Origin of the sequence: Limimaricola cinnabarinus LL-001, assembly GCF_000466965.1 — a bacterium.
GTDB classification, from domain to species: domain Bacteria; phylum Pseudomonadota; class Alphaproteobacteria; order Rhodobacterales; family Rhodobacteraceae; genus Limimaricola; species Limimaricola cinnabarinus.
Window position 1 is genome coordinate 1 of sequence record NZ_BATB01000024.1, and the last position, 46,200, is coordinate 46,200.

Genomic DNA, 46,200 nt, shown 5'->3' on the forward strand with positions numbered 1-46,200 from the left:
GGGGACGAGAATCTTCATAGTTTGCTCCTGTCTCAGAAGAACGCCTGAAGGCCGGTCTGGGCACGGCCCAGGATCAGCGCATGAACGTCATGCGTGCCTTCATAGGTGTTCACGGTTTCCAGGTTGATCATGTGGCGCATCACCGGGAATTCGTCGGAAATGCCGTTGCCGCCATGCATGTCGCGGGCGTGGCGCGCGATTTCGAGCGCCTTGCCGCAATTGTTGCGCTTCATCAGCGAGACCAGCTCGGGCGAGGCGCGGCCCTCATCCATGAGGCGGCCCAGACGCAGGCTGCCCTGCAGGCCGAGCGCGATCTCGGTCTGCATGTCGGCGAGCTTCTTCTGGAACAACTGGGTCTGCGCCAGCGGCTTGTTGAACTGCTTGCGGTCGAGGCCGTATTGCCGCGCGGCGTGCCAGCAGGCCTCGGCCGCGCCCATCGCGCCCCACGAGATGCCGTAGCGCGCGCGGTTGAGACAGCCGAAGGGACCCTTGAGACCCTGCACGTTCGGCAGGAGCGCGTCCTCGCCGACCTCGACGCCGTCCATGACGATCTCACCGGTGGTCGAGGCGCGCAAGGACAGCTTGCCGCCGATCTTCGGGGCCGAAAGGCCCGTCATGCCCTTTTCGAGCACGAAGCCGCGGATCTTGCCCTCATGCGCCTCGGACTTGGCCCAGACCACGAAGACATCCGCAAACGGCGCGTTCGAGATCCACATCTTCGAGCCCGAGAGCCGGTAGCCGGTCTCGGTCTTCTTGGCGACGGTCTTCATGCCGGCGGGGTCGGAGCCCGCATCCGGCTCGGTCAGGCCGAAACAGCCGATCAGCTCGCCCGAGCACAGGCCGGGAAGATATTTCTTCTTCTGCTCTTCGGAGCCATAGGCGTGGATCGGGTAGATCACGAGGCTCGACTGCACCGACATCATCGAGCGGTAGCCGGAGTCCACACGCTCCACCTCGCGCGCGATCAGGCCATAGGTGACGTAGGACGCGCCGAGCCCGCCATACTCCTCCTCGACCGTCACGCCCAGGAGGCCCGCCTCGCCCATCTCGCGGAAGATCGACGGATCAGCGGTCTCCTCGCGGTAGGCCTGCGCCACGCGCGGCGCGAGCTTGTCCTCGGCGAAGGCGCGCGCCGCGTCGCGCAGCATCCGCTCGTCCTCGTCAAGCTGGGTTTCGATCAGGAACGGATCGGACCAGTCGAACTGGCCCAGCTCGGGGCCGTGTCCTTGGGTGTCCTTGGGCATGTCAGTTCTCCTCCGCGTCGAGTGCGGCCAGGCGGTCGGCGAATGTGCCCAGCAGCTTGTGTTTCAGGATCTTGCCGGTCGCCGCAGCGGGCAGCCGGTCCACGATCAAAATCTTCGATGGTCGCTTGTAGCTCGAAAGCCGCTCCGAGACATGGGCTTTCAATGTCGCGGGATCGGGGGCGGGATCGATGCACTGCACGAAAGCGAGCACCTCTTCGTTGCCGCCCCGCGCCCGGCCGATGACGGCGGCCTGCACCACGCATGGGTGGTCGTTCAGCGCCGCCTCGACCTCGGGCGGATAGACGTTGAAGCCCGAGCGGATGATCAACTCCTTGCAACGGCCCACCACGTGCAGGCGGCCTTCGGCGTCGATCTTCCCGAGGTCGCCGGTCCTGAGCCAGCCATCGGCGTCGATCACTTGCGCCGTGGCCTGCGCGTTGCGGTAGTAGCCCTTCATCACATGGGGCCCCCGCGTGTGGATCTCGCCCACGCCCTCGGCATCGCTCGCGGTGGGATCGATGCGGATCTCAAGGCCGGGCAGCGCCGGGCCGACCGAGATGTCGGGATCGCCGATGGCGTTGCGGGTGCCGCTGACGCCCGCGGTACTCTCGGTCATGCCATAGCCATTCTGCAGCGGCAGGCCATAGAACGCCTCGGCCTTGCGCTTCCAGGCCGGGTCGAGTGGTGCTGCCCCCGATGAGACATAGCGCAGCTTCGCGCCCTCCAGCCGCTCGAGGCCGAGGGACGCCGTGTGCTTCATCAGGAGCGCGTGCATCTGCGGCACCGCCGGCAGCACCGTCGCGCCGTCCTTCAAGGCGGCCAGAAGCCTGTCGGGGGCGAAACGGGTCTCGAGCTGCACGGCCGCGCCGCAGGAGGCCCCCGCCATCAGCATCGAGGCCAGCCCGAACACATGGGTGAGCGGCAGCGCGCCGTAGATCCGGTCTTCGGGCACCATAGCGCGCATCCGCGCGCTCGACGCCCCGGCGAAGAGCAGGTTGGCATGGGTCAGCATCACGCCCTTGGGGTCGCCCGTGGTGCCGGTGGTGTAGAGGATCACCGCGACCTGCCCCGGCCCGGCCTCGACCGGGTCCGACGCGCCGGCGGGGCCGGAGGCCACGGCGATATCGGCGGTCGCGGTGGCAACCTGCGCCGCGCCCGCCCCTTCGGCATGGGCGCGGGCTTCGGGGGAGACGTGGCAGGTGAAGAGGATCGCGCGCGGCTCGCAATGCGCGACGATGCGCGACAGCTCCGGCCCGGTCATCCGTGCGTTGACCGGCACCGCGATGGCGTCGAGCGCCGAGGCCGCGAAGATCGCAAGCGCCGTCGCGGCGCAATTCTCGGCCACGATCAGCACCCGGTCCCCGCCCACGACACCGCGATCGCGCAGCAGGCCGGCCATCTCCTCGATGGCGGCGAGATATTCCGCAAAGCTCAGCACCCGCCCGTCGCCATCGATCAGGCCGGGCGCCTGGCCGCGCTGCGCCGCCTGCCGCGCGATCAGCTCGTGAATGCGCCGCGTCGTCTCACCGCCGCCTTGCGTGTCGATTCCCTGCACGCTCGTCATACCGCCATCCCCTCCTTGATCCGCGCAGGCGCCGGGCGCAGTCGCGCCAGCGCCGCGAGCGCCTCCTCTTCCAGCCCGCCGACGATCCCGGCCAGCGGCGCGATATCGCCCGTGAGCCCGAGCGCCTGCCCCGCCGAGAGCATGCCGCGCGACACGTCGCCGGTCTCGTAGCGCGGCGTCCGATCTTGCCCGAGACATGCGGCAGCAGCGCCTCGATCCCGGTCTCGGGGTTCTCGGCCTCCATCCGCGCCACGGTCTGCGACGTCTCGTTCCTGAGCGTGCGGATCGTGTTGCGCAGGCTCGACATGCTGAGCATCGTGTCGGTTTCCTTAGCCCCCGCAAGCGCGCACTTGTAGTCGGGATGCGCCGTCACCTCCTCGGCCACGAGGAACCGCGTGCCGACCACGACGCCCGACGCGCCGCCCGCCAGCGCCGCGACGATCTGCCCGCCATGGCCGACGCCGCCGCCGATCAGGAACGGGATCTTCAACCGGCGTTCGGCCAGCGCGAGATTGACGAAGGAGCCGATCAGGTCGAGGCCCGGATGGCCGCCGCATTCCGCGCCGACGATCGACACCATGTCGACGCCGACCGACTGCGCCTTTTCGGCGAAGCGCACGCTTGGCACCTTGTGCAGCACGGTAATGCCCGCGTCCTTGAGCAGCGGCAGCCACGGCTCGGGGTTGCGCCCCGAGGTCTCGACGAAGCGCACGCCTTCCTCGGCGATGAGCCGGAAGATCTCCTCGGTGCGCTCGCCCGGCACCAGCTTGGGCAGCATCGACACGTTGACGCCGAACGCGCCGCCCTCGGACGACTCACGCGTTTTGCGGATCTCGGCGCGCAGGGCGTCGGGTTCGGGAAAGCTCGCCGCCGTGAGAAAACCGATGATCCCGGCGCGGGCGCAGGCCGAGACATAGGCCGCGTCCGAAAGCCACATCAACCCGCCCGCGACGATGGGCAGACGTGTGCCATAGGCGCGGGTAACGGCGGTATCGAAGGCCGGATCGGTCATGAAACGCTTCTCAGCTTCGCGAAATCAGGCGCGCGCTTTTCGAGAAAGGCATTGATCCCTTCGGCCGCCTCGGGAGAGCCCTGCGCACGCGCCATCGCGTCGCGCTCGGCGTCGAGTTGGGCCATGAGATCGCCCGTCGCGGCGCTGGCGATCAGCGCCTTGATGTCCCCTTGGGTCGCCGACGGTCCCTGAGCCAGCCGGTCGGCCAGCGCCATCGCGGCGTCGAAAGCGCCCCCCTCGGTGGCCAATTCCGACAGAGCGCCCAACGCGTGCAGCCGGTCCGCCGGGACCGGCTCGCCCAAGAGCAGCATCCGCGACGCCATGGCGCGCGGCAGCAGGACGGACAGGAAATGCGTGAGGCCCGCATCGGGCACCAGCCCCGCCTTGACGTAGGCGGCGGTGAAGCGGGCGGTGTCGGAGGCGACCGCGAAGTCGCAGGCCAGCGCCAGCGACAGGCCCGCCCCGGCGGCCCCGCCCTCGACGGCGGCGATCATCGGCTTGGGACAGCCGGTGATGGCGCGCACGAGGTCGTGCAGCCTGTCGACGTTGCCGCGCCGCTCGGCCTCGGTCTGGGCCGCGCGGGTGGCCAGAACCGACAGGTCGCCGCCGGCGCAGAAGAACCCGCCCTCGGAGGCGAGGATCACCGCGACGATGCGCGGGGTGGCGGCGGCCGTCGCGATCACCTCGTGCAGCGCCGCGTAGTAATCGGGGGTCAGCGCGCCGCGCCGGGCGGCGTTGAGGTTCCACACCACCAGCCGGTCGCCGAGATCGTCGATCCGCGCCATGCTCATGCCGTCTCCTCCCGTGGGGCCTGCGGCACCGGTTTGAACACGCCGGTCGCCGTGGCGATGAGCCGATCCTCGGGACCGCGCAGCTCGCCTTCGATGAAGACGAGCTTGCGCCCGCCGCCGGTGATCCGCCCCACCGCCACCAGCGTCTCACCCTCGCATGCGGGGGCGAGGTATTGGGTGTTGAGCGAGATCGTCAGGAACGGGTAGCGCCCCTGCGGGTCGCGGGTCAGGCTGCCGGTGGCCCCCATCGCGTTGTCGAGGATCGTCGCGACGATACCGCCATGCAACATGCCGTGCCGGTTGGTGTGCTCAGGCCCCACCGTCAGGTGGCAGCGCGCGCGCCCGTCGCTCCGCCCCACGTCGAGCATGTAGCCCAAGAGCCGCTGCGCCCCGGTCTCGCCCCTGATGATCCCCTCCCCGGTCATCTCAGGCGGCCCGGAGCCGGACGAAGCGCCCCAGATGGAAGGTGCTGTCGCCAAAGCGGTGGTCGAGCATCGACAGTCGCCGCGCGAAGCGGCCCAGCTCGTATTCCTCGGTCATGCCGATGCCGCCATGCATCTGGATCGCTTCCTCGGCCACGAGGCGGGCGACCTTGCCGACGAGGTGCTTGGTCGCCGAGACGTGGATCTCGCGCGTTTCGCGGTCTGCCTCCAGATGGCCGCAGAGGTTGATCACCGCCGAGCGCGCCTGCTCGATCTCGATCAGCATCTCGGCGGCGCGGTGCTGCAGCGCCTGAAACTTGCCGATCGGCTGGCCGAACTGCTTGCGTGTCTTGAGATAGTCGCCGGTCAGGCGGCGCGCGGTCTCCATCGCGCCCAGACCGTCGGCGCAAAGCGCCGCCGTGGCGCGAGCATGCGCGGTCTCCAGCGCCCCGATGGCCTGCCCCTCGGCGCCCAAGAGCGCGGTCTCGGGCAGCGTGACGCCTTCGAGCACCAGCTCGGCGGCGTGGCCGCCCTGGGCCAGCGGGTAGTCGCGGATCTCAACGCCGGCCGTGCCCTTGGGCAGCACGAAGAGGCTGATCCCATCGCGGTCGCGCGCGCCGCCCGAGCTGCGGGCCGAGATCACGACATGATCCGCCTGCGCGCCGTTCACCACGACCGCCTTGCGCCCCGTGAGGTCCAGCCGTCGCCGCCGCGTTCGGCGCGGGTCTCGACCCGCTCGATGTCATAGCGGCTGCCGGGCTCGCCATGCGCGAGGGCAAGCTGGACCGAGCCTTCGACCGCCTGCTCGACGAGGGCGGCCTGTGTCTCGTCGCCCAGTGCGGCGATCAGCCCGCCCGCCAGAAGCACCTCGAGCATCGGCTCGGACGTGCCGGCGCGGCCCAGCTCCTCGAACACGGTCATCAGGTCGAAGCCCGCGCCGCCGAAGCCGCCCTGCTCTTCGGTGAACAAAGCGCCCGCGACGCCCATCTCGGACAGCCCGGACCAGATCTCGGGCGAGAAGCCCTCGCCCTCCTCGGCGGCCTTGAGAGCGGCCGGTGTGACGGCATCGCCGAGATAACGGCGCAGCCCGTCCTGCAGCATCTGCCGCTCTTCGGTCAGTTGGAAGTTCATGGCCCGCTCCTCAGAGTTCCAGGATCGCCTTGGCGATGATCGTCTTCTGCACCTCGTTCGATCCGCCATAGATCGAGAGCTTGCGGTTGTTCAGGTATTGCGGCGTAGCGGCCATCGCATAGGCCGGACCCACCGGCCCCGCATTGGTGCCCGCCTCGAGCGCCTCTGAGACGAAGGGCATGGCATAGGGACCGACGGCGGCCTTGGTCAGCGCGTTGATCTCTTGCCGGATCACCGTGCCCTTGACCTTGAGCATCGAGCTTTCGGCACCGGGTGCCTGCCCCGCAACGGCGGCCGAGACCACCCGCAGGTTGGTCGTGGCCATCGCCATCAGCGCGATCTCGACCTCGGCGATCCTGGCGGCAAAGAGCGGGTCCTCGATCAACGGGCGGCCCTCGCTCTGTTCCAACTTCACGATCCGCTTGAGATTGGCGAGACCGGCATTGGCAAAGCCGACGCCGGCGATGTTGGTGCGCTCATGTGTCAGCAGGTACTTGGCATAGGTCCAGCCCTTGTTCTCCTCGCCCACGAGGTTCGTGACAGGCACACGAACGTTGTCGAAAAAGACCTCGTTCACCTCGGGCTCGCCGTCGATCAGGACGATCGGGCGCACGGTGATGCCCGGATCGTCCATGTCGATCAGCAGGAAGGAAATCCCTTCCTGCGGCTTGCCCTCCTTGGAGGTGCGCACGAGACAGAAGATCATGTTGGCGTACTGGCCCAGCGTGGTCCAGGTCTTCTGCCCGTTCACCACGTAATGGTCGCCGTCGCGCTCGGCCGTGGTCTTGACCGAAGCGAGGTCCGATCCGGCCCCCGGCTCGGAATAGCCCTGACACCACCAGTCGTCGCCGTTGAGGATGCGCGGCAGCCAGTAGTCCTGCTGCTCCTTGGAGCCGAACTTCTGCAGCACCGGCCCGAGCATGGCGAGGCCGAAGGGCACGATGCGCGGGGCGGCGGCGGAGGTGGTCTCCTCCTCGAAGATGTGCCGCTCGACCGCGTTCCAGCCCGCGCCGCCATGCTCTTCGGGCCAGTTGCCGGCGAGCCAGCCCTTTTCGTTAAGGATGGCGTGCCATTCTTCGTAATCGGCCTTTTCGAGCCGCTGGCCGAGACGCACTTTGTCAGACAAGCGCTGTGGCAGCTTCTCTGCGAGAAAGCCGCGCACTTCGGCGCGAAAGGCCTTCTGCTCGTCGGTGAAGTTCAGGTCCATCTCCGGGCCTCCTCAGTAGATTTCGAACAGGCCGGCAGCACCCTGCCCGCCGCCGATGCACATGGTCACGACGCCAAGCTTGGCACCCCGCCTACGGCCCTCGATCAACAGGTGCCCGGTCATCCGCGCGCCGGTCATGCCGAAGGGGTGACCGATCGAGATCGACCCGCCCGAGACGTTGAGCTTGTCGTTGTCGATGCCGAGCTTGTCGCGGCAGTAGAGCGCCTGGGAGGCGAAGGCTTCGTTCAGCTCCCACAGGTCGATGTCGTCGACGGAGAGACCCTGACGCTCCAGCAGGGGCGGCACGGCAAAGACCGGGCCGATGCCCATCTCGTCGGGCTCGCAGCCCGCGACGGCAAAGCCGCGGAAGGCGCCGAGGATGTCGAGGCCGAGGCGCTCGGCCTCCTTGCGGTCCATCATCACGAGGGCGGCGGCGCCGTCGGAGAGCTGGCTCGCGTTGCCGGCGGTGATGAAGTTGCCCTCGCCGCGCACCGGGCTGAGCTTGCGCAGCCCCTCGATCTCGGTCGAGGGGCGGTTGCACTCGTCCATCGAGATCGTCTCGGTGACGTGGGAGACCTCGCCGGTCTCCTTGTCCTTGACGGCCTTGGTCACTTCCATCGGCGCGATCTCGGCGTCATACGCCCGGCCTGCTGCGCCTCGGCGGTGCGCTGCTGGCTCGACAGCGCCAGCTCGTCCTGCGCCTCGCGGGAGATGCCGTAGCGCTTGGCCACCGTGTCGGCGGTCTCGATCATTGCCTGATAGAGCTCGGGCTTGTGCGCCTCGATCCATTCGTTGCGCGAGTGGCGCGCAGGCGGCTGGACCATCGAGATGCTTTCGACGCCGCCGACGAGAATGGCCTTGGCGCCCTCCTGGGCAATCATGTGGCCGCCCATGGCGATCGCCTGCAGCCCCGACGCGCAGAAGCGGTTCACCGTGGTCGCGGCGATCGAAACCGGCAGCCCGGCGCGGATCACCGCCTGCCGGGCAATGTTGCCGCCTGTCACGTATTCCGGATAGCCGCAGCCGAAGATCGCGTCCTCGATCAGCGCAGGGTCGATGCCCGCGCGCTCGACCGCGTGGCGGGCGGCGTGGCCGGCCATGTCGGCCCCGTGGGTGATGTTGAACGCGCCCCGTGCGGCCTTGCCGATGGGGGTGCGGGCGGTGGATACGATGACGGCGTCGGTCATGTCGTCTCTCCCTCTCAGCCGTTCAGGCTGGCGAATGTGGAATTGTCGGGGGCAAGGCGGTCGAGCAGCGGCGCGACCTTCCAGAAGTGATCGTCCTCGGCGGCGTATTGCTTGATCCGGTTGCGGATCGTGGCGAGGCCTTCCGTATCGGCGTAGTGCATCGGGCCGCCGCGATGGCGCGGGAAGCCGTAGCCGTAGAGCAACGTCACATCGACATCGAGCGGGCGTTGCGCGATGCCCTCCTCGACCACGCGGGCGCTCTCGTTGACCATGGCGGCCATGTAGCGCGCGACGATCTCCTCGTCAGTGAAGTCGCGCGGGCCGACGCCCTGCTTCTCGCGCTCGGCGGCGATGATCTCCTCGACCTCCGGGTCGGGGCGGCCGCGCGGGCTTTCCTCGTCATAGATATAATAGCCGCGTCCGGTCTTCTGGCCCAGACGCCCCATTTCATAAAGCGTGTCGGCCCAGCCGGGATAACGGTCCTTCTCATGCCGCTGCGGGGCTTTGCGCTGCCGCGTCATGTAGCCGATGTCGAGGCCGGCGAGATCGCCCACCTGATAGGGTCCCATCGGAAAGCCGAAGTCGCGCAGCGCCTTGTCGATCTGGTAGGGGCTGGCGCCGTCGAGGATCATGTGATCGGCGGCGGCCCGGTAGTGCGACAGGATGCGGTTGCCGATGAAGCCGTCGCATACGCCGGCGCGAACCGAGACCTTGCCCAGCTTCTTGCCGAGCGCGAAGGCGGTGGCGGTGACTTCGGGCGCGGTCTTGTCGGCGACGACGACCTCCAGCAGCTTCATCACATGGGCGGGCGAGAAGAAGTGCAGCCCGATCACGTCCTCGGGGCGGCTCGTCGCCTGCGCGATCTCGTCGATGTCGAGATAGGAGGTGTTGGTGGCGAGAACCGCGCCCGGCTTGGCGATCCGGTCAAGCTCGCGGAACACGTCCTTCTTGACGTCCATGCTCTCGAACACGGCCTCGATGATCACGTCGGCCTGCCCCAACGCGTCGTAGCCGGTGACGCAAGCGAGCGCATCCGACAGGATCGCGTCGCGCTTGGCCTCTTTCAGCTTTCCGCGCTTTACGGCCGCCGCGAGGTTCTTCTCGATGGTGGCGCGGGCGCGGGCGGCGGCCTCGTCGTCGCGCTCGACCAGCGTCACGCTCAGGCCGCGTAGCAAGGCCGCAGTGGCGATGCCCGCTCCCATGGTGCCGCCGCCGATCACGCCGATGGCCGAGACGTCTCGGGGGGCGACGCCCTCGATCTCGGGCAGCTTGGCCACCTTGCGTTCGATGAAGAAGGCGTGGATCAGCCCCGCACGCTGCGGCGTCTCCATCATCTTCATGAACTGGCGGCGCTCCTCGGCGAGGCCCTCGTCGAAGCCCATCGTCGTGGCGGCCTCGATCGCGTCGAGCGCGGCCAGCGGTGCCACCTCGCCGCGCAGCTTCTTTCTGAGCGCGGCGCGGCACGCGTCGAACATCTCCGCGTCATGTGCCGGGGCCGCGATCTCGCGCACAGGCGCGGGCCCGCGCCCTGTTGCAGCAGCTCCTCCGCATAGGCCAGACCGGAATCGAGCGCCTCGCCCTCGCCCAAGCGGTCCACGAGGCCCATCTCGACGGCCTTGGTCGCCGGAACCGGCGTGCCGGTGGTCGCCATCTCAATCGCGGCTTCGGCCCCAACGAGGCGCGGCGTACGCTGCGTGCCGCCGGCACCGGGGATCACGCCGAGCTTGGTCTCGGGCAAGCCCAGCTGCGCGCCCGGAACGGCGATGCAGTAATGCGCGCCAAGCGCGACCTCCAGACCGCCGCCCAAGGCCGCGCCGTGGATTGCGGCGACGACCGGCTTGGTGCAGGCCTCGATGCGGTTCACCACGTCGGGCAACGAGGGCTCCATCGGCGGCTTGCCGAACTCGGAGATGTCGGCGCCACCAATGAACAGCCGCCCCGCGCCGTGGATCACCGCGATCTCAGCGGCATCGGCCTCGAACCGCTCGATCGCTTCCACCAGCCCGGCCCGCACGTCGCGGCCCAGCGCGTTCACCGGCGCATGATCCACCGTGATGACCGCGATCCGGCCCCGGCTTTCGAAATGCACTGTTCCTGCCATGTGGTCCTCCCTCTCCGGCACCAATCTAACAATCGGCCCAATCTATTTCAACATGCAAATCCTAATTCCACTATGCGGAAATATGATTGCGGTTAGATATCGTGTCGCGACAGGAACGGTCCCTGCCCCATGATCCGCTCAAGCTCGCGCACCCCTTGCTGCAACCGTGGCCCGACCTCGGTCTGCATTCGCTCCATGCTCAGATCCTTGGGCATCGCGCCGCAGGTGAAGATGACCGGCTCGCTCAGGTCGCGCGACTGGAACGGCACCGAAACGGCGTGGATGTTGGCGGCGAAGTACGACGCCGGATCGGCGATCACGAAGCTTCGGTGACGAGCTGCGTATAAGCGATGCGCCGCGCCTCCCGCGCCGTCTCCTCGTCGAGGCCGCGATGCCCCTCGCATCGGCCACCGCTTCGGCAAAACCCTCCTCCGACAGCGCCGCCAGCATCGCGTGACCCGAACTCGACCCCTTGAAAGGGAGCCGATGCCCGACCTCGAGCCAGATCGAGGAGACCTCCTGCGGCCGCCATGTCTTGGTGATCAGCACCCGTCCCCGGTCGCGCACCGACAACAGCGCCAGCGTGCCGGTCTCGTCCGCCACACGCTGCATGATCGGCCCCGAAAGCTCCACAAAGGAGATCGACGCGCTCGCGACATTGCCGAGGGCCAGCAGTGCGGGCCCCGGGCGGTAGCGGTCGTGGCGGCGCGCATGGCTGAGATAGCCCAGGGATTGCAGCGTGAAGGTCAGCCGCGACACCGTGCTCTTCGGCAGGCCGGTCCGCTCCGAGATCTCGGCATTGCCCAGCCCGTCATCGGAGGGACGGAAGGCGCGCAGCACCGATAGCCCACGCGCCAGCGTGGTGGCGAAACGGCGGTCCTGGCTTTCGTCGGTGATCTTCATGTCAGCCTCACATCGAATAGGGGATCAGCAGCGACAGCGCCGGAACCGCCATGATGAGGATCAGCACCAGAACGTCCAGAGCGAGGAAACGCGCGATGCCCGCAAAGATGCGGTCGATCGGCACCTCGCGCCCCACCACACCCGCGATGACGAAGACGTTGAGGCCGACGGGGGGCGTGATGAGACCGATCTCCAGAAGCTTGATGACCACGACACCGAACCAGATCAGGTCGAAGCCATAGGTCTCGATCAGCGGGATCATCAGCGGCAGGGTCAGCACCATGATGCCGATCGGATCGAGAAACATGCCCAAGAGCAGATAGATCGCCGCGATCGCCAGCATCAGCACCACAGGCGACAGCTCGGCCGCGGTGACCGCCTCGACGATGTCGGGGGCGACGCCGGTGAGGGCGATGAAGGCCACGAAGATCTTGGCCCCGGCCGCAATCAGGAAGATGGACGTGGTCTGGATCGCGGTTTCACGCAGGCTCTCCCATATCGCGCGCAGCGTCAGCTTGCGCTGCACGAGGCCGATCAGAATGGCGGCCGAGACACAGACCGCCGCGGCTTCGGTCGCGGTGAAGATGCCGCCATAGATGCCGCCGACGATGATCACGAAAAGCAGCACCGCGGGCCAGCTTTCGAGCGCCGCGCGGCCCCGGTCGGCCATGGTGATGGTGCCGGTGAAGGCGGGCGCGGCCGAGGGGTCGCGCTTGACCCAGATGAAGATCACCAGAAGGAAGCCCAGGAGCGAGACGAGGCCCGGCAGGATGCCGCGAGGAACAGCTGGCTGATCGAGGTCTCGGTGAAGATGCCGTAGATGATGAAGAGCACCGAAGGCGGAATGAGCGAGCCCAATGTGCCGCCCGCCGCGACGCTCGCCGTGGCGAGACGCTTGTCATAGCCGACCGAGAGCATCTCGGGCGTGCAGATCCGGCCCATGGTCGACGCGCAGGCGATGGACGACCCGGTGATCGCCGAAAAGCCGCCGCAGCCCACGACCGAGGCCATTGCCACGCCGCCGGGCACCTTGGCGAGCCAGACCCGCGCCGCGTGGTAGATCTTGGTGGTGATGTCGGCGCGATAGGCGATGTGTCCCAGCGCCACGAAGAGCGGGATCATCGACAGATCATAGCTGTGGATGAGATCGAAGCTGTTGGAGAACACCAGCGACGAGGTTGGGCGGATCGCGCGTTCGGGCGCGAAGCTCCCGGTGCGGAAGGCGAAGATGACGAAGGTGCCTATGGTGGCGATGGCCGCCAGCGCGAAGGCGATCGGCACGCGCAGTGCCAGAAGGAAAAGAACGGAGCCGAAGGCCACGAGACCGATGAGAGTGCCGTCCATGGTCTCAGACCTCTTCGTGGGGGCTATGCGTGGGAAGACCGGTCAGCACCCGGCCGCCCGAACGGATGGTGCGGATATCGCCCACGACCTGAATCGCGAGGCGCAGCCAGCAAAAGGCCACGCCGAACAGGAAGATCACGCGGCCCGGCCACTTCGGCAAGGACAGCTGTCCGAAGAAGTAGCTGCCGGATTCCAGCGTGTGCACCGCCTCGTTCCAGCCCGCCCAGATCAGCGGCGCCAGAGCGAAGAGCCCGACCACCGAGCCCAGAACCACCAGCCAGTCCTGGGTCAGCGGCGACAGCCGTTCCGAGAGCACCTCGACCACGATGTTGGCGCGCGCGGCGGCTGTCGCGGCCAGTGGCAGCACGATGGCCGCGACCATGAGTTCGCGCACCATGTTGATCGTGTCGGGATCCCCGAGTTCAGCGTCGCGCGCAGCAGCACGCTGGTGGTGATCAGCAGCCCAAGACCAATCACCGCGATGGCGGCGAGGTTGAGCAGGAAACTCTCGATACGGCTCAGCATCGGCAATCCCTTCCGGCCGGGAGCCCGTGGCCCCCGCCGCTCTGGCGAATGTCAGTGTGAATGGGGCGGCGCGGGTGAGACGCGCCGCCCGGCGGTCTACCCGGTGCGGGTCAGCCGCGCTCCCAAGGATAGCCCTCGGCCTCGACCTCGGCCTGGTACTTGTCGATCAGGCCGCGATACTCCTCGAGCAGCGCCTGCCCGTCGAGACCGGCGGCATCGGCCTGCGCCGACCACTCCTCGAGATAGGTGTTGCCCTTCTCGACCAGCTTGGCGCGCTCCTCCTCGGGCAGCTCGATGATCTCGACGCCCGCTTCGCGCATCTTCTCGACGGCGGCGTCGTTGTCGGCGTTCACGAGGCGGCCGAACTCGTCGGACAGGCCCTCACCCGCTTCCATCAGCGCCTGCTGCTGGTCCTCGGGGAGCGAGTCGTAGGCATCCTTGTTCATGAAGATGCCCAGAGCGCCGACCTGACCCCAGTTGAGCATGGTGTAGCTGTCCATGACTTCTTGCTGGTTCAGCGCGCCAACCGCGTAGGAATAGCCCTGAGAGCAGTCGAGCAGGCCCGAATCGAGGCCCTGATAGGCGTCGTAGATCGACATGTTGACGAGGTTCGCGCCGAAATCGGCGAAGGTCTTGCCATAGGCGCCGACACCGCGAACCTTGAGCCCGTCGATATCCTCGACCGTGCGGATCGCCTTGCCCTTGCAGCCGATATGCACGGCCGAGGTGGTGTAGGTGCCCAGATAGACGAGGTTCTGGTCGGCGAGGTTCGCCTGAATCGCCTCGGAGCCGCGCATCAGCTCGTCGGTGGCCTTCATACCGACCCAAGGGTCGGGGTTCTGCACGGGCAGGTCGGCGATGCCGTAGGCCAGCATTTCCTGTGGGAAATAGACGCCGATGATGGTGCCGGCATCCGCCACGCCGTCGGCCACGGCCTGAGCCGCGGCATCGGCCTTGAACAGCGCACCGCCCCACTGGACGTCGAAGGTCAACTCGCCCTCGGTGCGGGTCTTCACGTCCTCGACGAACCAGTTGAGCGCCTCGGCGCGGGCGCCGCGGTTGGGACCGGCCTCGCCAAAGAACAGCGTGGTTTCGGCATGGGCGATGGAGCCGAGCGTGGCACCTGCGAGAATCGTCGTGGCGAGAGCCGCCTTCAGAAATCGCGTCATTTCAGTCTCCTCCTGAAGTTTCGCATAGTGGAATTATATTCTACTACATGAAACCTACGGGAGCGCCGACAGTCTGGCAACCCATCGCTTACGCCGCAACGCGGCATCGCCGGGCCTCAGTCGATGATAGTGCATAGATCGGCGCGCGGCGCGCCCTGCCCCGCCTGCAAAAACGCCAACGTGATCGGCAGCTTGAACCGGCGCGGCCCGGCGGAGCCGGGGTTGAGATAGAGCACATCCCGCGATGTTTCGATCAGCGGCCTGTGCGAATGTCCGCTGATCACCACGTCGATCCCGGGCGCGGCCGCATCGAAATCGAGCGTCTTGCGATCATGGCGCATGTGGATGCGCAGCCCGCCGAGATCGAGATCGACCGTTTCGGGGAACCGGGCGCACCACCCGGCCGTGTCGATATTGCCCCGGATGGCGGTGACCGGCGCGATGCGCTCGAGCGCGTCCACGATCTCCTCGCGGCCGATGTCGCCGCCATGCAGGATATGATCGACCGGCGCCGCGCCCGCTGTCCCGGCCAGCGCGGCGATCGCTTCGGGGCGCAACAGCCCGTGCGTGTCCGAGATGACCCCGATTCGCATCATGCGGCGGCGCGGCGCAGTTCGGGGGCCACCCTGGTGCCCAGAATCTCGATCGCCTTCATCAGCTGCGCGTGGTCATAGACCCCGATCGCCATCTGGATCAACATCCGATCAAAGCCGAAAAGCTCGTGTGTCGCGAGGATCTTGTCGACCATCTCGGCGGGGCTGCCGACGAATTGCGCGCCATTGGGTCCGCGCGCCGCGTCGAACTGGGCGCGGCTCGTGGGACCCCAACCGCGCTCGCCACCGATCCGGTTCATCACCTCGGCCTGCGCGGGATAGAAGATGTCGGCGGCCTGCTGGCTCGTCTCGGCCACGAAGCCATGCACATTGAGCGAGGTCTTGAGCGTCTTCGGATCATGCCCCATCTGCGTGGCGCTCTTGCGATAGAGCTTGAACAGCGGCGCGAAGCGCGCGGGCTCTCCGCCGATTATGGCGAGCGCCATGGGCAGCCCCAGCGCCCCCGCCCGCGCCACCGATTGCGGCGAACCGCCGACCGCGCGCCAGATCGGCAGTTTGTCCTGCACCGGGCGCGGATAGACGCCGCGACCGGGGATTTCGTGGGTGTGCTCGCTGCCGGGCCAGCGGATCACCTCCCCATCGTTGAGCGCCATGAGAAGCTGCAGCTTTTCCTCGAACAGATCCTCGTAATCATCGAGGTCGTGGCCGAAGAGCGGGAAGCTCTCGATGAAGGAACCGCGCCCGGCGATGATCTCGGCCCGCCCGTCGGTGAGGTTGTCGAGCGTCGCGAACTGCTGGAACACGCGGATCGGATCGTCGGAGCTCAGCACCGTCACAGCGCTCGACAGCCGGATGCGCGAGGTCCGGCCCGCCGCCGCCGCCAGCGCCACGGCGGGGGCCGAAACGGCATAGTCGGGGCGGTGATGCTCGCCCAGACCGAACACGTCGAGGCCCACCTCGTCGGCAAGCGCGATCTCTTCGACCAACTGGCGCAGCCTGAGCGCCGGATCGACCCGCGCGCCGCTGACCGGGTCGGTGCCCACATCGCCGAATGTATAAAGGCCCAGTTCCATCTCGCTCTCCGAAGGCTTTGTGTTCCATCCGGATCTAAGGCCACGCCCCGCCCCGTCCAACCGGCGCGATCGCGCAGTGTCTGTGCGCGGCTGGCAAGGCGGGTGGTCAGGCGGAGGAACCCTGTTGCACCACCGCGGCGTTTCGCGCACATCGGGTCGACATATCGGGATTTGGCGCGCTTGTTCACCTATGACACCTTTCTGCTGACCCTTTTCGGCGTCGGCCTCGCGCTGCTCGCCACGGTGATGCTGCTGCAGCAGCGGCGCACGCCGCAATCCGCTGCCGCGTGGATCCTTGCGATCATCCTGCTGCCTTGGGTCGCGATCCCGCTGTTCTTCGCCTTGGGCTTTCGCAAGCAGGGCGGCCGCCACCCGACGATCCGCTTTTCCACGCCGCCGGGCGATGCGCCCGCTGATCCCTCGCGCGGGCCGCCGGAGGCGTTTCGTGCCTACGGCGTGCCGGCGGCGACCACGGGCAACCGGATTGAGCTGCACCGCGACGCCAAGCACGCCCGCGAGGCGATGCGCGAAATGGTCAAGACCGCGCGGCATGAACTCGACATCACCTTCTATCTGATCCACGACGACGCGATCGGTCGTGATTTCGTCGATCTGCTGACCTCTCGCGTCGAGGACGGCGTGCAGGTGCGGCTGATCATCGACCGTCTCGGCGGGTTCTGGGGCCCGCACAAGGCGCTCGCACGCTTCGAGGCGGCGGGCGGCAGCCTGCGCTGGCACCAGCCCTTCCTCAACTGGCCGCTCAAGGGCCACATGAACCTGCGCAACCACCGCAAGATGATCATCGCCGACCGCGCCCGCGCCTGGACCGGCGGGCGCAATGTCGGCTGCGAATACATGGGCTTTCCAACCCATTCGCGCCACGAGAAGGGCAATCCCGAACTCTGGCGCGACCTGTCCTTCACCTTGAACGGCCCCTCGGTCGAGGTGCTGTGGGACCTGTTCCGCGCCGATTGGGGATCGGCCGAAGGCGAGGTCGACCCCCTGCCCGAGTTGCATGTCGAGGCGCGACCCGGCGAAGCCATGGTGCAGGTCGTCCCTTCCGGCCCGGACACGCATCTCGATCCGCTGCACGACGTGCTGGTGCAGATGATCCACGCGGCCACGCGCCGCGTCTGGATCGCCACGCCCTATTTCCTGCCGACCGAGCCGCTCAACGCGGCGCTGTGCACGGCGGCGCGGCGCGGGGTCGATGTGGCGGTGATGGTGCCCGCCCGCTCGAACCAGCGCATCGCCGATTTCGCGCGCGGGGCCTATCTGAGAACACTCGACGAGGCGGGCGCGCGGGTGCTGCAATTGCCGCGCCAGATGACCCATGCCAAGGCGGGCGTGATCGACGACGCCGCTTGGGCCGGATCGGCCAATTTCGACGTGCGCTCGATGCTCCTCAATTTCGAGGTGGCGGTCTTCGTTTACGACGCGCCGTCGGTGGCGCTCTTGGCCGACTGGTTCGCCGCAGAAACCGCGATCTGCCGCCAGGGCGTGCGCCGCCCCAAACTTGGTCGCAGGCTGGCCGAGGGGGTGTTCCGCCTTGGCGCCCCCATGCTCTGAAACGGCTTTCGTGAGGATCTCATGACCGACACCCATCTGCGTCCCGGTCGCCTCAGGCTGGTGAGCTACAACATCCGCAAGGCTCTCGGCACCGACCGGCGGCGCAACCCCGCGCGCATCTGCAACGTCATCGCCGCGATGGAGGCCGACATCGTGGTCCTGCAGGAGGCGGATCTGCGGCTCGGCGCGCGGCCCACGGCGATCCCGCTGACCGAGTTGTCTCAGCTCGGCGGGCTCAAGGCGGTCGATTTCGGACAATCGGCCCGGTCGCTCGGCTGGCACGGCAACGCGATGCTGGTGCGCGAGGGCATCGAGGTGGGCGCGCTGCACAAGATGGTGCTGCCGGGCTTCGAGCCGCGCGGCGCGATCTTCGCCGATCTGGAAACGCCCGCGGGACCGCTCCGGGTGGGGGGGCTGCATCTGGGCCTGCTGCGTGGGTCGCGCAGGTTGCAGCTGTCGCATATCGTCGACGAGCTGGACCGCATGGAGCCGCGCCCCACGGTGCTGGCGGGCGATCTCAACGAATGGTCGGAGCGGGTCGGCCTCGGGCGGCTGGCGCGGCGCTTCGATATCCACGCGCCGGGGCGCAGCTTTCATGCCCGCAGGCCGGTCGCCGCACTCGATCGGATCGCCATCGGGGCGGGGATCGTCATCGCCCAGAGCGGCGTCTGGCACGAACAACCCGCCCCCGCGGCCTCGGATCACCTGCCGATCTGGGCCGACCTGCGCCACGCCTGACGCGACGGATGCGTCAGACGATCACCTCATCGAGTGGACGCCGGGCGCGGGTTTCGGGCCGCTCTCCCACCGGACCGAGGCGGACCACCTGCATCAGCCGCCGTTCGGGATCGAGCCCGACGGTGGTGGAGATTTCGGCGCGCGCCGCCTGATCGACGGTCAGCACCCCCATCGGCCAGGCCGCGAGACCGAGCTTCGACGCCTCCAGCAGCAGCCGCAGATAAGGCCGTCCGGCGGCCACCGGGCTGTCGGCCACGGGGCGGTGGAACAGCGCGATCACGGCGGCCGAACGGATCTGCGCGGCCTCGGCGGCGAGACGATCGGTCAACCCCATCATGTCGGCGGCCCGCCACATCGGTCCCAGCACCGCGCGCGCCTCGGCGGCGGCACGCGGACTCAGGCGCATCGTCGCGCGGTCGAGGCCGTCGTATTTCTTGCGCGGATGCCGCGGCGACAGTCGCAGCCATGACAGCACCTCGCGCCGCGCCTCGGGGCGACGCAGATGCGCCATCATGATCCGGTCATGCATCTCGGCCAGCCAGCCGCGCCGCGCCGCGTCGGTGACGAGAACCGCGTCGCGGCGGGTCCAGCCATAAAGGTCGACCGGGCCGGGCTGATAAGGGCCACGGTGCGTGAAACGCTTGGGCAACTGTGCTGCCAGAGGGTCGGGGTCGGTCTGCGCCTCCAGCGTGATCCGCGCGGCAAGCCGCAGCCCCGGCAGGGTCGCGCGGTCGTCCTGCGCCCACAGATCGGTGAACCCCGCCCCCATCCGCCGCGCCGAAAGCGCGAGGACCGTGGCCTCGGCGGCGGCCCCGCAGGCCAGCCCCGCCGCGACGCCGTTCGGATCGCTCACCTTCAGCATCGCTGCCGGATCGCAGCCGATCAGGATCGTGTCGCCCTTGCGCCGCCAGCGGGCGGGCTGGGTGTTGAGCGCGGATGGCGCGGACTGCGCCTCACGCACGATCTCACGAAACTCGTCGTTGTGCATCTGTTGCTGCTCCTCGGGTCGGACCGCCCGGCTGCGCCAGACCCTAGCGGCCGATGCCGTGACGGCAAGCGGTTCCCGCCATGCGATCCAGTGATGGCCTGCAAATGGCCCATGCTTCGTTGAAGAACGCCTCGCAGGCGATTGCGACCCCAGTGAAAACGACAACGCCCGCCGCGTATGGCGGCGGGCGAAATGAGGTCGAGGCGATGGTCTGTCCGCGTCGGGACGGCTCAGGCGGCGTCGCGCTTGGGGTTCTTGCCCATGATGATCATCGACAGGATGTCGTCCTCGGTCACGTCCTCGACCCGCTCGGTGCCGACGAGTTGGCCGTTCTTCATCACCGAGACCCGGTCGCACAGATCCATCATCTCGCGCGTGTCGTGCGAGATGAGGAAGATGCCGAGACCTTGCGCCTTCAGCTCCTTGATCAGATCCGCGACCATCGCCGTCTCGTGCACGCCCAAGGCCGCCGTCGGCTCGTCCATGATCAGGATGCGCGCGTTGAAATAGACCGCGCGCGCGATGGCAACCGACTGGCGCTGGCCGCCGGACAGCGCCGAGACCGGCTCGGAGAGCTTGCGGAAGTTGGGGTTGAGCCGCGCCATGATCTTGCGCGTCTCGGCCTCCTGCTTGGCGTCGTCGACGAAGCCGAGCTTGGTGACGATCTCGCGTCCCAGAAACAAGTTCGAGGCGGCGTCGAGATTGTCGGCCAGCGCCAGCGTCTGGTAGATCGTCTCGATGTTGTAGCGCCGTGCGTCGCGGGGGGAGTTGATCGTGGCCTTCTCGCCCTCGATGCGGATCTCGCCCGAATCCGCTTTGTAGGCGCCCGAGAGGATCTTGATCAGCGTCGATTTGCCTGCGCCGTTATGGCCCAGAAGGCCCACGACCTCACCCGGGTAGAGATCGAGCGACACCCCGTCGACCGCCTGCACGCCGCCGAAGGCAATGCGGATGTCCTTGAGTTCGACCAATGGCTTGGCCCCGTTGGCACGGGGATCGGTCCTGGTTTCCATGTCACTTCCCTCCGACGCGGCGGCGATAGATGATGTCGATCAGTACGGCCGCGACCAGCACGGTGCCGACCACCATGTTCTGCAAGGGCGCATCGACCCCGACCATGGCCATGCCCGATTGCAGCGACTGCATGATCAGCGCGCCGAGAATGGCGCCATAGATCGTGCCGATGCCGCCCGACAACGCGGTGCCGCCGATCACGGCCGCGGCAATGACGCGCAGCTCGTCGAGCGTGCCGATGTCGTTGGAGTGGTTCGTCAGTCGCGCCGAGGCGACCACCGCCGAGATGCCCACGAGGATGCCCATGATCGAGAACACCTTGACCGTGAGAAGCCGCGTGTTGATGCCCGACAGTTCGGCCGCGTCGGGGTTGCCGCCCGTGGCGAAGATATAGCGGCCGAGCCGCGTCTTGCGGGCGATCACCGTCATCACCACTGCGACCGCGATCAGCAGCAGCACCGAATAGGGAATGCCATAGGCTGCCGTGTAGCCCTCGGGCACCTCCATGCCGCGCGCGGCGAAGTCACGCGCCAGCACCCGGCTCGGGATCTCGTAGGCGTTGAGGATGGCGACAAAGCCAAGGATCGCGGCGACGATGATGCCGATGACCACCGCCTCGGCCCAGATCGGCTTGACCGGGAAGCCGTGGCCCACCTTGTTGCGCCGCGCCGACAAGAGCGACAGCACGGCGAGACCGGCGGCGATGAGCCCCGCGATCCAGCTCCATTGCGCGCCCAGCGTGCCGTTGATGCCGCCGAAGGCTGGAACGTCTCGTCGAGCGGGCCGATGGTCTGGCCGGAAGTGATGTACCAGCCGACGTTGCGCCAGATCAGCAGGCCGCCCAGCGTCACGATGAAGGCGGGGATGGTGAGATAGCCCACGAGCCAGCCCTGGAACGCGCCGATCACCGCGCCGGTGGCCAGACCCGTGAGGATCGCGAGCCACGGCAGCGCCGCGTGGCCCAGAGGCAGGCCCATCATGTCGGGCAGCCAGCGGGTCTGCATCATCGCCATGACGGCGGAGGCCGTGGCCAGAAGCGCGCCGACCGAAAGGTCGATGTGGCGGGTGACGATGATGAACACCATGCCGGTCGCCATGATCGCCACCGAGACGGTCTGGATCGACAGGTTGAAGATGTTGCGCGGCGTGAGAAAGCGGCCGTCCGTCAGCACGTTGAACACGACGCAGACGAGGATGAAGGCTCCGACCATGCCCAGAAGGCGCAGGTCGAGTTCGAGCTGGTTGAGGAATGAGCGCGCGGGCGCCTTGTCCGCCGGCCGCTGCCCTGAGGGCGCGGCGTTGGGGACGGTATCGGTATCGGACATCTGGGGTGCTCCTGAACGGAGAAAGGCGGCGCGGGGGAGCGCGCGCGAAAATCGAAGATGCGTCCCGGCCCGGATCACCGGGCCGGGACGCGCAGGCGTCAGTTGGCGCAGGCGGCGACGTCGCCAGAGACACCCTGACAGAGCGTTTCCTGATCGATCCAGCCGGCATCGACCACTACGTCGAGGTTCTCGCGGGTCACAGGGACCGGATCGAGGAACTTCGCGGTGAGCGTGGTGCCTCCGGGCGAGGTCCACTCTTCCGCGCCCTCGATGGCGCCCATCTCGGTGCCCCCGGCCAGCTCGATCGCGATCTCGCCGGCTTCGCGGCCCAGTTCGCGGCTGTCTTTCCAGACCGAAACGGTCTGCGTGCCCTGCGCCACGCGGTTGAGCGCGGCGTGATCGGCGTCCTGACCCGAGACCGGGATGCCGTCCATGCCCTGCGCGGTCAGCGCCGCCACGGCGCCGCCCGCGGTGCCGTCGTTCGAGGCGACCACGGCGTCGACGGCGTTGTCCTCGGCGGTGAGGATCTGCTCCATGTTGCGCTGGGCGTTGGCGGGAAGCCAGCCATCGGTATAGGCTTCACCGACGATGGTGATCTTGCCGCTGTCGATCGCCTCCTGCAGGACTTCCTGCTGGCCGCCGCGCAGGAAGTCGGCGTTGGGATCGGTGGGCGAGCCCTTGATCATCACGTAGTTGCCTTCGGGGGCTGCTTCGAGCACGGCGCGGGCCTGCATCCGGCCCACTTCGACGTTGTCGAAGGTCAGGTAGAAGGCGCGGTCGTCCTCGATCAGGCGGTCATAGGCGATGACCGGGATGCCTTCGTTGAAGGCCGCATCCACGGCCGGGCCGATGGCCTGCGTGTCCTGCGCGAGGATGATCAGCGCATCGACGCCCTGCGCGATCAGGCTCTCGACGTCGGACAGCTGCTTGGAGGAGGACGACTGGGCGTCGGCCGAGACGTATTCGGCACCGGCGGCCTCGAGCGCGGACTTGATGGCGGCCTCGTCGGTCTTCCAGCGCTCTTCCTGGAAGTTCGACCAGCTGACACCCACGGTCATGCCGTGCTGTTCGGCGATCGCGGCCGTGCTGAAGCCAGCCGTCAGGGCGACGGCGGCCATGATTGCGTTGCGCATAGATATCCTCCCAAAGATGTATCCCGTCCCACCGGGATGCCGACCCCTCCTGAGGCCGGTTGAACGCCACAGTGGCATATTTAATTCGATTGTCAAAATATATTTTGCCAAACGCTGCCCGATGGCGGTAACAATCGGTGGCGGGCGCGTCGGATCTTGGGCGATTTGCAAAGATCGGCCGATGGAAGTCCGCAGATAATTCGGGGGTCGAACTATGATCGACACGCATCCGGCGAGGTCGGCCACAGATGTTGCCGCTCCGCAACAGGGGGTCGGACCGCTATTACCGGGAAGCCAGCGCGAGGCGCGGCCCCTGCGCCAACAGATTCTCGAACATGTCCGCGCCGCCGGGCGTGCCGCGCGCGCCGACATCACCCGCGCTTTGGGCGTCAGCGCGGGATCGGTCACGACGCTGACCTCCGAATTGATCGGGCTTGGCCTGCTGCGAGAAGTCGAGACCGCCGCCGCGACCCCCACGGCGCGGGGCCGTCCACCCGTGGCGCTCGAGCTTGTCTCCGAGGGGCGGCTCGTCATCGGGATCAAGATCTCGGACGAGCGCAACACCGCCGTGCTGGCCGACTTCGCGGGCACGATCCTCGCCGACGCCGCCCGCCCCGCCCCGCCGATGCGGCGCAGCCTCGAGCAGACCTGCGACGAGATCGACGCGCTGATCGATGCCGTGCTGGCGCAGGCCGGACGCCCGCGCAAGGATCTGCTCGCGGTCGGCGTCGGACTGTCGGGCATGGTCGATCACGAGACCGGCACGGTGCTGTGGTCGCCGCATCTGGGCCCCGACATGCCGCTGGGCGCGGAGGCCAGCCGCCGGTTCGGCCTACCGGTGCTGGTCGACAACGACGCCAACATGCTGACGCTTGCCGAGCTGTGGTTCGGCGTCGGGCGGCAGCGCTCGGACTTTGCCGTCGTCACCATCGAACACGGCGTCGGCATGGGGCTCGTCATCGACAATCGCCTCTACCGCGGCGAACGCAGCATGGGGCTTGAGTTGGGCCACACCAAGGTGCAGCTCGACGGCGCGCTGTGCCGCTGTGGCAAGCGCGGTTGCCTCGAGGCCTATATCGCCGATTACGCGCTGGCCCGTGAAGCGGCCACGGCGCTGAACCGCGCGCCGCAAAGCCCGCAAGTGATGCTCGACGCGCTCTATGCCGAGGCCAAATCCGGCAACCGCGCCGCCCGCTCGATCTTCAACCGCGCCGGGCGCTACCTCGCGCTCGGTTTGTCGAACGTGATCCAGCTCTTCGATCCCGAGCTGGTGATCCTTTCGGGCGAACGGATGCGCTATGATTATCTCTATGCCGACGGGGTGCTGGCCGAGATGCGCGCGCTCACCCTGGTCGAGGGGCGCGAACCGGCGCGGATCGAAATCCACGCCTGGGGCGATCTCGTCTGGGCACGCGGGGCCAGCGCCCTCGCCCTCGCCGCCGTGACCGAGACGGTGCTCGCCGGGGCGCGCGCGACATGATCGGGGGCCGGACGTCCCGCTCGGGGCGGCCCATCCGCCGCGCCCCACGGCGCGGAGCCGCGCTTGCGGGACTGTCGATCCTCCTCGCGGCGGGGACCGCCGACGCGGGGCCGAAGTTCGAAGACCGCTCATCAGCCCTTCCCGAGCATGTCTATTCCGGCGGGTGGGAGCATTTCGTGGGCGGCGGCGTCGCGGTGTTCGACTGCAACGACGACGCACGGCCCGACATTTTCGCAGCGGGTGGCGAAGCGCCTGCGCTGCTGCTGCGCAACAAGGGCGATTTCGCCTTCGACCCCGTGCCGCGGCCCGACCTCCTCGGCGTCACCGGCGCCTACCCTCTCGACGCGGACGCGACGGGCGTGCCGATCTCTTCGTGATGCGCGCCGGGCCGAACCTTCTGCTGCGCGGCTTGGGCGACTGCGCCTTCGAAGACGCGACCGAGGCCATGGGCCTGCCCGCCGGCGACGCATGGACCACCGCCTTCACCGCGTGGTGGGAGGATGATGACCGCCCCGTAATGGCGATCGGCAACTATGTCGATCGCGACGATCCCGACGGCCCGTTCGAAGCCTGCAACGACAACGCGATCCTGCGGCCCGATGGGGATGGCTGGCGAGAGGAGACGCTTTCGCCCGGCTTCTGCGCCCTGTCGATGCTGGCGGCGCGCAACGCGCGCGGGCAGGCTGCGTTACGCATCTCCAACGACCGGCATTATTACGTGCGCGGCGGTTTCGAACAGATGTGGGACATCGAGACGCGTCGTTTTCTCGGCGAGGCCGATGGCTGGCCCACCGTCTCGCTCTGGGGCATGGGCATCGCCAGCCGCGATCTCGACGCCGACGGGCGCGACGAGGTGATGCTCACCTCCATGGGCGACCAGCTTCTGCAACTCGCGCGGCCCGACGGCAGCTATGCCGCCGCCCCCTTCTCCATCGGCTCTTATGCGCAGCGTCCGCATGTCGGCGATGATGGCCGCCCCTCGACCGGCTGGCATGCCGAGTTCGGCGACATCGACAATGACGGGCGCGCCGATCTCTTCATCGCCAAGGGCAATGTCGACCAGATGCCCACCAATGCCATGCGCGACCCCAACAACCTGCTCATGCAGCAGGCCGATGGCCGCTTTGCCGAAGCCTCGGTCGCGGCCGGTATCGCCACCACCGAGAGGTCGCGCGGCGCGGCGCTTGCGGATTTCGACGGCGACGGGCGGCTCGACCTCGTCGTGGTGAACCGCCGCGCGCCGATGGAGCTTTGGCGCAACGTGACGGGGGCAACCGGCCACTGGCTCGCCATCGATCTCGTCCAGCCGGGCGGCAACCGCAGCGCCATCGGCGCACGGGTGACGGTCGAGACCGAAGCCGGGCGGCAGGTCCTGCAACGCGTGATCGGCGGCGGACATGCGGGCGGGCGGCTCGGGCCGCTGCATGTCGGTCTGGGGCAGGCCACGGCCGCGCGCGTGACCGTCGAATGGCCGGACGGCACCGTCACCGCCCCGCACCCCGTCGAAGCTGACCGGACCGTCACGCTAGATCGGGCCGCCCTGCCCGGCTGATCTTGCCGTTGCCGCTGCCGACGCTAGGCTGACGGGCATGGACACACGCAGCTACGCCATCGGCGACATTCACGGCCACCCCGAAAAGCTCCGGGCGGCGCATGACCTCATCGCGGCGGATCGCGACCGCACCGGCGACGCGCAAAGCCCGGTTATCCATCTCGGCGATCTCGTCGATCGCGGCCCCGACAGCCACGGCGTGATCGAGATGCTGATCAAGGGAATCGAGGGCGGCGCGCCTTGGACGGTGATCTTGGGCAATCACGACCGCATGTTCCGCAAATTTCTCGATGATCCCGACTGGCATGATCCGGGCCTGCGCGAGGATCTCGACTGGATCAACCCCCGTCTCGGCGGCGACACCACACTGGAAAGCTACGGCGTCGCCCCGGTCGAGGGGCGCGACCCCCATGATGTGCACCGTGAGGCTCTTGACCGCGTGCCGCGCGCGCATCGCGACTTCCTCGCGATGCTGCCGCTCTACCATCTGCGGGGCGAGGCGCTCTTCGTGCATGCGGGCATCCGTCCCGGCGTGCCGATGGGCGAGCAGACCGAGGACGACCTCGTCTGGATCCGCAAGGGCTGGCTCGAGGACAGCTCCGACCACGGCCCGCTGGTGGTGCATGGCCACACCGCGCTCGAATACCCCTGCCATCACGGCAACCGGGTCAATCTCGACGGGGGCGCGGCGTACGGGCGCCCCTTGGCGGCGGCGGTGATCGAAGGGCGCGAGGTGTTCCTGCTCACGCCCGAGGGGCGCGAGAGGATGCGGCCCGATCCCGCCTAGCGCGGGATCGCGGCGGTCGCCTCGATCTCGAGCAACGCCTCGTCCTCGACCAGACCGGCGACGATCACCATGGTCATCGCCGGAAAATTGCGGCCCAACACCCGGCGGTAAGCCGCGCCCACCTCCTTCTGCCGCGCGAGATATTCGCGCTTGTCGGTGACGAACCATGTCAGTCGGGTGATATGCTCCGGCCCGCCGCCCGCCGCCTCGACCACTGCGAGGATGTTCCTGAGCGCCTGCTCCATCTGGCCGATGAAGTCGTGGCTCTCGAACACCTGATCCGCGGTCCAGCCGATCTGGCCGCCGACGAAGAGATGCCCATCGGGGGTCATCACGCCGTTGGCATAGCCCTTTGCGGCTGCCCAGCCTTCGGGGTGGATGATCTCATGTCCCATGCGGGGCCTCTCCTTCGGTGACTGTCGTGGCGATGTCCGCCGCGATGGCGCGGCGCAGCGCCTCGGGCCAGGTTTCGGGTCGTCCGGTGGCTTGGGCGATATGAACCAGCGTGAAGTCCGCGTGCAGCCGCGCCTCTGCACCGCTCGATATGTCGATCTCCAGATCGAGGCTGGAACGCCCGAGCCGTCGCGGCCTGAGCGCCAGCGCCAGCGGATCGCCAATCCGGCTCGGCGCGGTGAAACGCACCTCGCAGCGCGCGGTCGGCACGGCGTGGCCGCCCTCGACATGGATCTGCCCGAAGCTGCGACCGAGACGTTCCTCGAACCAGTCCTCGATGCAGGCATTCAGCATCTCGAAATAGCGCGGGTAGAAGACGATGCCCGCCGGGTCGCAATGCTCGAACCGCACCTTGCGCGTGGTGGTGAATGGCATGTCACACCCCCAAATACTGCTGCGCGAGAGCGCCCGACAGCGCGGCTGGCGGCCCGTGCCAGACGTCGCGGCCGCGCTCCAGCACCACGCAGTCATCGGCCACCGTCGCAAGTTCGCGCAGCGACTTGTCGACCACGAGGATCGACTGGCCTCTCGCCTTCAGCTCGCGGATCGCGGCCCAGATCTCGGCCCGCACCACCGGGGCGAGACCTTCGGTCGCCTCGTCAAGTATCAGGAGCTTGGGGTTGGTCATCAGCGCGCGGCCGATCACCAGCATCTGCTGTTCGCCGCCCGAAAGCGTCTCGGCGCGCTGCCCGGCCCGCTCGGCAAGGCGTGGGAACAGCGTGCAGACGCGCGCCATCGTCCACTCGCCGCGTCGTGCGGCGGCCAACAGGTTCTCGCGCACCGTGAGCCCTGAAAAGGCGCGGCGTCCTTCGGGCACGAGGCCGAGGCCCAGCCTTGCCGCGCGGTGCGAGGGCAGCCTCGACAGGTCCTGCCCGGCGAAGGCGATGCGCCCTGAATTCGCCGCCATCATCCGGGTGATGCAGGCGATGGTCGTGGTCTTGCCCATGCCATTGCGCCCCATCAGCGCCAGTGCCTGCCCCTCGCGCAAGCTGAAGGAGACGCCGAACAGCGCCTGGCTCGCGCCATAGGAAGCACGGAGTTCCTCGACCTCGAGAAGCACGCTCATGCCTCCTCCCCCAGATAGACCCGCTGCACCTCGGGATCGGCGCGGATCTCGCCCGGCGTACCGGTGGCGATGATGCGCCCATAGACCAGCACCGAGATCCGATCCGACAGGCGGAACACCGCGTCCATGTCATGCTCGACCAGCAGGATCGGCGCGCGGTGGCGCAGACCATCGAGCAGGTCGCCCAAGGCCCGTGCGCCCTCGGTGCCCATTCCGGCCATCGGCTCGTCGAGCAGAAACAGCCGCGGCCTGAGTGCCAGCGCCATCGCGATCTCGAGCTTGCGCCGCTCGCCATGCGCCAATGCGGCGGCGGGCACATCTTCACGCCCCATCAGCCCCGCCTGCGCGATGCAGTCGCGCGCGGGATCGAGAAGCGCGGTGTCGCGCATCACCGGGCGGAAAAAGCGGAAGGTCGCCCCCGACGCGCCCTGCGCCGCCAGCACCACGTTTTGCAGCACCGTGAATTCGGACGCGACAGAGGACACTTGAAAGCTGCGCGCCATGCCAAGCCGCGCTCGCCCGGCCGCGTCGACGCCGGAGAGCCTGCGCCCGTCGAGCCGGATCTCGCCCGCATCGGGCGCGATCTCGCCCGAGATCTGCTTGATCAGCGTGGATTTGCCCGCACCGTTCGGCCCGATCAGCGCGTGGATCTCGCCCGGGCGCAGGTCGAGCGACACGTCGTCGGTCGCCTTGAGTGCACCGAAGCTCTTTGACAGGCCCCGGATGTCGAGGGTGGGTTCAGCCATGACGCTTGCCCTCCGCGAGGAAGCCGATGACGCCGCCGCGTGCGAAGAGCACGACAGCGAGGAGCAGCAGCCCAAAAAAGAGCTGCCAGTGATCGCTGACCCCGCCCAGCAAGTGTTCGAGCGCGATGTAGAGCCCCGCCCCTGCGAGCGGCGCGAAGAGCCGCCCCGTGCCGCCGAGGATCAGGAACACCAGAAGCTCGCCAGACAGGTGCCATGACAGCATGGAGGGGCTGACGAAGCGGTTGAGATCGGCATAGAGCGCGCCCGCCAGCGCCGTGATCGCGCCCGAGATCACGAAGGCCACCAGCAGCACGCCGCCCGGACGGATGCCCACCGCCATCAGCCGCTGCCGGTTCTGCCGCGCCGCTTGGAGCGCGAGGCCGAAGCGCGAGCGCGCCAGTATCGCGATGAGGGCCAGCACGGCGAAAAGCACGGCGCAAACGAGGCCGAAGAACTGGATCGGATCGAGCGTGTTCAGCCCCGGAAAGCCGTTGCGCACGTAGATCGGCAGCCCGTCCTCGCCGCCATAGGCGGGCCACGAAATAGCAAAGTAGAAGATCATCTGCCCGAAGGCCAAGGTGATCATGATGAAATAGACGCCCGCGGTCCGCAGCGACAGCGCGCCGATCATCGCCGCCGCCAGTGCGCCGACGATCATGGCGGTGATCCAGATCACCGGCATCGAGGTGGTGCCTTCGAACAGGAAGGGCCATTCAAACATCGGCGTATAGTTCAGCGCATGATGCGCGAGGATGCCGGCGGTGTAGCCGCCCAGCCCGAAATAGGCGGAGTGGCCGAAGGAGACGAGCCCGCCAAAGCCCAGCACGAGGTTCAGTCCGGCGCCGGCGATGGCGAGGATCGCTACCTTGGTGGCCAGCGTCACGAGGAAGATCTCGCCCATCGCCCAGACGCCGAGGCCGAAGCCGACGAGGCCGAGCGCCAGCGCGGCGTTTACGATCTGTGCGCGGTTCATGCGCCCTCTCTGCCTCTCGGGCGCCGCCGTGATCTCAGCGGCACTCATGCCCGCGCTCCGAACAATCCGCCGGGCTTCACGAGCAGCACCAGTGCCATGAGGATGTAGATCGCCATCGAGGCCAGCGCAGCACCCATGCTGGTGGCGGCGGATGTCTCCATGAACAGGTCGAAAACCGACGGCAGCAGCACCCGCCCCATCGTATCGGTGAGCCCGACCAGAAGCGCGCCGATCAAAGCGCCCTTGATCGAGCCGATGCCGCCGATGACGATCACCACGAAGGCGAGGATCAGCACCGGCTCGCCCATGCCGACCTGCACCGACTGGATCGTGCCCACCAGCGCACCCGCCATGCCTGCCAGCGCCGCGCCGAGCGCGAAGACCAGCGTGTAGAGACGGCCGATATCGACGCCCAGCGCCGCGATCATCTCGCGGTCGGCCTCGCCCGCGCGGACCTGCACCCCGATCCGCGTCTTGCCGATCAGCAGGAACAGCCCCACCGCCACGAGAAGCCCTACGCCGATGATGGCGAGGCGGAACAGCGAATACTGGATGCCGCCCGGCAGGATGACACTGCCCGAAAGCGAGGGCGGCACGTTGAGATAGAGCGGGAAGGAGCCGTAGAGCCAGCGCGTGCCTTCGGAGATGATCAGGATCAGCGCGAAGGTGGCGAGGACCTGATCGAGATGGTCACGCGCATAGAGCCTGCGGATCACCGCCACCTCGACGATCGCGCCTGCCGCCGCCGCCGCCGCGATCGAGGCCGCGAGGCCGAGCCAGAATGAGCCGGTCGCGGCGGCGACACCCGCGCAGGCGAAGGCGCCGACCATGTAGAGCGAGCCATGCGCGAGGTTGATGAGCCCCATCACGCCGAAGACCAGCGTCAGCCCGGCGGCCATCAGGAACAGCATCAGCCCGGACTGAAGCCCGTTCAGCAGCTGCTCTATCAGCAATAACATCGACATCGGCTCGCTTTCGTCAGGGGTGCGGCGGGCCGTGGCGCCCCGCCGCGAAGGGTCTTACATGCTGCACTCTTCGGCATAAGCGTCGCCGCGGTCTTCCATCGCCGTGGCGACGATCCTGTTGGTTAGCGTGCCATCCTCGGAGATCACCTCGCGCACGTAGATGTCCTGCACCGGGTGCTGGTTCGGCCCGAAGGCGAAGTCGCCGCGTACGCTGTCGAACTCGGCGGCACGGATCGCCTCGCGGAAGGCGTCGGAGTCCGAGACGTCGGCTGTCTCCATCGCCGAGAGCAGCAGCCGGGCCGTGTCATAGCCCTGCGCCGCATAGAGCGAGGGCAGGCGGTCGTATTTCTCCTCGAAGCCCGCGACGAAGGCCTTGTTCGCTTCGTTGTCGAGATCTGGCGACCATTGCGCGGTGTTCTTCACGCCGACCGCCGCTTCGCCGATGGCGGGCAGGATATCCTGACTGAAGGAGAAGGCCGGACCCACGACCGGCATGTCGATGCCCGCCTCGGCCCACTGTTTCATGAAAGAGATGCCCATGCCGCCGGGCAGAAAGAAAAACAGCGCATCGGCGCCGCTGTCGCGGATCTGGGCGATCTCGGCGGCATAATCCGTCTGGCCGAGCTGGGTATAGACCTCGCTCGCGACCTCGCCCTCGTAGAAGCGCTTGAAGCCAGAGAGGCTGTCCTGGCCGGCGGGGTAATTCGGCGCCATGATGAAGGTGCGGGCATAGCCTTCGTCAGTGGCGTATTGCCCCGCCGCCTCGTGCAGATTGTCGTTCTGATAGGAGACCGAGAAGTAATTCTCGTGACAGCCCTTGCCGGCGAGTTGCGAAGGCGCTGCGTTGGTGGAGAGGTAGAACTTGCCCTGCCGTGTCGCCCCCGGCACCACCGCCATGGCAAGGTTCGACCAGACGATACCAGTCAGGACGTCGGCGTTCTCGGACTGGATCATCTTGTCCGACAGCTGCACCGCGACCTCGGGCTTTTGCTGGTCGTCCTCGATCACGACCTCAAGCTCCGGGTTGCCCGCCTCCTCGACCGCGAGCATGAAGCCATCGCGGGTGTCGATGCCGAGGCTGGCGCCGCCGCCCGACAGCGTGGTGATCATGCCGACCTTCACCGGCTCGGCCATGGCCGCGGTGCCGATCATCGACAGTGCCAGCGCGGTCGTCGTCAGGTATCTGGTCATTCTCGTCTCCCCTGTGAATGCCGGTCTTGGAGCCGGTCATAGATTGGTACGCAAGTGCCAAAGCTCTGGAAAGAGTTCGATTTCGAGCATCCGCTTGAGGTAGCTGACGCCCCCCGTGCCCCCCGTCCCGCGCTTGAAACCGATCACCCGCTCCACCGTGGTGACGTGGTTGAAGCGCCAACGGCGGAAGTAGTCCTCGAAATCCACCAGCTTCTCGGCCAGTTCGTAGAGCGGCCAATGGGTCTCGGGATCGCGGTACACCTCCGTCCATGCCGCCATGATACGGTCGTTGGGATGGGTCGCGGCCTCGGGCACGTCGAAGCCTGCGCGCGCCAGACAGCCGATGGCGGTGTCGTAAAGGCTCGGGCGGGCCAGCTCGGCGCGCAGCCGCTCCACGATGTCGGGACGATGCTCGTGCGGGCCGATCATCTTCTCGTTGCGGTTGCCCACGGTGAACTCGATCAGTCGGTATTGCCACGACTGAAAGCCCGAGGACTGCCCCAGCGCGTCGCGGTAACGCGTGTATTCGCTCGGCGTCATGGTCCTGAGCACGTCCCATGCCGCGTTCATCTGCTCGAAGATCCGCGCCACGCGGGTCAGCATCTTGAAGGCCGGGCGCAGCCGGTCGGCGGCGATGGCCTCGCGCGCCGCGTCCAACTCGTGCAGCGCGAGGCGCATCCACAGCTCGGTCACCTGATGCTGCACGATGAACAGCATCTCGTCATGCTCTTGCGTGCGCGGGTGCTGCGCGGTGAGCACGGCGTCGAGGCCGAGATAGTCGGTGTAGGACATCCTGCCCTCGAAACGCATGACGGGATCGTCGGTCACTTGACCTCCTCGCGCAGGCGAAAGCGCTGGATCTTGCCGCTCTCGGTCTTGGGCAGCGCGTCGCAGAAAATGACGGAGCGGGGATACTTGTAGGGCGCGATCTGCGCCTTCACGTGGTCCTGCAGCAGCTTGGTCGTGAGATCCGAGCGCTCGATCCCCTCAGCCAGCACCACATGCGCCTGCACCACCTGCCCGCGATCCGGGTCGGAATGGCCCACCACGGCGCATTCGGCCACCGCCTCGTGCGACAGCAGCGCCGCCTCGACCTCGGGTGCGGCGATGTTGTAGCCCGCCGAGAGAATGATGTCGTCCGAGCGCGCGGCAAAGTGGAAGCGGCCCTCCTCGTCCTGCACGAAGGCGTCGCCCGTGAGGTTCCAACCGTCGCGGACATAGTCGCGCTGACGCTCGTCGGCGAGATAGCGGCAGCCGGTGGGGCCCTTTACCGCGAGTTGGCCGACCGTGCCGCGCGGCACTTCGTTCATCTCGTCATCGACCACCTTGGCGACATAGCCGGTGACCGGGCGCCCGGTGCAGCCCGGATGGCTGTCGTCGAGGCGGTTGGTGACGAATATGTGCAGAAGCTCGGTCGCGCCGATGCCATCGAGCATCGGCTTGCCGGTCTTTTCCATCCATTCACGATAGACTGGCGCGGGCAGCGTTTCGCCTGCCGAAACGGCGCAGCGCAGGCTCGACAGATCCGCGCCTTCGTCCATCGCGCGCAGCATGGCGCGGTAGGCGGTGGGCGCGGTGAAGCAGACGGTCGCCCGATACTTCTCGATAATCTCGATCATGTTGGGCGGCGAGGCCGTCTCCAGCAGCGTCGCCGCCGCTCCGAAGCGCAGCGGGAAGACCGCGAGGCCGCCGAGCCCGAAGGTGAAAGCCAGCGGCGGCGAGCCGACGAAGACGTCGTCCGGCGTGACGCCCAGAACTTCCTTTGCATAGCCGTCCGCGATGATCAGCAGGTCGCGGTGAAAATGCATCGTCGCCTTCGGCACGCCGGTCGAGCCGGAGGTGAAGCCCAACAGCGCCACGTCATCGCGCCCCGTTTCCACGGCGTGAAACGTCACTGGCTTGTCGAGCGCGGCGCGGTCCAGCTCGGCGTCGTGGTTGGCGGTGCCGTCGAAGCCCACCACATTGGCCAGATGCGGGCTTTGCTTGGCGCAGGCGACCATCTCGTCCATCAGCCGCGTGTCGCACAGCGCGAGGCCCACCTCGGCCTTGTCGACGATCTTGCATAATTCGCCCGCGCGCAGCATCGGCATGGTGTTGACCACCACCGCCCCCGCCTTGGTCGCCGCGAGCCAGCAGGCCACCATCGCCGGGTTGTTGGCCGAGCGGATCAGCACCCGGTTGCCGGGCTTCACGCCGTAGTCCTCGACCAGCACCCGTGCGATGCGGTTGGTCCAGTCCATCAGCTCCTTGTAGCTGCGGCGGCGGCCATTGCCGATGAGTGCCATTCGGTCGCCCATGCCCTGCTCGACCAGCCGGTCGCACAGCTCGACCCCGGCGTTGAGGCGCTCGGGGTAGTCGAAGCCGTCGAGCAGAAGCTCGGGCCACTGATCGAATGGCGGCAGGTTGTCGCGCGAGAAGCTGTCCTCATGCGCGGTCGGTCCCAGCATCTGTCTTTCCTCCCCTGATCCGCACCGCCGGGGCTCTCCCCTTCCCCGGCGGCGCGGTCCCTGCCCTAGCCTGCGTGCGCGGCCATCGCGGCGCGGGCGATGATGATTTTCTGCACGTCGCTCGCGCCCTCATAGATCCTGAGCGCGCGGATCTCGCGGTAGAGCGTCTCAGGCACCGAGCCCGACCGCACCCCGTCGCCGCCATGGATCTGCACCGCCGCGTCGATGATCTTCTGTGCCTGATCGGTCGAGAACAGCTTGGCCATCGCCGCCTCGCGGCTGACGCGCGGCGCGCCGCTATCCTTGGTCCAGGCGGCGCGGTAGGTCAGCAACGCCGCCGCGTCGATGTCGAGCGCCATCTCGGCGATGTGCCCCTGCACCATCTGCATTTCGAACAACGGCGCGCCAAACAACTCGCGAGAGGACGCCCGATCGAGGCTCGCATCCATCGCCCGACGGGCGAAACCGAGCGCCGCTGCCGCCACGGTCGAACGAAACACGTCGAGAACCGACATCGCGATGCGAAAGCCCTCTCCCGGCGCGCCGATGATTGCATCGGCAGGCAGTCGAGCCCCCTCGAAAGCCAGCCGCGCCAGCGGGTGTGGCGCCATGGTTTCCAGCCGCTCGGCCACCCGCAGCCCCGGCGTGTCGGCGGGCACGACGAAGGCCGAAAGACCCTTGGCGCCCGGCCCCTCGCCGGTGCGGGCAAAGACGACATAGAGATCGGCGATGCCACCATTCGAGATCCAGGTCTTCTCGCCGTCGAGCACCCAGCCGTCGCCGTCGCGCCGCGCCGTCATGGAGAGGTTGGCGACGTCCGATCCCGATTGCGGCTCGGTCAGCGCGAAGGCCGAAATCGCGCGGCCCGAGTGCACCTTCGGCAGCCATTCCGCCTTTTGCGCGTCCGAGCCGAAGAACGTGATCGCGCCCGATCCCAGCCCCTGCATCGCGAAGGCGAAATCGGCGAGGCCGTCATGCCGCGCCAGCGTCTCGCGGATCAGGCACAGGCTGCGCACGTCGAGCTTGCCGTCCTCGGAGGCGCGTGCTCCAGCCAGCCGCCCTGCCCGAGCCGCGCCACCAGATCGCGGCAGGCCGCGTCTGTGTCGGCGTGGTCGATGCTTGAGAGCCGTCGCACGGCCCAGTGCTCCAGCGCCTCTGACAGCTCGCGGTGCCGCTCCTCGAAGAAGGGCCAGTCGAGAAAGCTCTTGTCGGCCATGTCAGTCCCCTTCGAAGACGGGTTTTGCGCGCGTCATGAAGGCGCGGTAGGCGCGGCGGAAGTCCTCGGTCTGCATGCAGATCGCCTGTGCCTGTGCCTCGGCATCGATCGCGCGCTCGAGCCCCATGTCCCACTCCTGCAGGAGCATCGTCTTGGTCATCATGTTGGCAAAGCGCGGACCCGCCGCGATACGCCCCGCCAGCTTGAGCGCCTCGGCCTCCAACTCGTGGCCGCCGACGAGACGGTTGAAAAAGCCCCAAGCGGCGCCCTCTTCGGCCCTCATCACCCGGCCGGTGTAGAGCAGCTCCGCCGCGCGCCCTTGCCCGATGATCCGGGGCAGCATCGCGCAGGCTCCCATGTCGCAACCGGCCAGCCCGACGCGGTTGAACAGGAACGCCGTCTTCGCCTCCGGCGTGGCGAGCCTGATGTCGGACGCCATGGCGAGAATCGCGCCCGCGCCGACCGCGACGCCATCCACGGCGGCGATGATCGGCTTGCCGCAGGTCAGCATCGCCTTGACCAGATCGCCGGTCATCCGGGTGAAGCCCAAGAGCCCCTTCATGTCGAGCTCGGTGAGCGGGCCGATGATGTCCTCGACATCGCCGCCAGAGCTGAAGTTGCCGCCATTGGGGGCGATGACGACGGCGTGGATCTCCTCGTCCTCCACGAGATCGCGAAACCAGTCGCGCAGCGCGGCGTAGCTTTGGAAGGTGAAAGGGTTCTTGCGCTCGGGCCGGTCGAGCCGCACCACGGCGACCGCACCGTCGCGCTCCAGCTTGAAATGCGCGCTCATCGCTTCCCCTCCAGATCGCGGGCCACGCTGTCGAGGTCCTCCATGATGCGCATGGCCTCAGCCTCGGTGATCGCGCCCATGAGTTCGTTGACCCAAGCCTCGTGCGCCACAGCCAGCGTATTGAAATGCGCGCGCCCCTTGCCGGTCAGCCGCACCTCCATGGCGCGGCGGTCGCCCGCCACCGCGTGGCGCTCGGCATGGCCTTCGGCCTCGAGCCGGTCGACGATGCCGGTGACGTTGCCGTTCGACACGCGCAGCCGCCGCGACAGCTCGGACATCTTGAGAGCTTCGGGGCTGCGCGCCAGCGCCGCCATCACGTCGAAGCGCGGCAGGGTGGTGTTGAACTCGGTGCGCAGCCGGTCGCGCAGCGCCGTCTCGACCGCGTTCGAGGTCTTCAACAGCTTGAGCCAGAGCCTGAGCCGCGTCTTGCCCATCTTCGCCTGCACATCCACGTTCATGTCTCGCCCCCGGATACCGAAATCGCCTGACCCGTCACCGCGCTCGCGCCGTCGCCCGCGAGCCACAGCACCGCGTCGGCCACCTCGTCGGGCTGTACGAAGCGGCCTTGCGGGTTGCCCGAGGCCAGCGACTTGGCGGCCTCTTCGCGGCTCCGCCCGGTCTTGGCGACGATGTTGTCGATGCTCTCTTCGAGCATCGGCGTCTCGGCAAAGCCGGGACAGATCGCGTTGACGGTGATCGGCGTGCGGGCCAGCTCCAGCGCCAGCGAGCGGGTCAGCCCGACCACCGCATGCTTGGCCGCGACATAGCCGGAGACGTAAGGATAGCCCTTGAGCCCGGCGGTCGAGGCGATGACGATGAGCCGTCCGCGCCCCGCCTCGCGCATGCCCGGTAGCGCCGCCTGCCACAGGTTGAACACGCCATGCAGGTTGACCGAGAGCATCGCGTCGAGATCCTGCACCGTGGTCTTGGCAAACGGCTTGCTCTCGGCCGCGCCGGCATTGGCGATGGCGATGGTCACAGGGCCGCGGTCTCGTGCCGCTTGCGCCACGACGCGGCTCATGTCGGCCGCTTGCGTGACATCCCCCGTGATCCACCCCATCTCCGCCTGCCCCCCGGCGGTCTCGCGGAGCGGCGCCTCGCGCCGCCCGGTGATCGTGACGCGCACGCCCTGCGCGGCCAATGCCAGCGCGATGGCGCGCCCCACCCCGGTGCCGCCGCCGGTGACCAGCGCGTGATGTCCCGCAAGCTGCATCATACCTTTTCCACCATCTGCTCGGCCTTGTCGGCGAGGCGCCACGCCTGATCGCGGCCCGGCAGGTAGGGATCGGGCCATGCCTCGTGGCGATCGCCGATCGCGGTCGCGGCATGCAGCGTCCAGTAGGGATCGGCGAGATGCGGGCGCGCGATGGCCACCAGATCGGCGCGTCCCGCCATCAGGATCGAGTTCACATGGTCGGCCTCGTAGATGTTGCCGACCGCCATGGTCGCGATCCCAGCCTCGTTGCGGATGCGGTCGGAAAACGGCGTCTGGAACATGCGGCCATAGACGGGCGTCGCTTCGATGCTGGTCTGTCCGGCCGAGACGTCGAGCAGGTCGGCTCCGGCCGCAGAGAAGGCGCGCGCGATCTCGACCGCCTCGTCCGGCGTCACGCCATGCGCGCCGACCCAGTCATTGGCCGAGATGCGCACCGACATCGGCTTGTCCTCGGGCCATGCCGCGCGCATCGCGCGAAACACCTCGAGCGGCCAGCGCATGCGGTTCTCGAGGCTGCCGCCGTAGTCGTCGCCGCGCCTGTTCGAGACGGGCGAGATGAAGGACGAGACGAGGTAGCCGTGCGCCGCGTGCAGCTCGATCATGTCGAAGCCCGCGCGCTCGGCCATCTCGGTCGCGGCAACGAACTGCGCCGTCACCTCCTCCATGTCCGCGCGGGTCATTTCGCGCGGCGCGGGGTTGCGCTCCGACCACGGGATCGGGCTGGCAGAAATGGTCCCCCAATTGTCGTCTTTCAAGGGCGCGTCCATCTCCTCCCAGCCGAGCTGGGTCGAGCCCTTGCGCCCCGAATGGCCGATCTGACAGCAGATTTTCGCGTCGGTTTCGACATGAACGAAATCCGTGATGCGCCTCCACGCCGACTCATGCTCGGACGCATAGAGCCCCGGACAGCCCGGCGTGATGCGCCCCCGCGCGCTCACGCAGGTCATCTCGGTATAGACCAGCCCCGCGCCGCCTTTGGCCCGCTCGCCCAGATGCACGAGGTGCCAGTCGGTCGGGCAGCCATCCTTGGCCTTGTACTGGGCCATCGGTGAGACGACGACGCGGTTCTTCAGCTCCATGCCGCGCAACGCATAGGGCGCGAACATCGGCGCGCGCACGGGCGCATCCTGTGGCACCCCGGCATGGCTCTGGAACCAGCGCTCCGCGCCCTCGAGCCATTCTGGATCGCGCAGGCGCAGGTTCTCGTGGCTGATCCGCTGGCTGCGGGTCAGCAGCGAGTAGTTGAACTGCACGGGATCGAGATCGAGGTAGCGCCCCACCTCCTCGAACCATTCCATCGAGTTGCGCGCCGCCGATTGCAGGCGCAGCACCTCGACCCGGCGCGCCTCTTCGTAGCTCTCGAAGGCGGCGGTGAGATCGGGCTTGGAGGTGAGCTCCTCGGCCAGAGCGATCGCGGATTCAAGCGCGAGCTTGGTGCCGCTGCCGATCGAAAAATGCGCGGTCGCGGCGGCGTCGCCCAGCAGCACGATGTTGCCTGTGTACCAGCGCTCGCATAGCACGCGGGGGAAGTTGATCCAGGCCGAGCCGCGGATATGGCGCGCGTTCGTCATCAGGGGATGGCCGCCCAAGTGATCGCGGAAGATCTCCTCACAGGTGGCGATGGAGTCGTCCTGGCTCATTTCGTCGAAGCCCCAGGCGCGGAAGGTCTCGGGCGCGCATTCGACGATGAAGGTCGCGGTGCCCGGCTCGAACTGGTAGGCATGCGCCCAGACCCAGCCGTGACGGGTCTTCTCGAAGATGAAGGTGAAGGCATCGGCGAAGGTCCGGGTCGTGCCGAGCCAGGTGAAATGGCAGCGGCGGCGGTCGATCTCGGGACGGAACACCTCCTCGAACTCGGTGCGGGTGCGGGAGTTCAGACCGTCGGCGGCGACCACGAGATCATGGCTGGTGGCATAGCCGGACACCGCCCCCACCTCGGTCTCGAACCGCAGCTCGATGCCCAGCTCGCGCGCCCGCTCCTGCAGGATCAGCAACAGCCGCTTGCGCCCGATGCCGCAGAAACCATGGCCGGTCGAGACGACGCGCGCACCGTCCTTCACCACCGCCACATCGTCCCAATAGGCAAAGTGATCGCGGATCGTTGCGGCCGAGACCGGATCGTTGGCCGAGAGATTGCCCAGCGTTTCGTCAGACAGCACGACGCCCCAGCCGAAGGTGTCGTCGACGCGGTTGCGCTCGATCACCACGATCTCGTGCGAGGGATCGCGCAGCTTGGCCGATATGGCGAAATAGAGCCCCGCCGGCCCTCCACCGATGCACGCGATCCTCATGGCCCCTCCCTGAACTGTCAGAAAGAGGCTAGGACGCACCCCGATTCACTTCAAGCTTAAAATATCTGTGCTTGAAACTTCTGCCGATTTCAGCTCGACGCCTCCTCGATCTCGACATCATAGCCCCACAGGTCGCGCAGGCATGCCAGCGTCGCCTCGCGTTCGCGCGGCTCGAGTGGCACCTCGTTGCGCAGCGTGTGGCGCAGCCGCAGGATCCGGTCGCCCGCGAGATCGGCGTCGAGCACCTCGATGTCCGGCGCGCGGCTCGACAGGTCATAACTGCGCGCCAGCGTGTCGCGCACGGCGTGATACCCCCCCTCGTCATGGATCGCGGTGACCCTCATGGTCTCCTCGGTCTCGGCGTCGCGCAGGCCGAACAGCCGCAGGTCGCGCATCACCTTGGGGCTCAGGAATTGCTGGATGAAGCTTTCGTCGCGGTAATTGGCCCAAGCGTCCTTGAGCACGCCGCGCCAGTCGCGCGATCCCGCAATGGCGGGAAACCAGTCGCGGTCCTCCTGCGTGGGAGCCTCGCAGATCCGCTGCACGTCGCGCATCATCGCGAAGCCCAGCGCATAGGGGTTGATGCCCGAATAGCCCGGATGGTCGTAGCCGGGCTGGAACAGCACACCCGAATGGCTGTGCAGGATCTCGAGCATCGCGCCGTCGCTGATCCGGCCCTGTTCGTGCAGGCGGTTGAGGATGTGGAAATGCACGAAGCAGGCGCAGCCCTCGTTCATCACCTGCGTCTGGCGCTGCGGATAGAAATACTGCGCGATGTTGCGCACGATGCGCAGCACCTGCCGCTGCCACGGATCGAGCACGGGGCTGTGACGTTCGAGGAAATAGATCAGGTTCTCCTCCGGCAGGCCCAGCGCATGGCGGCGGGCCGCGGCTTCGCCCTCGTGATCCTGCGACCGATGCTCGGCCTCGATCCGGCTCCAGAGATAATGCGCCGCGCGCTCGTCATCCTCGATCCGCTTTTCGGCGCGCTGGGCCTCGGCGCGCAGCGAGGGCTGCGCCGGGCGGCGGTGCCGAAAGACCGAGGCGCTCATCAGCGCATGTGCCGCATCGAGCGTGCGCTCGACCTGTGCCGGCCCGTGGCGTTCCTCGCATTGGCCGAGGAAATTGCGGGCATAGTCGAGATAATCGAGGATGCCGCGCGGGTCGGTCCATTGCCGGAATAAATGATTCGACTTGAAGAAATGGTTGTGGCCGAAGGCGGCGTGGGCGATCACCAGCGCCTGCATCGGCATGGTGTTCTCTTCGAGGCAGTAGCAGATGCAGGGATCGGAGTTGATGACGATCTCGTAGGCCAGCCCTTGCACGCCCTTGGAATAGAGCCGCTCGTGGTGGATGAACTGCTTGCCGAAGGACCAATGGCGATACATCAGCGGCATGCCGGTCGAAGAATAGGCATCGAGCATCTGCTCGGTCGAGATGATCTCGATCTGGTTGGGATAGGTATCGAGGCCGAGATCCTCGCGCGCGACCTTTTCGATCGCCTCGGTGGTGCGCCGCAGCGTGTCGAAATTCCAGTCGGGTCCGTCGAACAGCAACTCAGCCATGGGCGGCCTCCGATCGACGGGCGAAAAGATCGCGGAACACCGGGTAGATGTCGCCCGCCCCCGCCACGCGCCGCATCGCGAAATTGGGCCAGCGCTCCGCCACCTCGCGGTAGGCCATCCACAGCTCGGTGCCGCGCGCCGCGTCGCGCAAAATCCGCGCCTCAGCCTCACCGATGATCTCCACATAGGCGAAATGCTGGCAGATCTTCAGAAGCTCGCTCTCGAGCCAGATCTGGCAGTCGCGGCTATCGCCCTGGTAGTTGTCGCCATCCGAAGCCTGGGCCGCGTAGATGTTCCATTCCGACGCCGGGTAGCGCTCGGACTGCACGCGGTGCATCTCGGCCAAGGCGGTCGAGACCATGGTGCCACCGCTTTCGCGCGAGTGAAAGAAGGTCTGTTCGTCGACCTCGGAGGCGAGATGCGTGTGGCGGATGAAAACGAGGTCCACCGTATCGTAGCGCCGCGTGAGAAACAGGTGCAGCAGCACGAAGAACCGCTTGGCGAGGTCCTTTTCGCGCGCCCCCATCGAGGCCGAGACGTCCATCAGGCAGAACATGACCGCCTGCGCGCGCGGCTCTGGCTGCGGCTCGAAATGGCTGTAGCGCAGATCGAGCGGATCGAGATAGGGCACGCGGCGCCGATGCGCGGTGGCGGCTTCGATCTCTCCTTGCAGGCGGGCCATCTCGGCGCGCTGGGCGGCGTCGGGCTCGAACACTGCCTCGAGCGCGAAAAGCCGTTCGCGCATGTCGTCGAGCTTTGCGTCCGAGGGGCGGCGCAGCGCGATGCGGCGGCCCATGGCGCGGCGCATGGTACGCCCGACATTGAGGTTGGCGGGCGAGCCCGTGACCGAGAGCCCCGCCCGGCGCGGCCGCGCGACCGAGCTTCCCGCGAGGCTGCGCTTGATCAGGTCGGGCAGTTCGAGATTTTCGAAGAAGATGTCGAGAAACTCGTCCCGCGACAGCGCGAAGACGAAGTCATCCTCGCCCTCGCCATCGGGCGCGCCCTTGCGGCCCGCGCCGCCACCGCCCGGCGGCGGACGCTCGATCTCGTCGCCTGCCCGAAAGTTGCGATTGCCGGGCAGCACGCCCTCGCGCAGCCCCCCCTTGGAGGCGTGGCGGAACGACGGCTCGGAGAGGCTGTCACGCGGCACGCTCACTTCCGTGCCGGCCTCCATGTCGGTGATGCCGCGCTTGCGCACGCTGGCGTCCACCGCCTCGCGCACATGCGCCTTGATGCGGCCGATGAAGCGGCGGCGGTTGCCGGTGCTGCGACCCTTGGGGTTGAGGCGACGGTCGATGAAATGGGTCATGACCCTGCGCCCCTCAGCCCGATTTGTTCACCCGCATGTACCACTCCACAAGCCTCCTGACCTGGCGCGGGGTGTAGCCCCGCTCGCCCATCCGCTCGACGAACTCGGCGTGTTTCGCGTCCGTGTCCTTGTCGCGCTTGGCTCCGAAGCTGACCACGGGAAGCAGGTCCTCGACACGGGAGAACATGCGCTTCTCGATCACCCGGCGCAGCTTCTCGTAGCCGCGCCAGTCGGGGTTGCGGCCCTCATTCTCGGCCCGCGCCCGCAGCACGAACTTCACCACCTCGTTGCGGAAGTCCTTGGGGTTCGACACGCCCGCGGGCTTCTCGATCTTGGCAAGCTCGGCCTCGAGCACGTCGCGGTCGAACATCTGCCCGGTATCGGGGTCCTTGTAGTCCTGATCCTCGATCCAGGCATCGGCATAGGCGATGTAGCGGTCGAACAGGTTCTGGCCGTAATCGGAATAGCTCTCCAGATAGGCCTTCTGGATCTCCTCGCCGATGAACTCGGCATAGCGCGGAGCCAGATCCGACTTGAGGAAGTCGAGATAGCGCGCCTCGGTCTCCTCGGGGAACTGCTCGCGCCGCACCGCCTGTTCGAGCACATACATCAGGTGCACCGGATCGGCGCCCACCTCGTCGACGTCGTGATTGATGGTCTCGGCCAGCACCTTGAAGGCAAAGCGGGTCGACACGCCGGTCATGCCTTCGTCTGCACCCGCCGCATCGCGATATTCCTGCAAAGAGCGCGCCTTGGGATCGGTGTGCTTGAGCGTCTCGCCGTCATAGGTGCGCAGCTTGGAATAAAGCGTCGAGTTCTCGTGGTCCTGAAGCCGTGTCAGCACCGAGAACCGCGCCAGGATCGGCAGGGTTTCGGGGGCGCAGGGCGCGCTCGACAGCGAGCTTTCGCGCAAGAGCTTGTCGTAGATCCGCGACTCCTCGGTGGCCCGCAGGCAATAAGGGATCTTCACCACCGAGATTCGGTCGAGGAAGGCCTCGTTGTTGCGGTTGCCCTTGAACTGGCGCCACTCGGCCTCGTTCGAATGGGCGATGATCAGCCCCTGATAGGGCATCGCGCCGATGTTCTCGGTGCCGGTATAGCTGCCTTCTTGCGTCGCGGTGAGCAGCGGATGCAGCACCTTGATCGGCGCCTTGAACATCTCGACGAATTCCAACAGCCCCTGCGTGGTCCGGTTGAGCCCGCCCGAATAGCTGTAGGCGTCGGGGTCGTCCTGACCCATGTGTTCGAGCTTGCGGATGTCGAGCTTGCCGACCAGCGCCGAGACGTCCTGGTTGTTCTCGTCGCCCGGCTCGGTCTTGGTGACGCCGATCTGCCGAAGCCGTGACGGCTGCATCCGCACCACGGAGAACCGGCTGATATCGCCGCCGAACTCCTCGAGCCGCTTGACCGCCCAAGGGCTGATGAGCCCGGTGAGCAGGCGGCGAGGAATGTCGTACTTGTCCTCCAGCAGATCGCCGAACCGCTCGCGGTCGAACAGGCCCAGCGGGCTTTCGAAGACCGGGCTGATCTGGTCGCCCGCCTTGAGGACGTAGATCGGCTCCTTCTCCATCAGCGCCTTGAGGATCTCGGCGATGGTCGATTTGCCGCCCCCCACCGGGCCGAGCAGATAGAGGATCTGCTTGCGCTCCTCGAGGCCCTGACTTGCGTGGCGAAAGAACCCGACGATCCGCTCGACCACCTCCTCGTTGCCGTAAAGGCTTTCGAAGGCGCGGTAGATCTTCACGGTGCGATTGAGAAAGATCCGCCCCAACCTCTGGTCGTGACTGGTGTCGACCAGCTCCGGCTCGCCTATGGCGCGCATCATCCGCTCCGCGGCGGTGGCGCGCACCAAGGGATCCTCGCGACATCGCAGCAGGTAGTCCTGCAACGTCAGCTCTTCTATACGGGAGCTGGCATAGCTTTCGGCGTAGCGGGTAAAGACATCCATCGGCCTACTCTCTCGTCGGTTGGCGCAGCCCAAGCGCGCGGTCACCGTCCCATCAGGCGAATCTTTTTCTTTCCATCATATTATGTGGTGAGAGCGATCTGGCAAATCACGGAGATTTACGGAACGTCACCGATCATGTTTCGGAGAGGGCGATGTGACTTGGGCGAAACCGGGCTTTTCAACCGGACCGGACCGGCCAACCTGATCAAAAGCGCGACGACCCTGACACGCCCCGCGTGAACGGCCCCAAGGGGGCGGGCGTCGAGTGCAAAGGCGCGATGCCCTGTCTTACCGGCAGCATTCGCCACGGGAGGCATGTCGCGAGCATCGCGACCTTCGTTCGGGCCTTCAGGATGACTCCCGGGCGAAGCGGTCGATCCGCCGTAACTTTCGGGCCTTCGAAATTGTCTTCGGATGGCGTGTCGGAAACGTCGATTTCGCTCGTAACGCCGCGTTCGGGCCCAGCGGAACGTGACGTCCAGATAGTCGGCCACATTCCTGCCCCAAGAATTATTCACCGAAGTTTGGAAACCCGAGATCAAACTAGGGCCGCGTCCCGTCAAAAGGAGATATAGTCATGACCATCAAACGTGTCCGCCCCATTGCCCTCACACTCTTCATCGCCCTGTGCGCCGGCCTTTTCGGAGAGCTGGCCTTCACGCCACGGGCCGGTGCCGAAACGATGCGGACGCTCCCCGGTTTCGTGATCGTCGAGATGGTCATCGATGGAGAAACCCATGAAGTGCAGGTGCGCGAGAACGCGCCGAAGCTGCACGTCCATGCCGGGGCACATTACGACTGATCGCCTGGTGTCCGGACCTTCGCTCATCCGATGCCGATCGACCGCCCGGCGGGCCTTTGCCCGCAGGACAGCCGATATCGGCCAGAGCGGCGCTAACCGCCCTTCGCGCGACTGCGAGGCACAAGATGCGGCGCGACCGGCTCTTCCACGTCTGTCTCGTGGACCGACCGCGCCGCATCGGACGAAGGCGCGCGCGCCGGCCTGCCCTCCCGGCAGTCGATCGCGGCCGCCTCGCAAAGCGCCTCGATCAGGCGCGCCATGCCGATCCGCTCGACTTGGATCTCCGGCGGCCTGTCGTCATTCGCGCTCTGCGCCGCCCGTGCTATCCCGCGCGGCGATGTCATCGCTTCAGTCGCATGGTCTCGTCGAGCATTTCGTCGACGGTTGTGACGATCTTGGCGTTCGA

General features: G+C 67.4%; 38 protein-coding genes and 6 pseudogenes. 6 read left to right on the forward strand and 38 right to left on the reverse strand.

Going from position 1 to position 46,200, the window contains the following annotated elements:
• Window positions 1–32: 32 nt before the first annotated feature.
• The 16 genes and pseudogenes from MBELCI_RS09750 to MBELCI_RS09820 form a co-directional block, all read right to left on the reverse strand.
• Window positions 33–1,244, reverse strand: coding sequence for an acyl-CoA dehydrogenase (locus MBELCI_RS09750; RefSeq protein ID WP_021694022.1), 1,212 nt, complete (start codon window positions 1,242–1,244; stop codon window positions 33–35).
• Window position 1,245: 1 nt separating this feature from the next.
• Entirely contained in the window at window positions 1,246–2,808 is a 1,563-nt protein-coding gene (locus MBELCI_RS09755; protein ID WP_021694023.1) for a class I adenylate-forming enzyme family protein, read from the reverse strand.
• Complete coding sequence (locus MBELCI_RS09760) at window positions 2,768–3,820, reverse strand: NAD(P)H-dependent flavin oxidoreductase (protein WP_021694024.1); 1,053 nt, start codon at window positions 3,818–3,820, stop codon at window positions 2,768–2,770. Before MBELCI_RS09760 ends, MBELCI_RS09755 begins: the two co-directional genes overlap by 41 nt.
• Entirely contained in the window at window positions 3,817–4,611 is a 795-nt protein-coding gene (locus MBELCI_RS09765; protein ID WP_021694025.1) for an oxepin-CoA hydrolase, alternative type, read from the reverse strand. The genes MBELCI_RS09760 and MBELCI_RS09765 overlap by 4 nt, the downstream gene beginning before the upstream one ends.
• On the reverse strand, window positions 4,608–5,036 hold the full coding sequence (locus MBELCI_RS09770; protein ID WP_021694026.1) for a PaaI family thioesterase: 429 nt from the start codon (window positions 5,034–5,036) through the stop codon (window positions 4,608–4,610). Before MBELCI_RS09770 ends, MBELCI_RS09765 begins: the two co-directional genes overlap by 4 nt.
• 1 nt (window position 5,037) lies before the next feature.
• Window positions 5,038–6,164, reverse strand: a pseudogene (locus tag MBELCI_RS09775) (acyl-CoA dehydrogenase family protein).
• 10 nt (window positions 6,165–6,174) lie between these two features.
• Window positions 6,175–7,371, reverse strand: coding sequence for an acyl-CoA dehydrogenase family protein (locus MBELCI_RS09780; RefSeq protein ID WP_021694028.1), 1,197 nt, complete (start codon window positions 7,369–7,371; stop codon window positions 6,175–6,177).
• A gap of 12 nt (window positions 7,372–7,383) precedes the next feature.
• A pseudogene (locus MBELCI_RS09785) lies at window positions 7,384–8,558 on the reverse strand (acetyl-CoA C-acyltransferase).
• A 14-nt stretch (window positions 8,559–8,572) separates the two neighbouring features.
• A complete protein-coding gene (locus MBELCI_RS09790) occupies window positions 8,573–9,940 on the reverse strand; it encodes a 3-hydroxyacyl-CoA dehydrogenase (RefSeq protein ID WP_369385427.1) in 1,368 nt (455 codons plus the stop codon).
• On the reverse strand, window positions 9,895–10,659 hold the full coding sequence (locus tag MBELCI_RS22565) for an enoyl-CoA hydratase-related protein (protein ID WP_369385426.1): 765 nt from the start codon (window positions 10,657–10,659) through the stop codon (window positions 9,895–9,897). The genes MBELCI_RS09790 and MBELCI_RS22565 overlap by 46 nt, the downstream gene beginning before the upstream one ends.
• Before the next feature lie 138 nt (window positions 10,660–10,797).
• Window positions 10,798–11,562 (reverse strand): IclR family transcriptional regulator, encoded by a 765-nt coding sequence (locus MBELCI_RS09795; RefSeq protein WP_235047610.1) that lies wholly within the window; start codon window positions 11,560–11,562, stop codon window positions 10,798–10,800.
• Window positions 11,563–11,569: 7 nt separating this feature from the next.
• Window positions 11,570–12,906, reverse strand: a pseudogene (locus MBELCI_RS09800) (TRAP transporter large permease).
• Window positions 12,907–12,910: 4 nt separating this feature from the next.
• Entirely contained in the window at window positions 12,911–13,303 is a 393-nt protein-coding gene (locus MBELCI_RS09805; RefSeq protein ID WP_235047611.1) for a TRAP transporter small permease, read from the reverse strand.
• 238 nt (window positions 13,304–13,541) lie between these two features.
• On the reverse strand, window positions 13,542–14,600 hold the full coding sequence (locus MBELCI_RS09810; protein ID WP_021694034.1) for a C4-dicarboxylate TRAP transporter substrate-binding protein: 1,059 nt from the start codon (window positions 14,598–14,600) through the stop codon (window positions 13,542–13,544).
• Between the two features lie 116 nt (window positions 14,601–14,716).
• Window positions 14,717–15,196, reverse strand: coding sequence for a metallophosphoesterase family protein (locus MBELCI_RS09815; protein WP_021694035.1), 480 nt, complete (start codon window positions 15,194–15,196; stop codon window positions 14,717–14,719).
• Window positions 15,193–16,227, reverse strand: coding sequence for an LLM class flavin-dependent oxidoreductase (locus tag MBELCI_RS09820; protein ID WP_021694036.1), 1,035 nt, complete (start codon window positions 16,225–16,227; stop codon window positions 15,193–15,195). The genes MBELCI_RS09815 and MBELCI_RS09820 overlap by 4 nt, the downstream gene beginning before the upstream one ends.
• A gap of 180 nt (window positions 16,228–16,407) precedes the next feature.
• Here MBELCI_RS09820 and MBELCI_RS09825 point away from each other — a divergent pair, with 180 nt between their 5' ends.
• Complete coding sequence (locus MBELCI_RS09825) at window positions 16,408–17,796, forward strand: phospholipase D-like domain-containing protein (RefSeq protein WP_021694037.1); 1,389 nt, start codon at window positions 16,408–16,410, stop codon at window positions 17,794–17,796.
• Between the two features lie 21 nt (window positions 17,797–17,817).
• Window positions 17,818–18,534, forward strand: coding sequence for an endonuclease/exonuclease/phosphatase family protein (locus MBELCI_RS09830; protein WP_021694038.1), 717 nt, complete (start codon window positions 17,818–17,820; stop codon window positions 18,532–18,534).
• Window positions 18,535–18,547: 13 nt separating this feature from the next.
• Here the strand turns inward: MBELCI_RS09830 and MBELCI_RS20400 are convergent, their stop codons facing one another.
• The 4 genes and pseudogenes from MBELCI_RS20400 to xylF all read right to left on the reverse strand — a co-directional run bounded on the left by MBELCI_RS20400 (window position 18,548) and on the right by xylF (window position 22,994).
• Entirely contained in the window at window positions 18,548–19,522 is a 975-nt protein-coding gene (locus tag MBELCI_RS20400; RefSeq protein ID WP_021694039.1) for a nitroreductase family protein, read from the reverse strand.
• A gap of 230 nt (window positions 19,523–19,752) precedes the next feature.
• Complete coding sequence (locus tag MBELCI_RS09840) at window positions 19,753–20,535, reverse strand: ATP-binding cassette domain-containing protein (protein ID WP_021694040.1); 783 nt, start codon at window positions 20,533–20,535, stop codon at window positions 19,753–19,755.
• Between the two features lies 1 nt (window position 20,536).
• A pseudogene (locus MBELCI_RS09845) lies at window positions 20,537–21,861 on the reverse strand (sugar ABC transporter permease).
• Between the two features lie 98 nt (window positions 21,862–21,959).
• On the reverse strand, window positions 21,960–22,994 hold the full coding sequence (gene xylF / locus MBELCI_RS09850) for a D-xylose ABC transporter substrate-binding protein (RefSeq protein WP_021694042.1): 1,035 nt from the start codon (window positions 22,992–22,994) through the stop codon (window positions 21,960–21,962).
• 214 nt (window positions 22,995–23,208) lie between these two features.
• Between xylF and MBELCI_RS09855 the strand changes: the two genes are divergently transcribed.
• The 3 genes and pseudogenes from MBELCI_RS09855 (at window position 23,209) to MBELCI_RS09865 (ending at window position 26,813) form a co-directional block, all read left to right on the forward strand.
• Complete coding sequence (locus MBELCI_RS09855; RefSeq protein WP_021694043.1) at window positions 23,209–24,474, forward strand: ROK family protein; 1,266 nt, start codon at window positions 23,209–23,211, stop codon at window positions 24,472–24,474.
• Window positions 24,471–26,026 (forward strand): annotated as a pseudogene (locus MBELCI_RS09860) (CRTAC1 family protein). Before MBELCI_RS09855 ends, MBELCI_RS09860 begins: the two are co-directional and overlap by 4 nt.
• A gap of 37 nt (window positions 26,027–26,063) precedes the next feature.
• On the forward strand, window positions 26,064–26,813 hold the full coding sequence (locus MBELCI_RS09865) for a metallophosphoesterase (protein WP_021694045.1): 750 nt from the start codon (window positions 26,064–26,066) through the stop codon (window positions 26,811–26,813).
• On the opposite strand, the gene MBELCI_RS09870 is transcribed toward MBELCI_RS09865, so the two are convergent.
• From MBELCI_RS09870 to MBELCI_RS09950, 17 genes and pseudogenes are all read right to left on the reverse strand, one after another.
• Window positions 26,810–27,208, reverse strand: a complete 399-nt coding sequence (locus MBELCI_RS09870; RefSeq protein ID WP_021694046.1) for a RidA family protein — start codon at window positions 27,206–27,208, stop codon at window positions 26,810–26,812. The genes MBELCI_RS09865 and MBELCI_RS09870 overlap by 4 nt on opposite strands.
• Window positions 27,198–27,641, reverse strand: coding sequence for an acyl-CoA thioesterase (locus MBELCI_RS09875; protein ID WP_021694047.1), 444 nt, complete (start codon window positions 27,639–27,641; stop codon window positions 27,198–27,200). Before MBELCI_RS09875 ends, MBELCI_RS09870 begins: the two co-directional genes overlap by 11 nt.
• Window position 27,642: 1 nt before the next feature.
• Window positions 27,643–28,332, reverse strand: coding sequence for an ABC transporter ATP-binding protein (locus tag MBELCI_RS09880; RefSeq protein ID WP_045319977.1), 690 nt, complete (start codon window positions 28,330–28,332; stop codon window positions 27,643–27,645).
• A complete protein-coding gene (locus MBELCI_RS09885; protein WP_021694049.1) occupies window positions 28,329–29,078 on the reverse strand; it encodes an ABC transporter ATP-binding protein in 750 nt (249 codons plus the stop codon). Before MBELCI_RS09885 ends, MBELCI_RS09880 begins: the two co-directional genes overlap by 4 nt.
• Entirely contained in the window at window positions 29,071–30,051 is a 981-nt protein-coding gene (locus MBELCI_RS09890; RefSeq protein WP_021694050.1) for a branched-chain amino acid ABC transporter permease, read from the reverse strand. The genes MBELCI_RS09885 and MBELCI_RS09890 overlap by 8 nt, the downstream gene beginning before the upstream one ends.
• A gap of 44 nt (window positions 30,052–30,095) precedes the next feature.
• Window positions 30,096–31,016 carry a branched-chain amino acid ABC transporter permease gene (locus MBELCI_RS09895; protein WP_021694051.1) on the reverse strand — a complete coding sequence of 307 codons (921 nt, stop codon included), beginning with the start codon at window positions 31,014–31,016 and terminating at the stop codon, window positions 30,096–30,098.
• Window positions 31,017–31,070: 54 nt separating this feature from the next.
• A complete protein-coding gene (locus tag MBELCI_RS09900) occupies window positions 31,071–32,207 on the reverse strand; it encodes an ABC transporter substrate-binding protein (RefSeq protein WP_021694052.1) in 1,137 nt (378 codons plus the stop codon).
• 36 nt (window positions 32,208–32,243) lie between these two features.
• Entirely contained in the window at window positions 32,244–33,017 is a 774-nt protein-coding gene (gene kynA / locus MBELCI_RS09905; protein ID WP_045319981.1) for a tryptophan 2,3-dioxygenase, read from the reverse strand.
• 14 nt (window positions 33,018–33,031) lie between these two features.
• On the reverse strand, window positions 33,032–34,654 hold the full coding sequence (locus MBELCI_RS09910) for an AMP-binding protein (RefSeq protein WP_021694054.1): 1,623 nt from the start codon (window positions 34,652–34,654) through the stop codon (window positions 33,032–33,034).
• Between the two features lie 65 nt (window positions 34,655–34,719).
• Window positions 34,720–35,870, reverse strand: a pseudogene (locus tag MBELCI_RS09915) (acyl-CoA dehydrogenase family protein).
• Between the two features lies 1 nt (window position 35,871).
• Window positions 35,872–36,663, reverse strand: coding sequence for an enoyl-CoA hydratase family protein (locus MBELCI_RS09920; protein ID WP_021694056.1), 792 nt, complete (start codon window positions 36,661–36,663; stop codon window positions 35,872–35,874).
• Window positions 36,660–37,121, reverse strand: a complete 462-nt coding sequence (locus MBELCI_RS09925) for a MarR family winged helix-turn-helix transcriptional regulator (protein ID WP_021694057.1) — start codon at window positions 37,119–37,121, stop codon at window positions 36,660–36,662. Before MBELCI_RS09925 ends, MBELCI_RS09920 begins: the two co-directional genes overlap by 4 nt.
• A complete protein-coding gene (locus MBELCI_RS09930; protein ID WP_045319982.1) occupies window positions 37,118–37,876 on the reverse strand; it encodes an SDR family NAD(P)-dependent oxidoreductase in 759 nt (252 codons plus the stop codon). The genes MBELCI_RS09925 and MBELCI_RS09930 overlap by 4 nt, the downstream gene beginning before the upstream one ends.
• Window positions 37,876–40,170, reverse strand: coding sequence for a bifunctional salicylyl-CoA 5-hydroxylase/oxidoreductase (locus MBELCI_RS09935; RefSeq protein ID WP_021694059.1), 2,295 nt, complete (start codon window positions 40,168–40,170; stop codon window positions 37,876–37,878). The genes MBELCI_RS09930 and MBELCI_RS09935 overlap by 1 nt, the downstream gene beginning before the upstream one ends.
• An 89-nt stretch (window positions 40,171–40,259) precedes the next feature.
• Window positions 40,260–41,735: a SpoVR family protein gene (locus MBELCI_RS09940; protein ID WP_021694060.1), complete on the reverse strand. Its 1,476-nt coding sequence runs from the start codon at window positions 41,733–41,735 to the stop codon at window positions 40,260–40,262.
• Entirely contained in the window at window positions 41,728–43,044 is a 1,317-nt protein-coding gene (locus tag MBELCI_RS09945; RefSeq protein WP_021694061.1) for a YeaH/YhbH family protein, read from the reverse strand. Before MBELCI_RS09945 ends, MBELCI_RS09940 begins: the two co-directional genes overlap by 8 nt.
• 13 nt (window positions 43,045–43,057) lie before the next feature.
• Window positions 43,058–44,992 carry a PrkA family serine protein kinase gene (locus tag MBELCI_RS09950; protein WP_021694062.1) on the reverse strand — a complete coding sequence of 645 codons (1,935 nt, stop codon included), beginning with the start codon at window positions 44,990–44,992 and terminating at the stop codon, window positions 43,058–43,060.
• Between the two features lie 577 nt (window positions 44,993–45,569).
• Between MBELCI_RS09950 and MBELCI_RS09955 the strand changes: the two genes are divergently transcribed.
• Window positions 45,570–45,794, forward strand: a complete 225-nt coding sequence (locus MBELCI_RS09955) for a hypothetical protein (RefSeq protein ID WP_021694063.1) — start codon at window positions 45,570–45,572, stop codon at window positions 45,792–45,794.
• Window positions 45,795–45,886: 92 nt separating this feature from the next.
• Here MBELCI_RS09955 and MBELCI_RS09960 read toward each other — a convergent pair whose 3' ends face one another.
• Window positions 45,887–46,138, reverse strand: coding sequence for a hypothetical protein (locus MBELCI_RS09960; RefSeq protein WP_045319978.1), 252 nt, complete (start codon window positions 46,136–46,138; stop codon window positions 45,887–45,889).
• Between the last annotated feature and the right edge of the window lie 62 nt (window positions 46,139–46,200).

Excerpts from the sequence above, each read along its gene's own strand:
- MBELCI_RS09750 (WP_021694022.1), bottom strand. The coding sequence starts at position 1,244 with ATGCCCAAGGACACCCAAGGACACGGCCCCGAGCTGGGCCAGTTCGAC.
- MBELCI_RS09755 (WP_021694023.1), bottom strand. The coding sequence starts at position 2,808 with ATGACGAGCGTGCAGGGAATCGACACGCAAGGCGGCGGTGAGACGACG.
- MBELCI_RS09760 (WP_021694024.1), bottom strand. The coding sequence starts at position 3,820 with ATGACCGATCCGGCCTTCGATACCGCCGTTACCCGCGCCTATGGCACA.
- MBELCI_RS09765 (WP_021694025.1), bottom strand. The coding sequence starts at position 4,611 with ATGAGCATGGCGCGGATCGACGATCTCGGCGACCGGCTGGTGGTGTGG.
- MBELCI_RS09770 (WP_021694026.1), bottom strand. The coding sequence starts at position 5,036 with ATGACCGGGGAGGGGATCATCAGGGGCGAGACCGGGGCGCAGCGGCTC.
- MBELCI_RS09780 (WP_021694028.1), bottom strand. The coding sequence starts at position 7,371 with ATGGACCTGAACTTCACCGACGAGCAGAAGGCCTTTCGCGCCGAAGTG.
- MBELCI_RS09790 (WP_369385427.1), bottom strand. The coding sequence starts at position 9,940 with ATGGGCTTCGACGAGGGCCTCGCCGAGGAGCGCCGCCAGTTCATGAAG.
- MBELCI_RS22565 (WP_369385426.1), bottom strand. The coding sequence starts at position 10,659 with ATGGCAGGAACAGTGCATTTCGAAAGCCGGGGCCGGATCGCGGTCATC.
- MBELCI_RS09795 (WP_235047610.1), bottom strand. The coding sequence starts at position 11,562 with ATGAAGATCACCGACGAAAGCCAGGACCGCCGTTTCGCCACCACGCTG.
- MBELCI_RS09805 (WP_235047611.1), bottom strand. The coding sequence starts at position 13,303 with ATGGTGCGCGAACTCATGGTCGCGGCCATCGTGCTGCCACTGGCCGCG.
- MBELCI_RS09810 (WP_021694034.1), bottom strand. The coding sequence starts at position 14,600 with ATGACGCGATTTCTGAAGGCGGCTCTCGCCACGACGATTCTCGCAGGT.
- MBELCI_RS09815 (WP_021694035.1), bottom strand. The coding sequence starts at position 15,196 with ATGATGCGAATCGGGGTCATCTCGGACACGCACGGGCTGTTGCGCCCC.
- MBELCI_RS09820 (WP_021694036.1), bottom strand. The coding sequence starts at position 16,227 with ATGGAACTGGGCCTTTATACATTCGGCGATGTGGGCACCGACCCGGTC.
- MBELCI_RS09830 (WP_021694038.1), top strand. The coding sequence starts at position 17,818 with ATGACCGACACCCATCTGCGTCCCGGTCGCCTCAGGCTGGTGAGCTAC.
- MBELCI_RS20400 (WP_021694039.1), bottom strand. The coding sequence starts at position 19,522 with ATGCACAACGACGAGTTTCGTGAGATCGTGCGTGAGGCGCAGTCCGCG.
- MBELCI_RS09840 (WP_021694040.1), bottom strand. The coding sequence starts at position 20,535 with ATGGAAACCAGGACCGATCCCCGTGCCAACGGGGCCAAGCCATTGGTC.
- xylF (WP_021694042.1), bottom strand. The coding sequence starts at position 22,994 with ATGCGCAACGCAATCATGGCCGCCGTCGCCCTGACGGCTGGCTTCAGC.
- MBELCI_RS09855 (WP_021694043.1), top strand. The coding sequence starts at position 23,209 with ATGATCGACACGCATCCGGCGAGGTCGGCCACAGATGTTGCCGCTCCG.
- MBELCI_RS09865 (WP_021694045.1), top strand. The coding sequence starts at position 26,064 with ATGGACACACGCAGCTACGCCATCGGCGACATTCACGGCCACCCCGAA.
- MBELCI_RS09870 (WP_021694046.1), bottom strand. The coding sequence starts at position 27,208 with ATGGGACATGAGATCATCCACCCCGAAGGCTGGGCAGCCGCAAAGGGC.
- MBELCI_RS09875 (WP_021694047.1), bottom strand. The coding sequence starts at position 27,641 with ATGCCATTCACCACCACGCGCAAGGTGCGGTTCGAGCATTGCGACCCG.
- MBELCI_RS09880 (WP_045319977.1), bottom strand. The coding sequence starts at position 28,332 with ATGAGCGTGCTTCTCGAGGTCGAGGAACTCCGTGCTTCCTATGGCGCG.
- MBELCI_RS09885 (WP_021694049.1), bottom strand. The coding sequence starts at position 29,078 with ATGGCTGAACCCACCCTCGACATCCGGGGCCTGTCAAAGAGCTTCGGT.
- MBELCI_RS09890 (WP_021694050.1), bottom strand. The coding sequence starts at position 30,051 with ATGAACCGCGCACAGATCGTAAACGCCGCGCTGGCGCTCGGCCTCGTC.
- MBELCI_RS09895 (WP_021694051.1), bottom strand. The coding sequence starts at position 31,016 with ATGTCGATGTTATTGCTGATAGAGCAGCTGCTGAACGGGCTTCAGTCC.
- MBELCI_RS09900 (WP_021694052.1), bottom strand. The coding sequence starts at position 32,207 with ATGACCAGATACCTGACGACGACCGCGCTGGCACTGTCGATGATCGGC.
- kynA (WP_045319981.1), bottom strand. The coding sequence starts at position 33,017 with ATGCGTTTCGAGGGCAGGATGTCCTACACCGACTATCTCGGCCTCGAC.
- MBELCI_RS09910 (WP_021694054.1), bottom strand. The coding sequence starts at position 34,654 with ATGCTGGGACCGACCGCGCATGAGGACAGCTTCTCGCGCGACAACCTG.
- MBELCI_RS09920 (WP_021694056.1), bottom strand. The coding sequence starts at position 36,663 with ATGAGCGCGCATTTCAAGCTGGAGCGCGACGGTGCGGTCGCCGTGGTG.
- MBELCI_RS09925 (WP_021694057.1), bottom strand. The coding sequence starts at position 37,121 with ATGAACGTGGATGTGCAGGCGAAGATGGGCAAGACGCGGCTCAGGCTC.
- MBELCI_RS09930 (WP_045319982.1), bottom strand. The coding sequence starts at position 37,876 with ATGCAGCTTGCGGGACATCACGCGCTGGTCACCGGCGGCGGCACCGGG.
- MBELCI_RS09935 (WP_021694059.1), bottom strand. The coding sequence starts at position 40,170 with ATGAGGATCGCGTGCATCGGTGGAGGGCCGGCGGGGCTCTATTTCGCC.
- MBELCI_RS09940 (WP_021694060.1), bottom strand. The coding sequence starts at position 41,735 with ATGGCTGAGTTGCTGTTCGACGGACCCGACTGGAATTTCGACACGCTG.
- MBELCI_RS09945 (WP_021694061.1), bottom strand. The coding sequence starts at position 43,044 with ATGACCCATTTCATCGACCGTCGCCTCAACCCCAAGGGTCGCAGCACC.
- MBELCI_RS09950 (WP_021694062.1), bottom strand. The coding sequence starts at position 44,992 with ATGGATGTCTTTACCCGCTACGCCGAAAGCTATGCCAGCTCCCGTATA.
- MBELCI_RS09955 (WP_021694063.1), top strand. The coding sequence starts at position 45,570 with ATGACCATCAAACGTGTCCGCCCCATTGCCCTCACACTCTTCATCGCC.
- MBELCI_RS09960 (WP_045319978.1), bottom strand. The coding sequence starts at position 46,138 with ATGACATCGCCGCGCGGGATAGCACGGGCGGCGCAGAGCGCGAATGAC.